The organism is Enterococcus sp. CWB-B31 (genome assembly GCF_020567645.1).
Lineage (GTDB): Bacteria > Bacillota > Bacilli > Lactobacillales > Enterococcaceae > Enterococcus_L.
Genome location: NZ_JAJDJW010000003.1, coordinates 57,672 through 115,342 on the forward strand (window position 1 = coordinate 57,672; position 57,671 = coordinate 115,342).

At 38.0% G+C, this 57,671-nt stretch carries 49 protein-coding genes (2 of these 49 cut by a window edge); 41 read left to right on the forward strand and 8 right to left on the reverse strand.

Annotated elements, in window-relative coordinates:
- From LI954_RS04460 to LI954_RS04535, 16 genes are all read left to right on the forward strand, one after another.
- Nucleotides 1-2,419 carry the 3' portion of a contractile injection system protein, VgrG/Pvc8 family gene (locus LI954_RS04460; protein ID WP_229443792.1) on the forward strand. 206 nt of this gene lie to the left of the window's left edge, so the window shows 2,419 of its 2,625 coding nt (coding positions 207-2,625); its start codon lies off the left edge, out of view; the stop codon is at nucleotides 2,417-2,419.
- A 177-nt stretch (nucleotides 2,420-2,596) separates the two neighbouring features.
- Complete coding sequence (locus LI954_RS04465; RefSeq protein WP_229443793.1) at nucleotides 2,597-3,799, forward strand: PAAR-like protein; 1,203 nt, start codon at nucleotides 2,597-2,599, stop codon at nucleotides 3,797-3,799.
- A gap of 7 nt (nucleotides 3,800-3,806) precedes the next feature.
- The gene (locus LI954_RS04470; RefSeq protein ID WP_202067750.1) at nucleotides 3,807-4,358 is read left to right on the forward strand and encodes a hypothetical protein; all 552 of its coding nucleotides are present in this window, start codon (nucleotides 3,807-3,809) and stop codon (nucleotides 4,356-4,358) included.
- Between the two features lie 185 nt (nucleotides 4,359-4,543).
- Nucleotides 4,544-5,695: a PAAR-like protein gene (locus tag LI954_RS04475; RefSeq protein WP_267491430.1), complete on the forward strand. Its 1,152-nt coding sequence runs from the start codon at nucleotides 4,544-4,546 to the stop codon at nucleotides 5,693-5,695.
- Between the two features lie 6 nt (nucleotides 5,696-5,701).
- Complete coding sequence (locus tag LI954_RS04480) at nucleotides 5,702-6,100, forward strand: hypothetical protein (RefSeq protein WP_229443795.1); 399 nt, start codon at nucleotides 5,702-5,704, stop codon at nucleotides 6,098-6,100.
- Nucleotides 6,101-6,559: 459 nt separating this feature from the next.
- Nucleotides 6,560-9,721, forward strand: a complete 3,162-nt coding sequence (locus LI954_RS04485) for a DUF6531 domain-containing protein (RefSeq protein ID WP_229443796.1) — start codon at nucleotides 6,560-6,562, stop codon at nucleotides 9,719-9,721.
- A 223-nt stretch (nucleotides 9,722-9,944) separates the two neighbouring features.
- Nucleotides 9,945-10,721: a hypothetical protein gene (locus LI954_RS04490; RefSeq protein WP_229443797.1), complete on the forward strand. Its 777-nt coding sequence runs from the start codon at nucleotides 9,945-9,947 to the stop codon at nucleotides 10,719-10,721.
- Between the two features lie 12 nt (nucleotides 10,722-10,733).
- On the forward strand, nucleotides 10,734-12,188 hold the full coding sequence (locus tag LI954_RS04495; RefSeq protein ID WP_229443798.1) for a vWA domain-containing protein: 1,455 nt from the start codon (nucleotides 10,734-10,736) through the stop codon (nucleotides 12,186-12,188).
- Nucleotides 12,189-12,202: 14 nt separating this feature from the next.
- Nucleotides 12,203-12,835 carry a hypothetical protein gene (locus LI954_RS04500; RefSeq protein WP_202067758.1) on the forward strand — a complete coding sequence of 211 codons (633 nt, stop codon included), beginning with the start codon at nucleotides 12,203-12,205 and terminating at the stop codon, nucleotides 12,833-12,835.
- Entirely contained in the window at nucleotides 12,828-14,594 is a 1,767-nt protein-coding gene (locus LI954_RS04505) for a phage late control D family protein (RefSeq protein ID WP_229443799.1), read from the forward strand. Before LI954_RS04500 ends, LI954_RS04505 begins: the two co-directional genes overlap by 8 nt.
- A gap of 10 nt (nucleotides 14,595-14,604) precedes the next feature.
- Nucleotides 14,605-15,702, forward strand: coding sequence for a pentapeptide repeat-containing protein (locus LI954_RS04510; RefSeq protein ID WP_229443800.1), 1,098 nt, complete (start codon nucleotides 14,605-14,607; stop codon nucleotides 15,700-15,702).
- Nucleotides 15,699-16,199 (forward strand): hypothetical protein, encoded by a 501-nt coding sequence (locus tag LI954_RS04515; protein ID WP_229443801.1) that lies wholly within the window; start codon nucleotides 15,699-15,701, stop codon nucleotides 16,197-16,199. Before LI954_RS04510 ends, LI954_RS04515 begins: the two co-directional genes overlap by 4 nt.
- A gap of 60 nt (nucleotides 16,200-16,259) precedes the next feature.
- Nucleotides 16,260-19,148 carry a DUF6531 domain-containing protein gene (locus tag LI954_RS04520; RefSeq protein ID WP_229443802.1) on the forward strand — a complete coding sequence of 963 codons (2,889 nt, stop codon included), beginning with the start codon at nucleotides 16,260-16,262 and terminating at the stop codon, nucleotides 19,146-19,148.
- A 42-nt stretch (nucleotides 19,149-19,190) separates the two neighbouring features.
- Nucleotides 19,191-20,489 (forward strand): PAAR-like protein, encoded by a 1,299-nt coding sequence (locus LI954_RS04525; RefSeq protein ID WP_229443803.1) that lies wholly within the window; start codon nucleotides 19,191-19,193, stop codon nucleotides 20,487-20,489.
- A complete protein-coding gene (locus LI954_RS04530) occupies nucleotides 20,489-21,016 on the forward strand; it encodes a DUF2247 family protein (RefSeq protein ID WP_229443804.1) in 528 nt (175 codons plus the stop codon). The genes LI954_RS04525 and LI954_RS04530 overlap by 1 nt, the downstream gene beginning before the upstream one ends.
- Before the next feature lie 271 nt (nucleotides 21,017-21,287).
- On the forward strand, nucleotides 21,288-21,566 hold the full coding sequence (locus LI954_RS04535; protein ID WP_229443805.1) for a hypothetical protein: 279 nt from the start codon (nucleotides 21,288-21,290) through the stop codon (nucleotides 21,564-21,566).
- 233 nt (nucleotides 21,567-21,799) lie between these two features.
- On the opposite strand, the gene LI954_RS04540 is transcribed toward LI954_RS04535, so the two are convergent.
- Nucleotides 21,800-22,315: a helix-turn-helix domain-containing protein gene (locus LI954_RS04540; RefSeq protein WP_229443806.1), complete on the reverse strand. Its 516-nt coding sequence runs from the start codon at nucleotides 22,313-22,315 to the stop codon at nucleotides 21,800-21,802.
- A 348-nt stretch (nucleotides 22,316-22,663) separates the two neighbouring features.
- On the opposite strand from LI954_RS04540, the gene LI954_RS04545 reads away from it, so the two are divergent.
- The 5 genes from LI954_RS04545 to LI954_RS04565 all read left to right on the forward strand — a co-directional run bounded on the left by LI954_RS04545 (nucleotide 22,664) and on the right by LI954_RS04565 (nucleotide 26,587).
- The gene (locus tag LI954_RS04545) at nucleotides 22,664-23,713 is read left to right on the forward strand and encodes a replication initiation factor domain-containing protein (RefSeq protein WP_229443807.1); all 1,050 of its coding nucleotides are present in this window, start codon (nucleotides 22,664-22,666) and stop codon (nucleotides 23,711-23,713) included.
- Nucleotides 23,714-23,901: 188 nt separating this feature from the next.
- The gene (locus LI954_RS04550; protein WP_229443808.1) at nucleotides 23,902-25,131 is read left to right on the forward strand and encodes an IS110 family transposase; all 1,230 of its coding nucleotides are present in this window, start codon (nucleotides 23,902-23,904) and stop codon (nucleotides 25,129-25,131) included.
- A gap of 194 nt (nucleotides 25,132-25,325) precedes the next feature.
- Nucleotides 25,326-25,637 carry a hypothetical protein gene (locus LI954_RS04555; protein ID WP_229443809.1) on the forward strand — a complete coding sequence of 104 codons (312 nt, stop codon included), beginning with the start codon at nucleotides 25,326-25,328 and terminating at the stop codon, nucleotides 25,635-25,637.
- A 14-nt stretch (nucleotides 25,638-25,651) separates the two neighbouring features.
- Nucleotides 25,652-26,005 carry a hypothetical protein gene (locus LI954_RS04560; protein WP_229443810.1) on the forward strand — a complete coding sequence of 118 codons (354 nt, stop codon included), beginning with the start codon at nucleotides 25,652-25,654 and terminating at the stop codon, nucleotides 26,003-26,005.
- Nucleotides 26,006-26,308: 303 nt separating this feature from the next.
- On the forward strand, nucleotides 26,309-26,587 hold the full coding sequence (locus LI954_RS04565) for a hypothetical protein (RefSeq protein ID WP_229443811.1): 279 nt from the start codon (nucleotides 26,309-26,311) through the stop codon (nucleotides 26,585-26,587).
- Between the two features lie 239 nt (nucleotides 26,588-26,826).
- On the opposite strand, the gene LI954_RS04570 is transcribed toward LI954_RS04565, so the two are convergent.
- A complete protein-coding gene (locus LI954_RS04570; RefSeq protein ID WP_229443812.1) occupies nucleotides 26,827-27,342 on the reverse strand; it encodes a helix-turn-helix domain-containing protein in 516 nt (171 codons plus the stop codon).
- 646 nt (nucleotides 27,343-27,988) lie between these two features.
- Here LI954_RS04570 and LI954_RS04575 point away from each other — a divergent pair.
- The 7 genes from LI954_RS04575 (at nucleotide 27,989) to LI954_RS04605 (ending at nucleotide 32,062) form a co-directional block, all read left to right on the forward strand.
- The gene (locus LI954_RS04575; protein WP_229443813.1) at nucleotides 27,989-28,750 is read left to right on the forward strand and encodes an IS110 family transposase; all 762 of its coding nucleotides are present in this window, start codon (nucleotides 27,989-27,991) and stop codon (nucleotides 28,748-28,750) included.
- A 33-nt stretch (nucleotides 28,751-28,783) separates the two neighbouring features.
- Nucleotides 28,784-29,209 (forward strand): transposase, encoded by a 426-nt coding sequence (locus LI954_RS04580; RefSeq protein ID WP_229443814.1) that lies wholly within the window; start codon nucleotides 28,784-28,786, stop codon nucleotides 29,207-29,209.
- A gap of 152 nt (nucleotides 29,210-29,361) precedes the next feature.
- A complete protein-coding gene (locus tag LI954_RS04585) occupies nucleotides 29,362-29,682 on the forward strand; it encodes a hypothetical protein (RefSeq protein ID WP_229443815.1) in 321 nt (106 codons plus the stop codon).
- A 1-nt stretch (nucleotide 29,683) separates the two neighbouring features.
- On the forward strand, nucleotides 29,684-30,283 hold the full coding sequence (locus LI954_RS04590; RefSeq protein ID WP_229443816.1) for a hypothetical protein: 600 nt from the start codon (nucleotides 29,684-29,686) through the stop codon (nucleotides 30,281-30,283).
- A gap of 263 nt (nucleotides 30,284-30,546) precedes the next feature.
- Nucleotides 30,547-31,335, forward strand: a complete 789-nt coding sequence (locus tag LI954_RS04595) for a hypothetical protein (RefSeq protein ID WP_229443817.1) — start codon at nucleotides 30,547-30,549, stop codon at nucleotides 31,333-31,335.
- Nucleotides 31,317-31,697, forward strand: a complete 381-nt coding sequence (locus LI954_RS04600) for a hypothetical protein (protein WP_229443818.1) — start codon at nucleotides 31,317-31,319, stop codon at nucleotides 31,695-31,697. Before LI954_RS04595 ends, LI954_RS04600 begins: the two co-directional genes overlap by 19 nt.
- Before the next feature lie 122 nt (nucleotides 31,698-31,819).
- Nucleotides 31,820-32,062, forward strand: a complete 243-nt coding sequence (locus LI954_RS04605; protein WP_229443819.1) for a hypothetical protein — start codon at nucleotides 31,820-31,822, stop codon at nucleotides 32,060-32,062.
- Between the two features lie 55 nt (nucleotides 32,063-32,117).
- On the opposite strand, the gene LI954_RS04610 is transcribed toward LI954_RS04605, so the two are convergent.
- Nucleotides 32,118-32,831, reverse strand: coding sequence for a hypothetical protein (locus tag LI954_RS04610; protein WP_229443820.1), 714 nt, complete (start codon nucleotides 32,829-32,831; stop codon nucleotides 32,118-32,120).
- A 682-nt stretch (nucleotides 32,832-33,513) separates the two neighbouring features.
- Between LI954_RS04610 and lepB the strand changes: the two genes are divergently transcribed.
- The 6 genes from lepB (at nucleotide 33,514) to pheT (ending at nucleotide 46,263) form a co-directional block, all read left to right on the forward strand.
- Entirely contained in the window at nucleotides 33,514-34,056 is a 543-nt protein-coding gene (lepB, locus tag LI954_RS04615) for a signal peptidase I (RefSeq protein WP_324254747.1), read from the forward strand.
- A gap of 401 nt (nucleotides 34,057-34,457) precedes the next feature.
- Nucleotides 34,458-38,033, forward strand: coding sequence for a PD-(D/E)XK nuclease family protein (locus LI954_RS04620; protein WP_229443821.1), 3,576 nt, complete (start codon nucleotides 34,458-34,460; stop codon nucleotides 38,031-38,033).
- Nucleotides 38,026-41,865 (forward strand): helicase-exonuclease AddAB subunit AddA, encoded by a 3,840-nt coding sequence (gene addA / locus LI954_RS04625; RefSeq protein ID WP_229443822.1) that lies wholly within the window; start codon nucleotides 38,026-38,028, stop codon nucleotides 41,863-41,865. The genes LI954_RS04620 and addA overlap by 8 nt, the downstream gene beginning before the upstream one ends.
- A gap of 66 nt (nucleotides 41,866-41,931) precedes the next feature.
- Nucleotides 41,932-42,276: a winged helix-turn-helix transcriptional regulator gene (locus LI954_RS04630; RefSeq protein WP_202068619.1), complete on the forward strand. Its 345-nt coding sequence runs from the start codon at nucleotides 41,932-41,934 to the stop codon at nucleotides 42,274-42,276.
- Between the two features lie 510 nt (nucleotides 42,277-42,786).
- Nucleotides 42,787-43,833, forward strand: a complete 1,047-nt coding sequence (gene pheS / locus LI954_RS04635; protein WP_202068620.1) for a phenylalanine--tRNA ligase subunit alpha — start codon at nucleotides 42,787-42,789, stop codon at nucleotides 43,831-43,833.
- A gap of 6 nt (nucleotides 43,834-43,839) precedes the next feature.
- The gene (pheT, locus tag LI954_RS04640; protein WP_229443823.1) at nucleotides 43,840-46,263 is read left to right on the forward strand and encodes a phenylalanine--tRNA ligase subunit beta; all 2,424 of its coding nucleotides are present in this window, start codon (nucleotides 43,840-43,842) and stop codon (nucleotides 46,261-46,263) included.
- A gap of 134 nt (nucleotides 46,264-46,397) precedes the next feature.
- On the opposite strand, the gene LI954_RS04645 is transcribed toward pheT, so the two are convergent.
- From LI954_RS04645 to LI954_RS04660, 4 genes are all read right to left on the reverse strand, one after another.
- A complete protein-coding gene (locus tag LI954_RS04645; RefSeq protein ID WP_229443824.1) occupies nucleotides 46,398-47,057 on the reverse strand; it encodes an amino acid ABC transporter permease in 660 nt (219 codons plus the stop codon).
- 11 nt (nucleotides 47,058-47,068) lie between these two features.
- Nucleotides 47,069-47,785, reverse strand: coding sequence for an amino acid ABC transporter permease (locus LI954_RS04650; protein WP_202068624.1), 717 nt, complete (start codon nucleotides 47,783-47,785; stop codon nucleotides 47,069-47,071).
- 48 nt (nucleotides 47,786-47,833) lie between these two features.
- A complete protein-coding gene (locus tag LI954_RS04655; protein WP_202068626.1) occupies nucleotides 47,834-48,640 on the reverse strand; it encodes a transporter substrate-binding domain-containing protein in 807 nt (268 codons plus the stop codon).
- A gap of 114 nt (nucleotides 48,641-48,754) precedes the next feature.
- Nucleotides 48,755-49,486, reverse strand: coding sequence for an amino acid ABC transporter ATP-binding protein (locus tag LI954_RS04660; RefSeq protein ID WP_202068628.1), 732 nt, complete (start codon nucleotides 49,484-49,486; stop codon nucleotides 48,755-48,757).
- A gap of 549 nt (nucleotides 49,487-50,035) precedes the next feature.
- Here LI954_RS04660 and racE point away from each other — a divergent pair.
- The 6 genes from racE to LI954_RS04690 all read left to right on the forward strand — a co-directional run bounded on the left by racE (nucleotide 50,036) and on the right by LI954_RS04690 (nucleotide 55,894).
- Nucleotides 50,036-50,854, forward strand: coding sequence for a glutamate racemase (racE, locus tag LI954_RS04665; RefSeq protein WP_202068630.1), 819 nt, complete (start codon nucleotides 50,036-50,038; stop codon nucleotides 50,852-50,854).
- Nucleotides 50,847-52,193, forward strand: a complete 1,347-nt coding sequence (rph, locus tag LI954_RS04670) for a ribonuclease PH (RefSeq protein WP_229443825.1) — start codon at nucleotides 50,847-50,849, stop codon at nucleotides 52,191-52,193. Before racE ends, rph begins: the two co-directional genes overlap by 8 nt.
- Nucleotides 52,194-52,211: 18 nt before the next feature.
- Nucleotides 52,212-52,727 carry a metallophosphoesterase gene (locus LI954_RS04675; protein ID WP_229443826.1) on the forward strand — a complete coding sequence of 172 codons (516 nt, stop codon included), beginning with the start codon at nucleotides 52,212-52,214 and terminating at the stop codon, nucleotides 52,725-52,727.
- A 551-nt stretch (nucleotides 52,728-53,278) separates the two neighbouring features.
- Nucleotides 53,279-53,773, forward strand: coding sequence for a cyclic-di-AMP-binding protein CbpB (gene cbpB, locus LI954_RS04680; RefSeq protein ID WP_229442799.1), 495 nt, complete (start codon nucleotides 53,279-53,281; stop codon nucleotides 53,771-53,773).
- Between the two features lie 69 nt (nucleotides 53,774-53,842).
- Nucleotides 53,843-54,544 carry a 2,3,4,5-tetrahydropyridine-2,6-dicarboxylate N-acetyltransferase gene (gene dapD / locus LI954_RS04685; protein ID WP_229443827.1) on the forward strand — a complete coding sequence of 234 codons (702 nt, stop codon included), beginning with the start codon at nucleotides 53,843-53,845 and terminating at the stop codon, nucleotides 54,542-54,544.
- Nucleotides 54,545-54,760: 216 nt separating this feature from the next.
- Nucleotides 54,761-55,894 (forward strand): N-acetyldiaminopimelate deacetylase, encoded by a 1,134-nt coding sequence (locus LI954_RS04690; protein ID WP_229443828.1) that lies wholly within the window; start codon nucleotides 54,761-54,763, stop codon nucleotides 55,892-55,894.
- A gap of 337 nt (nucleotides 55,895-56,231) precedes the next feature.
- On the opposite strand, the gene LI954_RS04695 is transcribed toward LI954_RS04690, so the two are convergent.
- Nucleotides 56,232-57,164, reverse strand: a complete 933-nt coding sequence (locus LI954_RS04695; protein ID WP_202068638.1) for a mechanosensitive ion channel family protein — start codon at nucleotides 57,162-57,164, stop codon at nucleotides 56,232-56,234.
- A 272-nt stretch (nucleotides 57,165-57,436) separates the two neighbouring features.
- On the opposite strand from LI954_RS04695, the gene LI954_RS04700 reads away from it, so the two are divergent.
- Nucleotides 57,437-57,671 carry the beginning of a branched-chain amino acid aminotransferase gene (locus LI954_RS04700; RefSeq protein ID WP_324254746.1) on the forward strand. The gene runs 791 nt beyond the window's last position, so the window shows 235 of its 1,026 coding nt (coding positions 1-235); its start codon is at nucleotides 57,437-57,439; its stop codon lies beyond the right edge, outside the window.

Genomic DNA, 57,671 nt, shown 5'->3' on the forward strand with positions numbered 1-57,671 from the left:
GGTGCTGTTTGCAGGATTAATTGAAAACATTAGTGTTTCTATGAAGAATCACGTGTGGCAGGCTAAACTGCAGATTTGTTCAATGACAAAACAGTTGGATATCAAGAGGCAAAAACGCTCTTTCCAAAACAAAGTACTTTCTTATCAGAATTTATATACAGCTGTTTTGGCAAACTATCCGAACAGTCAGTTTATTACAGTTCTAAATCAGAATCAGACAATCAATCAGATGATTCTTCAATATGATGAAACAGACTGGGAATTATTGAAACGATTAACGAGTAGAAATCAAGCATTTTTAGTTCCGGATATAAAAGAGTCACGAGCTAGATTTTGGATAGGGTTGAAGAAAGGAAAAGCTGTTTCCGTTCCGGCAACAGAATATTCGATTTCCAAATGTTATGAAGGCTATGAAAAAGGAATTCATAATTTCGATAACAATGAATCATTGACAGCATTTCAGCAGACAAGTTTTTCATCTTACAAAGAATCACATCTGGGTGACTATTTTTATCATAAAGATCAGCTGTTTTCAATCATTGAAAAGAAGGCGGAAATGAAATCAGGCTTGCTGATATTTACTTATAAAGCTGCTCCTGAACAATCGCTGGCTTATATAAAAAGTGAAGCGGTCAAAAATATTGGTGTGACAATCACTGGAACAGTATTGTCAGTAAAAGGGCATATGGTCAGGGTTCACTTAGATATTGATCAGGAACAAAAGAAGAATGAGGCAGTCTGGCTTCCCTATGTTACTGAAGGAAGTAACATTGCGTATTACATGCCTGAAATTGGTTCAAAAGTTAAGGTTTATTTTCCGCAGACTAATGAAAGAAATGCAATGGTTACTCAGGGGATACGTTCCAATACTGCATCATACAGCAGCCAGATGAGTGATCCGACAACGAAAATTTTAAGTAATTTGCAAGGCAAAAAAATCTCATTAACATCTGGAGATTTGTCAGTTGTTTCCAATGATGGCCTGTCCATTACCTTAACGGATAATAGCAATATTGCTATCAACAGTTCGAGTTCAATTAATATGCATTCTTCAGGGAATGTCAGTTTTTCCAGCTCTCAGTCCATTTCTGTCAGTGGGGATAAAGGAGTCACCTTGCAGGGGAAAAATATAAGTTCCATTATAGTGGCAGCGGATATTCAGCTGGCGAGTCCTGATCTTCAATATACAGGAGGGTCTGGTGTTAAAGCGATACATAAAGCATTAGAAGGAAATAATAAAAATCAGCGAAAGAAACGCAATCCCGATGTCACCCCTATACAGCAGCTGGATGCAGTCCAGATCAGCCAGCAGGTATTCAGTATGATTCCAGCAATGCTTGATCTAAACGCCTTGGATAAAGGGCAAAGAGCTCTTCAATCAGCCGCACTTTTGGCTAACAGTATGATTCCGACAATGAATAAAACAAAAGAAGTAAAAGCGGGGGAATCTGAAGAGAATAAAAAGAATAAAGAGCTCAAACCGCTTAGTTCGAACTTCCGAGCGAAATTATCTTTGAGCAACTATGTAATTAAAGCTGTGCCTACGAAAAATACTGAATTAAAAGCATTCCCGGTAAAACAAAATGGAAACTTGCGGGATATGGCAGTGGGAATCACACCGATTTTCAGCAACACATCAAGTAATTCTGCAACATTGCCAATTGCAGCACAGAAAATAGAGCGTGCATCTGTTTCAGTCAATGCTCCTGCTAAAAAAAACAAGCAAGCAACAATGACTAGGGAGATAAAACCAGTAAACAAAATGGCTCAGTCAGCTGTAAATAACAAAATTACTTTTGGCAACATCTCTTTAAAATCAGGAGTCAAAGCACGCAATACTAAAACGAAAATTGCTTCAAAAAAAATAGATGTAACTAGTACAAAACAAAACTTGCCGGTCAGTAAAATAGCTGCTGCAGCAAACAGCCAACAAACAAATAAAATTAATGTAATTCAGCCTGTTAAAAATGGTACTGCAAACAAATCATCTGGCGGAGGAAGTACATCCGGCAGCGGATTCGGAGTCGTAAATAAAGGAGCCAGTTCAGCAATTAGTCCGGTTAATTTGATCACCGCTCAAACGACACAATTAATCAGGCAGCTGAATCAGCAAAAGTCAGAGCAGTATATCAACAATCTGACATTGAAGAAAATCAGTTCTGGAAGAAGAGAAATCAAACCACTGGCTGCGACAAGGACTGAGGTCAAGAGCATCAATTTGGGGATGAAAGTGATCAATCAGAATAACGCACCAAAGATATGGAACAAATTGAATAATAAAATTCAATTATCCGGAATGGGCATCACACCACTGAGCATTGATACACCGTTGTTTAACAGTGCGGCATCAATGAAGCTGCATGACAGGGTGGAGACGAAGCACCTTGCAGCAGAAAAGCATCAATCCAGTTTTGAGTAAGGGGTATTCGATGAGCAGTCCAGGAATAAGTTCCAATGATGCATTTGATCGATAAAAAAATTCAACAATGGATAAGCATGAAATTGGATACAAGGTAAGTTACCCTATGTTAAAATTACTATTGACTCTGGTGACGATGAAAGCTTTGTAAATCAGAGAATAAAAGGAGAAGGAGAGATGAGCGAGGGAAAGATTTTTGGGCCAATGACACTGACAGAAAAACTGGCCGAGGCAACGTCAGTTTCTTCGGGATCAGGTGGAGGAGGCAGTCCATCCTTTGTAGTAGCCGGGGCAACAGTAACATGCAAAGAAGGAAGTAAAGAGGCTCATTTGATGAATATGAGCTTTGGCAGTGTAGACATCGGCATGATGCAGGGCTTAACCAAGGATGATAAGGCAATTCAGGAAAACGATTTCGGTATTTGTAAAAAGCTGTCAGAAAAGTATGAGAAGGAAAAAGACGAGAAGAAAGAGATCCAATGCAAGCCGGAATTTTTAGAATGGAGCAATACTGAAAGTCTGACAACCTTTACAACCATTGAAACACTGACATTGAACTCGAAGTTAAGCTGTGATTGTACGTCACCGGAAAGTATTTCGATCCTTGACAGTGGTCAGGGAGGCGGGGGAAGCAATGGAAACAGCATACTGCCTCAGTTAAATGATGCTGCATTAGGAATGAATCCACTTCAGCAATATGGGTATCTGGCAGTAGGAAGTTCAGGGCTGCTAATAATGGTAAAAGGTGCAGGTGGAGCAATTGTTTCTGCAGTGGGCTGGCCAGTTTTATTAGCAGGCGGAGTTATTTTCGTTTTTTATGGACTTTCGAAAATTAATAATGGTGTTACGGTGATGGGACCGCCGGCATGGGCAATGGGCTCAACAGGGGTCACGACAATAGGCAAAGTCTATGATCGAGATGGCAATGTAATCAGCAGCATTCCGGGATACACGAATCCTTATGGCAATGTTACGACACAAAATCCAGCAAAAGATGTAGGCAATGGTATTACATTAGGCCCACGCCCAGAGGATATGGCAGCGGGTGGGATGTATACTGGCATTTATCCATCAGTTTCTGGTCACCCGTTTGGTTTATACGAAGATGCACCTTATCATACTAATGTAGGTAATTCTGTGAAAAGTAAAAAGCCAATTGATGGGCAGCATGCGTTAGACAACTCTGTTCCGATTAGCTCAAATACTGATAGAAGAGTTGCTATTTCAAATGGAGAAATTGTAATAATAGATCAAACTTTACCTGGGCTTTACCATGGACATGTAGAAGAATGGGATGAAGTGAATGAAAAAGTGAAAGGACTTTTAAGAAAATTGGGATGGGTTAATAAAAAAGGAAAGATAATAAAAAAGGAGGACTAACATAGAGATGGAAGAATTTATTTTTTCATTAAATAAAACGAATAAAATTGTATTAAAAATTGATTCCAAAAATGAAGTTTATAGAGAAGGTATGATTCTCCACTATTTTGATCAGTGTGAGGTTTATCTAATTCTGGACAGAAAAGAGTACCTAGTTTTTAATGACTATCTTACGGAAGGAATTAAATCTTTTTGTAACACTTTGAAATTAGTATTAGCCAATGAATACCCTATTATAGAAGAACATTTTGAATTAGGAGAAGGCTATTTCACCAATGAAGATATTGACTCTGACTTTTTTTTACCTGTACTTTCTCCAATTTGGATGAGTATTGGGAAAGATATCCATGCATTGTGGTTATACAACTATAAAAATAAAATATATCTAGAATTGAGCCCAATTTATCCACATCATTCATCAGAGATTACACCTTGTAGTAAAACATATGATGAATTTAGAATGGATTATAGATTAGATTATAGAACTGAAATCGAACATTCTTTGCTTGAATGTTGGCTAGAACAAAGTCAGGGAATTCTAGACAGTCTGCAAATTTAAGTTATGTGTTCTCCTAAAGGAAAGTGAAGGGCATATTAATAATTCATGGCCTTCAAATACATTTAGAACTGATTGGGAATTAAGTTGGAAGGATGAAAAACTGCTAATCAATACAAAATGGTTTTTAGTGAATGGTGGCACAGAAAATCTTTTAGATACCTAGAAGTCATCTAAGTATTGAAAACCTGGCTGAGGCAACGTCAGTTTCTTCGGGATCAGGTAGAGGAGGCAGTCCATCCTTTGTAGTAGCCGGGGCAACAGTAACATGCAAAGAAGGAAGTAAAGAGGCTCATTTGATGAATATGAGCTTTGGCAGTGTAGACATTGGCATGATGCAGGGCTTAACCAAGGATGATAAGGCAATTCAGGAAAACGATTTCGGTATTTGTAAAAAGCTGTCAGAAAAGTATGAGAAGGAAAAAGACGAGAAGAAAGAGATCCAATGCAAGCCGGAATTTTTAGAATGGAGCAATACTGAAAGTCTGACAACCTTTACAACCATTGAAACACTGACATTGAACTCGAAGTTAAGCTGTGATTGTACGTCACCGGAAAGTATTTCGATCCTTGACAGTGGTCAGGGAGGCGGGGGAAGCAATGGAAACAGCATACTGCCTCAGTTAAATGATGCTGCATTAGGAATGAATCCACTTCAGCAATATGGGTATCTGGCAGTAGGAAGTTCAGGGCTGCTAATAATGGTAAAAGGTGCAGGTGGAGCAATTGTTTCTGCAGTGGGCTGGCCAGTTTTATTAGCAGGCGGAGTTATTTTCGTTTTTTATGGACTTTCGAAAATTAATAATGGTGTTACGGTGATGGGACCGCCGGCATGGGCAATGGGCTCAACAGGGGTCACGACAATAGGCAAAGTCTATGATCGAGATGGCAATGTAATCAGCAGCATTCCGGGATACACGAATCCTTATGGCAATGTTACGACACAAAATCCAGCAAAAGATGTAGGCAATGGTATTACATTAGGCCCACGCCCAGAGGATATGGCAGCGGGTGGGATGTATACTGGTATCTATCCATCCGTTTCTTTGAACTCTTTGGCAAATGAAGTAGCTAGTTCCCTAGGAGGAGTGGCTTCTCAATTAAAGAATGGTTATAAAGTTGAAATTCCAAATGGAAGAAAATCTATTGTTGTTCGAATTATGAATGAGGTGAGTGGTGGAAGAGGTAACCCCTATTATAGAGTTAGTATAGATGGTAAAGGTTCGTTGACGTCAGATGGGATAATTTCTAGTGATAGAGGATTAACTCATATTGATCTTAGCGAAAACTCCATGAGTGAGATCATTGATATAATAAATAATTATTCAGGAAGGAAGTAAACCAAAATGTCTGTTCAGCAACGAATGAATGAATTATTTGAATCAAAAATAGTAGCTTATTCAATGGATATTTTAGAAAATAAGTTAGTTTTGGTATTGGAATTGCTAGAAAATGAGGTAATAACGAATTATAGAGTAGAATTTTTGAATGTTAGTACATTTTACTTTATAAACAATACAACAAATGAGCGAAATGCAATATATCCACCTGAAAAAGAGGACTATTTAGAGCTCACAGGTATTAATTTATCAAATAATATAATCAATGTTTCCTTAGACTGTAAGGATGAAGCTTGGTTGAAGCAATATAATGGTTGTGGAAAAGTTATATTAGAAATTTGGAGTAAATTAGTAGTACTAGAAGCAGGTTGCGTAAAGATAAATAATGATATATATAATTTATAGTTTCAAAGAGAATATATGGATACTATAAAGATAGAAAAAAATTGGGAATATTCAAATTTATTAGAAATAAAAGTTAGTGCAAAATCTGAATACATTTCAATTTACCAATTATATTATGTCCAAACGGAAGATTTAAAAAACATTGGAAATAGCTGATAATGATGAACGCAAGCACAGGTGTTGTTTCTATGTACAAAGTGAAATCGGTCTTGTAGAACAATTTGGCAATAGATTGATCCAAATGTCAGTGCAAGATAATATAGATGAAATAAATTTGAATATTTAAAAAATAAAAAGGAAATATATAGCACTAGATGGGAATCAAGAAGGAAAGGTCCTAATACGCTCACTAATCAAGTTGTCAAAAGCTAGATGAGTGTTTTGAGTGAAGTAGAATAAGGGTTTAGATTTTTTAGCATCAAAAAAACTAGATTTTTTCAAAGAAAGGAGCAATGACTTATGTTCAACAGTAGCTGTTGCTCATACAAGAACAGTAAAGTGTTATCTGCTATAAATACTCATGAGAAATGTTCATTTTCCAATAAGATAGACACTCGTAACTTACATCCTGCTCTTCGTCACTTTGGTTTTGATCCTGTTGATCTAGTCAGCGGAGCCTGCAGCTATCAGCAAACCGATTTTGAAACTGAGGGTCAAGTTCCGTTCCTATGGCAATGGATGTGGGATAGTTCAAATGCAGGAGCCGGTTCTTTAGGTAACCGAGTGTCGTTTTCTTATGATGAGCATTTAGAAACAGATATAGAAGACGGTGTTGTCTACCATATAAAGTCAACAGGTGAAATAGCTGAATATTCATGGGTTTTTGAGGGCGAAAGTCTTGAGGATCTTGCTAAACGAGTAAGATTGTCTAAAAAAGAGGAAGCTTATTTTCTGTTTGACAGGGAAGAAAAAAAGACCTTTCACTTTTGTCAAAGTAGTCAAAATCCTGACTATTTTTATTTGAAGAAAATTGAAAATACGTCCGGCTTTATTCTAGAGCTCTTTTATAACGAAGTTGGACAGATTCAAGAAATAGTCGATTCAAATAAACAGTCTTTTACCGTGGACTACAATCAACAAGGATATATTCAGTCTTTTTCAGCAAACAATACTTTGTTAAGTAAGTACGAATACTCTGAGTCTGGCGATCTAATCACTGTTATAGACAGTGAAGGGGCAGGTGTTCACTTTGCCTATAATCAAAATCATTTATTAATAGAGCGCCGTGATAAGAATGGAATGAAATTTCACTGGACATATGATGAATTTGGCAGAGTCATCCACACGTGGGGAGATGGACATGTTGAAGAAGGCTGGATCGAATATATTGAAGAACAGGGCTGTAATCTTATAAAGGATTACTATGGAAATATCACTAAATATTTTTATAATCGCTATGGATTGGTGAAAAAAATTGAATATCCGACGGGTGGAAGAAAATTATTTGATTATGATGAGCTGTTTCGTTTAACCGCTGTTCAAATGAAAACCGGTCAGGTAATTACATATAGGTACAATGAGTATGGTTGGCTAACAACAGCTTCATACAATGGACAAACAAAAGAAATCTATGACTATAATCAGTATGGCGCATTAACCACATTTATTGATAGAGCTGGAATACACATTCAATATGAGTATGATCAGCTAGGTCGACTTAAAAAAATAGTGGAAGACAATACTGTTATTTTTGAAGGGGCTTATGAAGCTCGCACAAATCTTTTAACCTACTATATTGAAAATGGGAAAGAAGTCCAGTGTTTCTATGATGATACGGGGAAGATATCTAAACAAGAAATAAATAAAAATATGCAGCTGCTTTGGAAGTACAATTCTTATGGGAAATGCATCCTAAAAGAGGAGAAAGATTCTGATTACTATAAAATAGATAAGTATAAATATAATGCAAGACAACAATTAATCCAGATTGAAAAAAATGGTGCGATTGAAAAAGAATACACGTACAATCTTCTAGGCAATCTTATTCAATACAAAGATAAGGGGTGGGAGTGTCAGCTCCAATATAATTCCCTGAATAAAATTTCTTATTTAAAGCTGCCAAACGACATTGAGCTCAAGCTTACCTATGATTTCTCAGGAAAACTGGCAAAAATAGTAAAGAATGGAACGACTGCTTATCAGGTAGAGCGAAATGAATTGAGACAAATTTCGAAGGAACGTCTGTCTGGTTTTGGTGAGAAGCGTTTTGAATATGACTTTGTTGGTCGGACCAACAAAATAATTTATGGGGATAACAGTTGGGTCTTAGTCAACCATGATCGAGGAAATCATATTCATGAGGTTCTATATAGTGATGGAAACTGGGACAACTATGAATATGATGGCTTGGGACAGATAATAGAAGCAGAGAATGCTTTTTCAAAAATACGCCTTACTTATGATAAAAGAGGAAACATCCTTTCAGAAAGCTCCCATCTTCTGGTGAGTGAGTTTGAACCAGTATTTGTTGACTATACGTATACTTCTTCTGGAAAAATAGAATCAGTAAAAAATAGAGAATACTTTTTTGAGCGGATCTTTTATGGGAAAAATCAGAAAATGCAAAAGTTACTGTTTATGGACAATAATCTGACAATAGAAACCAGAAATTTCGGGCAAGAAGTTAGACAAATAATTGGAGAAATGGAAATTATTAAGCAGCTTGATCATCAAGGAAAACCAGAGAATTCTGAAATTACTAGCCCTAATTTTTCTGAAGTTCAAAATTACTCTATAGAATCTAAGAATATAAATCAGACAATAAAAAATCAGTTTAATTCGAATATCCAAAAAGATAGACGTGGGCACATTATTTTAAAACAAACAAATCAATCAACGAGTAGATATCAGTATTTGGCTTCTAATTTGATGCAGGTAAAAATTGATGACGGTATTCCGGAAGGATACATCTATGACTCTTTTGGACGTCTGCTTCTAACCATGTCCAATGCCGTTTCAAAAGTATTTATTTGGAATAAAAACCAGGTGAGTACAGAATTCAAGCTTGAAGATAATAGAGTCGTTGAAACAATCCAATGGATGAAGGATATGGAAACCGGTCAGAATTTTGCATTTATACATGATCACAATCAAATCAGCGAACTCTTTTATACGATACCAAGTGCCAAAGGAAAAATTCAGCATATTCTAAATGATAAGTACGTTTTGCTGGATGGAGCAGAAAGCGAATGGATTCAGCAGACTATACAGGCACTGCCCTATGCAGGTGTACTGACAGATGACAAAGATTTATATTCGGATTCAATAATAAAAAGTACTCTGACCTCTTTTTGCTTTGATCGAATGACTATTTTTATGGAAAATAACTCAGAACCGTTGAATTCTTCGGCTGATGGTCACCTCAATAAATTAATTGATTATAAAAGTGTAGAATTAAGACATCAAATGGAATGTCTCTATTCGCCTTATCCGATACTTGATTTTATTAAAGATATTGGCTGGAAGAATAGTTATAATCCTGTGGAGGGATTGGAAGAGTTTGGTATAAGGACTATTGAAGATTTAAAAGGAGTGGATGGTAAAAGGCTAGTAGAAAATTATTTGTCTGGCAGAAGGTTTCAAAAATCTGGTGTATTTGTAAAAATGCCCAAGATTCGATAATTCTCTCAGCTTAAAAGGGTTTAATTAATGGAAAAAATTCTCCAAACGAACTGATTATTTACGAATAATTGGGTTATTAAAGTGTAGTACTTCGGTAAAGTATTTAATTCTAATAGATATTTTATATTTTCTATGAGAATTAAATGTTTATTCGGATTCAATATAGTACAAAAATGCAATGTGAACAATAAAAAACAGCAGCTACAAAGGAGGGGGAGAACAGATGTTTCAAACAAAATATCCTATTTTTCAAAAAGGAAGAATTTTAAAAATAGAAATGCTGGAGGCAATGCGGGAGTTGCCGTTGTCTTTTATGAAGGGATCATTTTCGGGATATGAAAATGGGATTCTCCATGGGTTTGACTGCTTGATAGACGAAGGAAAACTGATGATTCAACCGGGACTGTTAAAGGTAAATGAGCAGATTTTAATTCTGGATAAGGAAGTGGAAATTCCTTATTTTGCTTCAGATAATCAACTGATTTTAAAGATTGCCAGCCCAAAAGCAACTGAAAATCAGGATATGTTTCTTCAGGAAGCAGTGATTGAACTTACGGATCAGAAACAGCTTGGAAAAAATGAATGGGAGCTAATACGGTTCAAATTGAAACCGGGAGCCTATCTCCGAAAAGAGTATCAGGGGTTTGAAGATTTGATAACGGAATATAATACGGTCAATCCAATCTATCAAACGATTTCTTTATACGGACAAAAAGCAATTTCCCCTCCAATGATGCAGTTGTTTTGCGATTACTTGCAGGAATTCAACAGTCAACATCCGCTGGACCAAAACTTCTGTCTGCAAATACTGCAAAGTCATGGGATTGTTGGAGAAAAAGCTCTTTACTATTATCTCTATCAGCGTCTTCAGCAGGAGATCGATGTCAGCGATGCACAACATGTTCATGCGCAGTTGAACAGTATTTTGATTGAGGTAAAAAACAACAGGTATCGGAAAGCAGTGGAAGTAAGAAAAAATCGGAAACTAATTGTTGATTAAGGAGAGTACAAAATGAAAAAAATAAAAATTCTTCTGGTAATTACTTTTCTTTCTTCTCTATTCAGCTGCAGCAGTTTAAGCTATGCAGAAGAAAAAAGTGGACAGGACATTTTATTTGTTGTTGATATCAGCTATTCCATGGCTGCACATGATCCCGGAAAACATGTATTTGAAGCTGTTCAGACAATGGCGTCCATCAGTTCAAAAGAAAATGACCGGATGGGGTATATCTTGTATAACGACAGTATTGTCAAGGATCAGCAGCTGACAAAGATACAAGGAGAGGGAATGTTAGCTCAGTGGCAAAATGTGTTTGCAGGAATCACTCCTATTAAAGGGACAGATGTTGGTTTAGGATTGAAAACGGCACAACGGATAATGAAAATTTCTCAAGCGAGAAAAGATCGCAGCATGATTATACTGCTTTCAGATGGAGATACGGAAGCTGACAGCGGTAATCCTAACAGGCTTCAAGAGGATATTGACAGGGATGTGAGAAATGCATTGGATGCGTTGGAATCTCCTTTATACATTATTCAGTACAGTGAACTGGAATATAGAAATAAGGAGCCGATGAATCAGTGGGCAGAACAGACTGGCGGGCAGAGCTATACTGCACAGAATCAGCAGGAACTAAAGCAGATTGTTACAGATATTTATAATCATCAGACAACTGTATCAGCAAAAATTGATCAGGAAAATGAAAAAAAGCAGAAAGAAACCTTTACATTCATAGTGCCGGTTCCGGCTGATGAGCTTGAGAAAATTGAACAGATCACAGTCACCATGAACGCAGAAAAGGCGATCGAAAATCTGACTTACGAAGAGAACGAAAAAACGTTGGTGGAAAACAAGGAAAATCAAGTGGTTATCACACTTTACCAGCCGATTCATGATGACTATACTTTTTCCTATCAGACTGCAGCAAACAAGCCGGCGAAAATTTCCACTGACATCAAAATGGCTGAGACCGCTAAGAAATCTACAAAAACTAAGAAAAATGACATTGTATTCTATTCATTCATTGGAGGACTGATTTTACTCATTACAGGAGGGATTGCTTTCATTTTATTCAGGAGAAAAAATCAGCTGTTTGATAAAAATGCCGACTATTTTTTTGCGGATGCCTTGGAAGGCTGTTTTACAAAGACACCTAATCAGGAAGATATTCCGATTCAAAACTGGTCGGCTAATATTTTCCAGCGTCAAAAAACAGTGACACTTTATGATTTACTTTATGAAGAAACTATTCGTGAGCAGATGCCGGTCAGCAGGAAAGTTCAGTTTAAGGTTGGCAAAGAAAATACATTGAAAATGAGAATAAAAGGAAAAGTGAAAGGCATTCAGCAGGGCAGAGAGATTCCCAAAGGAGTGTGGGTTACGTTGAGTGTTAGACAAGGAGCGTACTTGATTTTTAAAGAAGATGAGCTTGAATTGGATATTCATATCCGCAAGAAAAGCTCGTAAAAGAAGGTGAAAAGATGGATGAACTGGATCGTGAAGCAGCAAAAATGGAAAAAATAATGATCGAGCGAATGAAAGAAGATGAATGGATCACGCAGTTTGACGGCAAAGAAGTGGCGAAAGAAATAAAACAGCAAGGCTGGGTAGAGCTTCAGGGTGAAGCGTATCCATTTAAGAAATTGCTCTTAGATATATTCACCATATTTATTCCGGAAGAATTTGAGTTGATGGCTTTAGAGGATATTGAAAGGAAGTATCCTTTTACACAGCGAGCGGACTATATCTTTTCTGATGAAACAACATTATATTCCATTAACTTTACTAAATTAGAAGAAAAAATTGATGATGAACAATTTTTACAATTTGCCAATGGTGTGATAAGCAATTTAAGAAAGATACATCCAGATATGGATATATTAAGTGAAGATAGCGGAGAACTGGCTGAATTAGGCTATTGCTATTTTGATGCAGAAATTTCCAGTCTGGATGGTAAGCTGTATCTTTTCTTTGGTATTGTACTTGTGAAAAATGAAATGGGGCTATTTTCATTTTCCAGCCCTATCGCTAATGGTTTGAACTGGCGACAATTTTGCAAAGCCATGTTATTAACAGTTGAATATACTAGTGAGGGAGTTGAAACAAGTGAGTGATGAAAAAGAAAATTTAAAGGTTTGGAAGACACCTTCAAGTCTTGGAAGTACATTAGAGGAGCTCAGTAAAGGATCAAAGATAAACAATGAACTTCTAAGCGTAGAACCACTACAAGTGAAAGGTGAGGCATTAAGCAGAGAATCTGAGAATCCAGCAGAAAAGAAAATATATCAGGCGTTTAATCCGGCAACAAAACCGTCTCTGACACCAAGTTTTTCGGTCCCATTAGTAGAGGAAATACAGAAAATACCTGCAAGTGAAAAGAAGGCAAACCTCCAGGTAAAAGAAGAAGAAACGTATATTCCGCAGATGCGTCAGATGATTGAAAAGGAAATGAGCTATTATCGAGTAACGACTGAGGGGGAACAGATTAGAAGTGAAAATATTCAGATAAGTCCATTTCAATTTATTTCTATACTTGAACTGACTATTATTCAGAGTCAGGGAGAACACTCTCAAGCGGAATTTAAAGGGATTGTTTCAAAAGAAGAAGCGGATCGAATTCTACAGCTGCATGATATAAAAGTGCCTATCAGTATTTCAAAAAGAAATGAATCTGGGAAGAGTTTCTCATTTTATGAAGGTCTTGCCAGTTCTATTGAAATAGTGAATGAAGGAAATGTTTATTATATTCATGGGATAAGCTTTTCCTACACATATCTAATGGATATTAAGAAAAAGAGTCGTTCTTTTCAGTATAAAAATCAGAGCTATGAGCAAGTGGTAAATCAGATTGTCAGTCAATATGAAAATGGGGCTTTTCTAGATACTATTACAAATGGTCAGATAACAGGGCAGTTTTTAATACAATTTGAAGAGACAGACTGGTCCTTTATCAAGCGGCTAGCTTCACATTTTAACCGTCAGTTGATTACTGTGGATCAATACAGCAATCCAAGATTCTACTTTGGAATGCCGGATACATCTGTTGCAGGGGAAATCCATACCGTGGAGTTTCAAATTGAAAAAGATCTGGCAGGATTTCGGCAAATTCAGGAAAACCAGGAAGTTACCGCATCAGAACAGGCCTTTCTACGTTATCAGGTGCAGACAAATCAGCTGTTCATTTTGGGAGACAAAGTGAAATTTCTTGATCAGGAATGGTATATCGCTGATCTGGAGCGTTATCTGGAGCGTGGCGCATTAAAAAACAAGTATCTGTTGACACAGGTTCAAGGCATTATGATAGAAAAGGCATATAATGAACAACTGACTGGTAGTTCAATCAATGGCACTGTTGCTTCGGTGGATCAGGATAAAGTTTTATTGAGCCTGCAAATTGATAATGGGGAAGGAAAGCCTGCTTATTGGTTTCCATATTCAACGAATTATACTTCTGATGATAATGTCGGCTGGTATATGATGCCTGAAATTGGTGAACTGGTTCGTTTATACTATCCGACAAAAGATGAAAAAGACGCCGTAGCAATGTCAACGGTTCGTACTGAAGATGATTCTTCAAATGCTCTTGATCCGAATATAAAGACACTACGAAATAAATTTGGAAAAACCATTACGTTGGAGCCTGATAAAATTACGATTGTTGGAAATGGCGTGGAGATCATCTTAAATGATAGCTCTGGAATCAATATCACGAGCAAGGGTAGTGTGAGTGTTACCGCTGAAGGCGCTTTATCGTTAAAAGGTCAGAATGTGGTAATGGATGCTTCTGACAGTGTCAATATCAGTTCTCACGGGAATACTATTTCTGTTAATGACAAGATTGCTTTGAACGGCAGTGAAATAAAAATGAATTAGGAGAACTCAGATGATTGTTACAGAAACAATAAAGCAATTTCAACGAGAATATGTAGAACCTCTGGTTATTCGCCTAATTCATCAACTGGATCAGGAGTTTCGTAGTGAAAAGGATCAGCTAATCAAGGAGTTTGAAAAGGATCTGATTCCTATTTTTATGGAGTTACATGAAAAACAGAGAAATCAAGAAGTTTCTGCTACATCGTTTTTAGTTTTTTCATGGCTTCGGGGAGAATATTTATTTGAGGAAGCACTGAACTATGAAGTACACAGCTATGGAGAAAACTGGTATTTCAGCACAAAACAATTCAGTCAGATTATCAAATTTGACTGGCTTTCTCCGTATTTGTATCAGTTTAAGGAGCAGCTGAGGATTGGACTTGAAGAACAAAAAAATCCCGGTTTGCTGGGACAGGAAGATTACTATTTGAACAGTTATTATGAGGTGTTCCAGCAATATTTTATTGCCTTACTTCGCTGGCTTTTCAGGAAAAATGGAGAAAAACTGCTTTCTTTAATGAGTATAAATAAAAGGCTGCTGATTTATGCTGGTGAATACAAAGATGCCTGCGAACGGATTTATGAGAAAAATGAAGATGTCATAGCACAGAAGGAATTAGACTATCTGCTTGATGTTAGTCAGCTGGACTTTGAAGCAAATAAGGTGTTGAAAAATAGTTCATTTAAAAACCAAGATTTCAGCAATTTGAATTTGACATGGGGAGACTATCATTCCTGTGATTTTAGAGAAACAAAATTGACTGAGGCATTACTGGTAGGCAGCCAGTTTAACTATTCAACGTTAAATGGAGCTGATTTCCGGCACAGTCGCATTCAGGATACATCATTTCGTTATGCAGAATGTCAGAATGCTGATTTTCAATTTGCCAGAGGCTCTGTTGCAAGTACGATTGAAGCGATTCCCTGTTATTTTGGAGTCGATTTTTCCCATGCGAATTTAACGAATGCTGATTTTCGAGGAGCAAAGATGAATGGTGCAGTTTTTGAGGGAGCAAAAATGACGGGAGCCCGTTTTTTTGAGTATGAGCGTACAAATTTGGTGCTGACCGATCAGCAGCAAGAGGAAATCAGGTGGGTGAGCGGATGATTTTTTATCAGTTAAAGCCAAAGGAAATACAGACAGATATTCTTACCTTTAATTATTTACCGGAAAGCTATAGGGATATTGAATTTCAGGAAGGAATTCGTGTGACTGTGGAATCATTGAATTCGGAAGTGATTACTGATTATTTTTCGAAACCTTTTCCGATTGTGTCTGATTTATTTGTGAATACAATTGGGATATATGTTGATTTTCTTCCTAAAAAATTTGTGTCCCTTTCAGATGGAAAAACAGACCAAATACTCACTTATTGGGCGCTGAAACCTAAAGTGATTGATTGTCTGTATCCAGATAGGATAAATGAGGGCAATCAAAAAAACGAAAAAATAATTCTTTCAGAAAAAATGATACAAAATGAAAAATTCTTTTCTGTTAAAGGACTGCAGGAAGAAAACTGGATTGTTAGTCTGGATGTTATGGAAAGCTTGCTGCGCAGACATTTGAATGGGTTTACAGGAGAGAAAGTCACAGTAATGTCATAACAAGTTAAGGAGAGTAAGAACTAATTCTTCCATAAATAAATCAGGAAGAGAGGAAGTTAGATGAAAAATAAAGGAATGCATTTATTTTCTTCACAGAAAAAGCCAAAAAGGATAACGGAAAAAGAGAATATGATTTCTTCTAAAAGAGTAAGAACGGATTTACTGGACAGTCACTATCGGCATTTTGATTTTGATCCGGTTGATGTGATTAGTGGTGCTTACAATTATCGACATATAGATTTTGAAACAAAGGGGCAGATTCCTTTATGTTGGAGCTGGTTGTGGGAAAGTGTAAATAATAGAACGGGTTCACTAGGCAATCGGATTAGCTTTATTTATGATGAGCATTTGGAGATCGATGCTGAAGAAGGTGTCATATATCATATTGACCAAGAAGGAAAACAGATTGAATTTCCCTGGTTGCTTGGTGATCAAGTTTACCATGCGTTGTTTCGGAGAGTGAAATTGAAGGCGGTCAAAGGAGCCTATATCCTAACAGATTACAAGCTCAAACAAGAACTAACGTTCATTCAAAGCAAAATTAGTGGTGATTATTATCAGCTGAAAGAAGTCAAAAATTTTTTAGGATTCAAGTTGGAACTTTTTTATAACGAAACAGGGCAGCTGGAAGCAATTATTGATTCTAATCAGCAAGAATTTTCTGTCCAGTTCAATAATCAGGGATTCATTCAGTCACTCTTATACAAAGGCAAAAAGCTTGCCGAGTATGAGTATTCTGATGACGGAAATCTGCTAAGTGTATCTGATGTTGAGGGAGAACAAATTCGTTTTACCTATAATGAGAATCATTTAATGACGAAACGTCAGGATAAAAATCTAACCAGTTTTCATTGGAGATATGATCAGTTTGGGAGAGTTATCCATACATGGGGAGATGGTCATATTAAGGAAGGCTGGATTGAGTATCATGAAAATCTAGGCTATAATCTTGTAACCGATTATTATGGTGGACAAACAAAATACCAGTATAACCGACACGGACTAGTGAAAGAAATTTCCCTTCCGACTGGAGGTTACAAACGCTATTGTTATGATGAAAAACAGCAGCTTATTCGTGAACAGATGGTTGATGGAAAAATAATCTCTTATTCATATAACGAATTGGGATGGTTAGTAGAAAAAGAAAGTAGTGACGGTAGGAAAGAGAAATATAGTTATGATAAATATGGCAGTCGCCAATACTCTGATGAGAAAAATACTCAAATAATTGAGTATAACAAATATGGTCAAATATTTATAGAAATACTTGATGCTTGTAAAAAGATAATGACGTATAATAACTTCGGCTATATAAGCAAATTGATTAGGATTAAAGGAACAAATAGAGATATTTTTTACTATAACTATGATGAGAAGAACCGCTTGATTACTATAAATCAAAATGATGATTTGATTCGAATGTATAAGTACGACAAAATGGATCATATCACACAGTTAAAAATCAAATCGGGAGAAATTGTTGAACTCAGATATGATAAAACTGGAAAAGTTAGTACTATCAATTGCAGAAAAATAAACTATAGTTTTTCTTATGACTTTAATGGAAGATTGTTGAAAGCAAAAAAAAGAAATCAAAGTATTTTGAAGTTGAAACGTAATAAGGCTGGCCAAATCATAGAAGAAGTATGGAAAGATACCCCAACTAAAAAATTTGAATATAACTATCAGGAAAGAGTGAAGAAAATTACTTTTTCCAATAATGATTGGGTAGCTCCCAAATATGATAAAAATGGGAATATAATAAAAATTATTTATAGTGATGGAACTTGGGAAGCTTACAATTATGATGATTTTAATAATATTACGGAAGCATCCAACTTATCCAGTAGTACAAGATTTAGTTATGATCACCAAGGTAGAATAACGAGTGAAACAACATCATTGGAAGATTTCAAGCTAATCAAGTTTCCGCTTTCTTATGAATATACTGAGAATAATCAATTGGAATCAGTAAAATTAGGAAATCAAATTAGAGAAGTGTATACAGAAAATTTTTTAGAGAAGAAAATTGATGTTTTTTTATCAGAAGAAAAAGAGTTTAGTATTCAAAAATTGGAGAGTGTAGCTGATTGGAATCAATATACTTTATTAAGTGCTAAAGGAGAACGCATCACTGATGTTGAAATTAGCGAACCGCTGATAATAAATCAAAAGAAGAAAATGAGTTGTCCAATCTTCTATGGTTCAGGATTACTTTCTATAGTTCATGATGAGGAAAGACAACCATTAATTTTCCAATATGATTGTTTTGGAAGATTAATTGAAATTTATACTAAAGATAATTTTTATATATTTGCCTGGGCACAGAATAAAATTATTTTTGAGATTGTGACTTATCGCAATGGATATAGAGAAATGAATCATCTGGTCAGTTATTTTGACTCAAAGATAATAACTGTGAAAAGAAATTTCTCTGAAAAAAATATTTTTATTGAAGATAGTTTGAATGCCAGAACGCAACTTATTAAAAATAATCAAGTAATGGCATCTAATGTAAAGAAAGACACTCGATTGATGCGGTCAAATGAAATTGATCTTTCTGAATTCGGAGTGAATTACCACTATCAAAATTGTTGTAAAGAGAAGCCAAATCAGTTTAGCAATACTTCAATAAGTAATAGCAATATGATGTTATCTCATTTCTTAAGTATACGACTTTCAGAATATTTAACTGATGAAAGTGTTATGTCATCACAAGTAAATCAGGAATTTTTGAAAAATCAATGCATTTTTTTAGTGATGATAAGCAAACGATTTTTTTTAAAGAATTTAAAGAGAGAGAATTATAATACTCAAGTAGAGAAATCTATTATCCCTGTACAGAAACTTGAAGGACTTCAAGCTTTTGGTATTCTTCGGATAGAAGATCTGTTAGAAGAAAATATTAGTAATAGAGTAAATAATTATTTTAATCAGGAAGGCTTGTAACAAGATTAATGGTTTAGTATTTGAAAAGATAGGGGGGATAAGATGGATTTATTTAGTTCTTTGCCTGGTTCGAAACCGTTGAATCAACAAAAAAAGAGTCCTTCTTTAACTGAATTATTAAGTGGAATCAATCTACCGGCATCCATGGGAGCCGAAAAAGAGTTCGTAGTGGAAAATGCACCAGCTAGCTGTAAATTTGGTACAGATATCTCTTTTATTCCTGCTTCAGGTGGTGAAGTAAAAATAGGATCACAACTCTTTTTAACAAAGGGAAATAAAAAAATTGAAGCACCTTACTTTGGAACTTGTTTAAAGCAGACAGCAGATAAGAAAAAAGAGGGAAAAGAGGAAGCGGTAGATTGCGTCCCCGATTGTGAACCTTATGAATGGACAAATCTAGAAGAAGCAACTACAGTTAGCGGAGAGGCAACTTTAACAGTTCGTTCAAAATTATCTTGTTTACATGCAGGTGTACCGGAAACAATCAATATACTTGATTCTGGACAAGGTACAGACGGCAAAGAAATGATGGAAAAATTGTTGGAGTATGATATATATGCTAAAATTGTATATGATATGGATGGCAATCCCCAAATTTTTTGGTCATTGGAACAAGATGGGCGCGGAGTCTATAATCCGGAAATGAGCAGATACTTAAAAAAAGTAGCACCTTACTTAAACTTCAATATCGTCAATTTCATCTCAAATGATGACTGGATCGAAAAAATTAATGAGGCAACAAGAAATGGTTATGACTATACAACCGGGAAAGATTATAATTGGTTTGTAAAATGGACAGGAATAGCCTCAATCTACGTGCTTGATGGTTATGAGTTTTTTACACAAACTGAATTAGGCATAGCGTTAATGACTTTAGGATTTGCATATGCTGATTATAGACTGGCGTATAATCAACCGAAGAATTTTAATGGAAATAAGAAAGCCAGTGGGGCTAATCAAAAAGTAGTAGAGGAAATAACCAATCCTGTTTTAGAAGCTCCTAGATCTGGAAGCGGACTGAAAGTTGATGATATTAAACCAGTTAAAGGGAAAGGTTCTGTTTATGATATTGACCTGTTAACAGGAAAACCACCTACAAAACAAACTCAAATTATTATAGATGAATTTCCTAATGTTCCAAAAGCACATGGTTTCTCTGATATTATTGATAATTATGCTGGTTTAGCAGAAGTCACGGATTTAGGTAATGCTAAATTATATCAAATTCAAGGAAGCCAAAATGGTGTTATGGGACGTTTTGAGTGGATAATTCAAGACGGAAAAGTTACGCACAGAATGTTTGTCAGAAATCCAGAATTGAATGGAGTGCCTATAAAATAATGAATTATATCGATGAATTTAAAAAAAATAATATTCCTTTTTCTTGGAATGAGCTTAAAATAGGTAGATTTGGTTATTCAGAAAACGAATTTTATTTACAGGGTATACTTGATGATGAATTTGTAATGAGGTACACCTTAGATTATCTATCTAAAAATGAAAATGAGGAAAATTCGTATGTGTGGGAGCTTGGAAGTCTATTTTCACCATATGACGAAAACGAAATATATAAGCTTCTTGATTTAATTGAAGATTCTAATGAAAAAGATTTGATGTCCTATTATAGATGGCGGTGGATTTTAGTCAATAATCTATTGAAGAAAATCTTAGATAAAGACTATGTAAATGCTTTGTTAGAAATTAGTGAATTCTGGCTTGATCTGAAATCCCCTTTCGATATGCCTTATCAATATCAAGGTGTGGAAAATGAATTACCCCCACAAGAATTTTATACTGAGGAACACTTATCTAAAGTTATTTCTGACCATAAAAAATGGTTGGAAGATGAAAAAGAGAAGTTAAATTAATAGTTATCAAAATAAAAAAGGCACTCTACTATCTGATTGGAGTCGGATAGTAAAGCCTTGACTAGTAAGCGTGAACTCACTAATCAAGTTGCCAATAGCTAACAAAAGCTAGCTGTATTTATTGTACAAAAATTCAGAGGACTTTTCTAGTCTTTTTGAATGTTTATTAAGTGTACAGTCAGCTAAATTGTAGACTATTGAAACGGTATTAGTGAGGAACAAACCACTGATACCGTTTTTTCGTGTATCAAAAATTGAAGGAGTGAAGAAAATGATTCAAACAAAAAATAAGCAACCAATCAAAGAAATTAGCCATCAAGATATTTATGAAGTCTATGATGTGTGGGAACAACTACAATCATGGCAAGAAGTGTTGCCTGTGCTAGAAAAATTCTTTGAGGATAAAGAGAGACCCGTCAATAAGCAACAAATCGCTAAGAAATACTATGCGTGTTCACAAATTTTTACTGTCTTTTATCTGGATTTTAGTCAAAGTATGAAAAAAATGGAGAAGCAACTACTAGAATTACGAAGCAAGAAAAAGGTCTGATGGTTTCGGAATGCTATTTTGCTAGATTCTGAGGGTGAATAAAGAAGAATTTAGAAGAACAGATTTTAATGTTAAAGCAAACGGTAGGCATGTTACGCTAAAAAAGCTCGAGGAACTAGCCAAAGTGATAGCTATTTTGTGAGTTCCTCGGGCACTGACAAAGGGGCATGCCTATTAATGAAAGTCAATGGCGATGAAATCGACGAAGTGAACCATTTACTTTTATTAGAGTGTTATTTAGTTGGTGGATTGATAACTATATCCATATCTAAATTCGATTTGTTTTGATTTTCGGTTGTTCGGATAATATTTTCAGCTAAATCATTGGCATAAAAATCAACTTCTTTTTGAATACGTTTATCATAAAGATAAAGAATCGCTTGTTTCAATTCAGATTCAGAAAATGTAGAAATTTGTTCTATGAAAAATTTGAAAATTTCATCAGTGAAATGCTCGGTCATAATATCGTAATGAGCCAAAAATGAAGCTTTTGATTGAACTGAATTAAGCAATTCCAGTTCTGAACGAGATTGAATGTTTTCTCTGCCAATTAATTGTTCAACGGGAGTTTCTAACACTTCTGAAATTTTTGATAAACGGTTTCCAGTTGGAAAAGTATTTCCTTTTTCATAATTAACAATGCTTTGTTTGGTTAACCCAATTTTTTCAGCGAGTTGAGATTGAGTGAGACCGCGTTTTTTACGGAGAAGTTTAAAGTTTTCTGCAAAGGTTTGAAATTCAGGATTCAAGTTAGCACCTCCATGATGATTTTATTATATTTTAACTTTAAGAAGAAAAAAAGTCAAAAAAAACTTTAATTTATTATTGACTGTTAAAATATAATTATGATAAAGTTTATTCGTAAGTTAAAATATAATTTTACTTTCCGTTTGGTCGTGGTGCCATGCGCGCGACGCCATCAAGGCAGGAGCGCAAGCAATGAGTGCCAACGACCAAACCGAGCGAAGCTCGTTGAAAGGGCGCAAAGTAACACCGCCCTGACATTTACTAAAATTTGAACAAAAATACTGATAGAACAGTATTTACAGCTCTTTGAAAACTGCATAAAAGGAACAAATTTGAAAGGGGGTGAGAAAATGAAGACAAGTAGAAAGAATTTATCGGTGTTGATTGATTGGTTAACGATTATCTTTGAAGAAACAGACGCATTCACAGTGATACAAAATTATCTTGATTTACCAGTTGAAGCCTTTGAAAAGGACTACAGAGGTGTGCAATACAAAGAATATGATACTCGTTATACATTTGGGCAAATTGTTCTTTACAGTATCGAACAACAACCCGATAAACAAGAATGTTATCTGACCTTAAGTGGGGAAGGCTGTCGACAAGTTGAGAAACACTTGAAAAGAAATCATCAGACATGGGAGTCCTTTTTTAGAAGCTGCTTTTCCTATTCAGATTCTGTTGTTCGTATGACACGAATAGATATTGCGATTGATGATAAAAACAAAGTACCATTCTTCACTATCAAAGAACTATATAAAAAGTGTGAAAATGAACTATATCAGTCAATTAGCCAAACGTATAGTTACACAGATAGTAAGTTCTCTCTAAATGATGGTGCTAAAACACTCTACATTGGGGCTAAAAAATCACGTGTTCGCTTTCGTTTCTATGATAAGGACAAAGAACAAGCCTTGAAACAAAAGCTACCAATGGACAATTTAAACAGTTGGAAACGGACAGAAATTCAATTAAGAGACGAATACGCCACACAAATGTGTCGACAGATAGCATTTAGTCAAAAGCCTTTAGGCGCTCTGATTTTTGGATTTTTGAAAGAGAATTTGACTTTCTACACTGAAACAGGTGAGTTATTTCGCCCGTGGGAACGATTTATTGGAAGTGTTGAACCACTGAAACTAAAAGCGACCAATGAACTCACGACTTTATGTGATACGCAAAACTGGTTAGAAACTGGTGGCGTATTAGCCATTCTAAAGGGCTTCAAATTATTAGAGGAACACAACGCTTTAGGCAATCTTCAATCCGTTGAACAGCTTTTACCACAAGCACTATTTAGTCGTTCCTTTAGTCAAAAACTCGTTGCCCATGTCTCTATGCTTAATCGAATAGACTTGGTAAAAATGATTCAAGACAACACAAAAAAAGCAGAATTTTAAAGATAAGAAACGAATTTCTTAGATTCAAAACTCTACCGTAGACAAGTTGAGTATACCACAATTTAAGAAATTCTCCAATTCAAGAAATGGGATAGGCTGACGCTTTCTTGCCCACTGCTCGCAACTTTGAGTATGTAGAGGCTTCAAACCGAGATTGCCACTCGTTGATTGAATAGAACTGGAGGACTATGGACAGAACCAAATATTTGTATGTAGGTATGGACATACACAAAGAAACGCATACCGCTGTATTACTGAATTATTTAGAAGAAAAACAAGGTGAAATCACCATTACGAACACCTTACAAGGATTTTACAAGCTAGAAAATTATGTATTGAAACAAAAAGGCGAACTGATTCCAATTTTTGGATTGGAAGATGTCACGCATTACGGAAGAAACCTCTCTATTTTTCTATTAGATAAAGGCTATCCAGTAAAAGAAGTCAATCCCTCCTTGTCTTTTATGGAACGAATGAGCTATGCCAGTACCAAGAAAAATGATAGTTGGGACGCACAATGTATTAGCGCTGTTCTCATGAGACGTTCACATCTTTTACCAGATGCCACACCACAAGATTATTATTGGACAATGCGCCATATTGTAAACCGAAGAAATGCGCTAGTCAAAAATTTAGGTGGGCTGACACGACAATTCCATGAACAACTACAAGTTGCTTATCCAAGCTATAAACAGTTTTTCCATGAATTAACCTGTGCGACCTCACTAGCTTTTTATGAAAGGTTTCCATCAGCTAAGTATTTAGCACAAGTATCAGAGGAAGAATTAGGAGCATTTTTGCGAATCCCAAGTCACAACACTTGTTCAATTAATCGGGCGAGAAAAATTCTTGATTTAGTCGCACAAGAGCAACAGCTAACTTTAGATTATCAACAAGAAAGAGATTGTCTTGTCCGAAGCATTGCCCAACAAATTCGCTTTATTTTAAGAGAGATTTCAACTATTGAGAAACTCGAAACGAAAATGTATCGACAATTAGGGTATCAATTGGAAACAATTCCAGGTGTAAATATCGTTACCGCCTGTTCCTTAGTCGCACATATAGGCGATATCCATCGATTTTCCAGTCCACATAAACTAGCAAATTATGCGGGAGTAGCGCCCTTACATTTTGGATCTGCGGGAAAAGGTAAAGATGTACAGAACAAGTCTCAAGGGAATAGAAATCTATATTCTACGCTATACTTTTTAGCCATACAACAAATCTACTTAACGAACAAGGGCGAAGCAAGAAATCCAGTGTATCGAGCGTACTTTGAGAAGAAAATATCAGAAGGAAAAACCAAAATACAGGCATTAATCTGTATCATGCGAAAGCTCATTCGAATTATCTATGTGATGATGAAGAAAAAAGTCGTCTATGAATTACCCGAACTGAAACAGAAGTCTGTAAGTTAGCGGAAATGTGTTAGAATATTGTTAAACCAATGTTCTAACACAAATTCTTAAAGGTAGATTTCAGCCCAGAGAAAGCTAGTGGGGCTAATCCTCCTAAAACAGATTTTGGCGCAGAGAACCCTGTATCTGGAAAAGATTGGAATAATTATTTTAAAGATAAATATGGTGCTGGAAATGTTCAGTGGAAGAATCCCGTGAGTTCAATAAGTGAACTAATGGAGAATCCTAGCTCTTTAATTAACGTTAACCCTGCAGATGTTGCTGGTTTTGTAAAAAGAGAAGGATGGACGGTGACGCCTCTGAAAAAAGGTGGAAGTGCAGGTATTCCCTATGAAGAAGGCGGAGGATTTAGTATGAATCCTCCCAAAGGAACTAGTGGAGGTTCAAGATATATTCAGTATCACCCTGGAAATGGTCACCATGGAGAAGTTCCTTATTATAAGATATCACAACCGAATAAACCAACAGTTAGAATTTATATGGACGGCAGATATGAAATTGACTAGGGAGGAAATATTTAATGAACAATTATAATAATGTGGATGATTTAATAGCTATTCATGATTTACTTATTAAAAATTTGCAGATTTTTTCTAGTAGTTTTAAAATTCAAAAGGAGAAATATAAACATGCCGTTTTATCGGACGAATTAGCTTCTGATTTTTCCGATATTGATATTGAAAGAATGAAAATCTTATTTGAAAACGGCTGGATAACGGAAGAACAGTTAAATTTAGGGGAAAAAATAAACTCATTTTTGGAAGAAATGAATAAGGATAAGAGTTTATGGACGGATGAAGCTGTGAAAAAATCTTTGGAATGGGAAAAATGTAGAGAAATGGGATTAGAATTATTAAAATCTTTGGGATATTAAAAGAATTTTGGTTTGAATGGAGTAAAAATTCATAAAATAAAAAAGGCACTTTACCATCCGATTGGCGTCGAATAGTAAAGCCTTGATAGTAAGGTATACACTCACTAATCAAGTTGCCAATAGCTAACAAAAAGCTAACTGTATTTATTGTACAAAAATTCAAGAGACTTTTCTAGTCTTTTTGACTGTTTATTTGAAGTACAATCAGTTAAGTTGTAGACTATTGAAACGGTATTAGTGAGAAAACGACCACTGATACCGTTTTTTCGTGTATCAAAAAATAAAATCTTGGAGGAAAAGAAAATGAACACAACAAAAAATAAACAACCGATTAAGGAAATCAGCCATCAAGATATTTACAGTATTGTGGATTTGTGGGAACGTTTGAAATCGTGGGAAGAGGTGCTAATCGTGTTAGAAAAATTCTTTGAAGGGGATAGCCGCCCATTGAACAAGCAACTGATTGTCCGCCGTTATTATGCTTATTCGCAAGTATTCACGTTGTTCTATCTGGATTTTAGCCAGTCCATACAAGAGATGGAGAGCCAGCTTGTTGAGTTGCGCCAACGCAAAAAGGTCTGAGTGTTTTGGTCTTACAGCCTATTTTGCTAGATTCTGAGGGTGAAGAAAGAATATTTTAGAAGAACAGATTTAACTGCTAAAGCAAACGGTAGGCATGTTAAGCTGAAAAAGCTCGAGGAACTAGCCAAAGTAATAGCTATTTTGTGAGTTCCTCGGGCACTGACAAACGGACATGCCTAATCCCGTAAGTCAATAGCGACGAAGGAGAACGAAGTGGTCTATTGACTTATGGGATAGTGTTACTCGTCGAAATGGTTAAGAATAATATCCATATCTGGAACAGACTGATGGTTGCTTTCTGTTGAGTCAACAATATTTTGAGCCAGTTTTTTAGAATGAACGGTTGTTTTTTCAAGTATCTCTTTTTCATGTAGATATAAAATAGCTTGATGTAACTGGCTGGTTGAAAAATGTGAAAGAACATCTAATAAATAACTGTGTAAATCTTCAAGAGAGTATTCAATTGTAATATCATATCCAGCAAGATAAAATGCTTCATTCTCCACGGCTGCCAGCAAATCCTTCTCAGATTCCATCTGAACATTTTCTGTACCCAGTAACTGTTCAGGAGTGATTTCTAAGGCTTCTAAAAGCTTGGCTAAACGATTGCCAGTAGGAAAAGTATTTCCTTTTTCGTAATTAATGATACTTTGTTTAGTTAGACCAATTTTTTCAGCTAATTGCGTTTGAGAAAGTTTTCGTTCCTTGCGGATTAATTTGAGATTTTCTGCAAATGTTTGAATCTCAGGGTTCATAATGAAACCTCCTTATAAATGGTTTGTAAATATTTTACCTTTAAAAGTAGTGGGAGTCAAAAAGGTAAATAAAAAATAATGACGGGTAAAATAATATTATGCTATATTATCATTGTAGTATCTATTAGGTATGTTAAAAATATACTATCTGCTCGTGTTCCCGAGCGCGCGATGTCGGAGACAAGAGCGCTAGCACGAGGGACAAACGATCAGAAACGAGCGAAGCTCGCAGGAGGGCGTAAAGTAACACCGCCCTGACATTCATCGGAAATTGAATAGAAACGTTGATTTATCAGTATTTCCAGCAATTTAAAAAGTGCATTGAAATGATCATTTTAGGAGGTGGTTCAATCGAAAAAAAATAAGCCCCCACTACTAATAGGGGGGCTAGGCGTACAAAACTATATGATTACGATTTAGAATTAAGTCAATTTGTAAATCAAAAAAAGCAGAGTTTCAAAAATAAGAAACGAATTTCTTAAATTTAACACTCTACCCTCGCAAGTTGAGTATATCATAATTTAAGAAATTCTCCAATTCAAGAAATTAGATAGGCTGACGCTTTCTTGCCCACCACTCCGTTAGGAACGGTAGAGACTTCAAACTGAGATTGCCACTATTTTGATTGAATAGAACAGGAGAAATAATGGACAGAACAAAGTATCTTTATATTGGTATGGATATACATAAAGAAACTCATACCGCTGTATTACTGAATTATCTAGAAGAAAAACTAGGAGAAATCAAAATCAAGAACACGCTACAAGGTTTTCATAAGTTAGAAGATTACGTACTGAAACAAAAAGGAGAACTGATTCCAATTTTTGGATTGGAAGACGTCATTCATTACGGAAGAAATTTATCTATCTTCTTACTCGATAGAGAGTATCCAGTAAAAGAAGTGAATCCGTCACTTTCGTATATGGAACGAATGAGCTATGCTAGTACACGAAAGAATGATACATGGGACGCCCAATGTATTAGTGCTGTATTAATGAGACGCTCTCACCTTTTGCCAGACGCCAACCCTCAAGACTATTACTGGATAATGCGCCATTTAGTCAATTGGAGAAATGCACTGGTCAAGGCAAGTACAAAATTGATGCAACAATTTCATGAACAGATACAAACAGCATACCCGAATTACAAAGGATTTTTCAAAGAATTAGACTGTAGAACCTCCCTTACCTTCTTTGAACACTATCCGTCACCAAAATACTTAGAACATGTATCAGAGGACGAATTAGGCGCATTTTTGAGAGTTCCTAGTCATAATACCTGTTCAACGAACAGAGCTCGTAAAATCCTTGATTTAGTGGCACAGGAGACGAGCAAAGAACGAGACTATCAATTTGCCCGAGATACAGTCATTCAAAGCATTACACGGCAATTGAGAGCCTATCAATGAGAAATTAAGGAACTAGAACGTACGGAAAAACTAATGTATCAAGAATTAGGCTATCAGCTTGAGACAATGCCAGGAATTGATATCGTAACGGCATGTGCCTTAGTTGGTCATATAGGGGATATTCAACGATTTAAAAATTCGGATAAACTGGCGAATTATGCAGGTGTCGCACCATTGAGATTTAGTTCAGCAGGTAAAGGAAAAGATTTTCAAAACAAGTCACAAGGGAATAGGAAACTGTATTCGACACTGTACTTCCTAGCGATACAACAAATTTACCTGACGAATAAAGGAGAACCACGAAATCTAGTGTTTCGGGCTTATTTCGAGCGAAAAGTGTCAGAAGGAGAAACAAAGATACAAGCGTTGTTGTGTATTATGAGAAAATTAGTTAAGATAATTTATAGCATGATGAAACAAAAAAAATGTATAAATTGCCTGAAATTGAGGAGAAAATAACAAGTTAAGAAAAATAGGTTAAAACGTTGCTATATCAGCGTTTCAACTGATTTTTAAACAGAGTGCTTCCCCGCCCCGAGAAAGCTAGTGGGGCTGATGTGCCAAATAGTTCGAAGAATATCACCCAATATCAAAAATATAAGGATGAGCTGATGAAAGGTGATATACTAGACAACTCAACACCTATTATATCAGGCTCTGATTTAAAAGACCCTAAGTTAGTTTCTGAACTTACTAAGAATGGGGACTCTATGACAGATTGGGCTAAAATGGAGTCTGCATATAGTTATGAAACTACAATGGGGAAAGGTAAGATTCACTATTATAAAAATTTAAAAACAGGTGAAATTAATTTCTACGATGCGAAAATGAAGATCCCTATTCCTAAAGACCTTAGAATTAGAGAAGGAATTACTGATCTTTTTTGGATCGTAGACTTGGATAGTAATTTTATACCACAAGGGGTTAGATAGTATGATTGTAAAAGCTGTTTCTAATAAGGATAAGAGAGATATTACGATTAATAAACTTTATCCAGTTGTTTTAAAAGAAAATGAAGTAATAAGGATAGTAGATGATTTTGGAGGGTTATCAATATACAAACTTCAAGATTTCAAAGTATATAAAGAAAATATCAGTTCATATAACAAAAGGACAAATTCTTTAGTTTATAATTTAGTTGACTATGCAACTTTTTTAGAAAATTACTATAATAATGAAAAGAAAGCTGTGATTGATTTATCTAATAGTCAGTTAAATATATTTGAAGAGGATTTAAATTCAGATGAACTAGTTGAGTTGATCATTTCAAAAGATTATTCAAGTGATGAGAAAGTAGTATTTATTGAAGCAATTGAAAATAAAATAACTAAGCATTCAGTTAAAGTGTTGGCTAAGTATTTCCAAAATGTTTATGACGTAGAGCCAGAATTATTATTGTCAATTTGTAAACTTTTATCTAAATATCAAAATCAAGAAGTATACGATCTATTTTTAAAGTATATCAGTGATGATATGCTTGATAATGGCATGGTGCAAAATATGCTTGTTGAGTATTTTAATAATTGTAACTAAAAAAGGCACTTTACCACTTGATTGCAGTCGAGCGGTAAAGCTTTGAGTAGTAAGCCAGAACTCACTAATCAAGTTGCCAATAGCTAACAAAAAGCTAGCTGTATTTATTGTACAGGAAAAGCAGGGGATTTTCTAATCTCTGTGTGTATTTCCTGTACTCTAAAAGCTGGAAATATGTAGTTATTGAAACGAGAGTGGGACAATAATCAGTTTTTTTTCTGACTATTCTCCTACTATGCACCCATGGAGGAACCATTTCCATCGTGAGAAATGGTCAGGGAGGGCTGTTTGATTTTGGGAGTCAGATGGGAGAAGATTGGTATAATTTCCTGTATACTGTATTGCCGGCAGAACAATGGGATCGATTCTGGACAGGAAGAGATCAACAGACACTGGAACCCCTGAGTGATGCAGAACGTCTTTTTTCTTTGGCTCTTGTAGTTCTGGAAATCTTCGGACCAAAGCTTAGTAAAGCCTACTCAAGTTATCTGAACAGAGCGGATGATTTTTATGAGTTTCGTAAGATGGCAGAGATGTATAGATATTACGATGATGTGTATGATGTGGCTAATAGTGCTAAGAAAGTCAGTGGACTTGATTATCTAGACGACCAGCTAGGAAGCATGAAAAATAATGTAAAAGTTAATAAATATGAATCAGCCGAAAATGTTAATAATTGGTGGAAAAATCAAGGATATACGGAACCGCCATATACTTCTAAAACAGTGGTTCAAGATTTAAATTTATTAGATGAAGGAAAATTTGTAAGAGTTTATGACAAAACTAATTCTAATTTGCATGGAGGATGGCTTATGAAAGCAGATGATATTAAAGGGTTAACTCCTGCTCAAATTCAAGATAAATTTGCTCTCCCTCATTTACCAGAATACGTTGGAGAAGTAACATTACCAAAGGGAACCAATTTACGAATGGGTGAAGTAAATCCATTGTTTGGACATAAAGGTGGAGGAGTTCAATTTGACTTGAAAGGTCAATATGTTGGGGATTTTAAAGAAATAGGAACTATTAAAGAATGGAGCGGATTAAAATAGATAATAAAGTTGAATACGTGAATAATGAATTAACAATTTCAGGAAAGAAAATAGTATTTCAATATAATATATCTGAACTGAAATCAAATAATAATTATATTTTTGTACGGTTAGAGATTCCTTCTGGACGAAAATTAACCGAAGAAGAGTTTTGTAATGTTGTTGCTGTTGATGAATCTGGAAGTATTAAGTGGCAAATAAAAAATATTCCTCCAAAAAATAATCCAGACTATATTTGTGCTCCAATAGTAGGGATGAATCTAGATGTAAATAATATATTATTTGTTACTGATTTTATGGGAAGAAAATTTCAGGTTAATCAAGATACAGGCGATTTACAACAAATTGAAATTGTAAAATAAAAAAGGCACTTTACTATCTGATTGGAGTCGGACAGTAAAGCCTTGAATAGTAAGGATAAACTCACTAATCAAGTTGCCAATAGCTAACAAAATCTAGCTTTATTGTAGAAGCTGAACAGAAAATGATAAGGGATGTTGATCCTTCACTGGACTTTACCGTCATCAATGACCTGTTTTTTCAGGTAATTGAACCGTATCAGGATGTCCGAGATGTCTTTGTTCTTATCTCGATAAATTTTGTGAATGGCTCATTGGAATATGGTTTGTTGGTAAGTGGGGACAGAAATTTTTCTCGTCACAAATTTAGTTCCTGTGAAGAGTTGGCAGTGTTTATCAAAAACGAGGATACTGCTCCCAATATCTAAAAGTCAGCAATCCGCTTCCTGGTTGAGAAGTGAACTGCTGACTTTTTTTCAACGATTACTGATCTTCTTTTTCCTGATCGTCTGTATATTGAGCATCAGAATGTTCCGGTTGTTGATAAGAATCCGGTTGCGGAGAATAGTCATTTTCAGCTGTTTGCTCGTTGTATTGATCTGTTTGATTGTATTGATTATTTGTATACTCAGAATAGCGGTCAGAGTGACCGTATTCGTTTGTCTGATTATCATATGACTGATTATCGTACGGATTTTCTGTTTGCTGACTATCTTCATATTGATGATTGGTCGGGCTGTCAGAGTATTGGTCAGGTTGTGAATAATAATCATTTTGCTGTTCAGAATAGTAATTCTGATCGTAGGAATTCTCAGAGGTTTGCTGCTCATACTGGGTTCCCTGATCATAATGCTGCTCGGATGAGTAGTTTTCATTCATCTGATCGTTTTGATAGTATGTATCATTAGGATAGTTATCCTGATAAGTATGCTCTTGCGGCTGATTCGTATAATAAGCGTCCTGATTGGAATAAGCTGTCTGATTTGTCTGTTCCTGTTCAGCTGTTTCGTCATTTAGATAGACGTAATTTTGCTGATCTGTCGGCTGTTGCGGCTGGGCAAATTTTTCAACAATTTTATTTCTCAGTCGCTCTTGTTTTTCTTCTCTATCTTTTGTCAGTGTTAAGTAAATAATCAGTATAATCATGATGATGGTTAAAATGATCAGCCCAATATATTGACCGAATGATATAAACATGATGACCTCCTCAGTCATTTTGATTTTCTTTCAGAGTCTAGTGTATCAAATGTTTCTTTTTCCGTCACCCTTTTTAAAGTTATTTTTAAAAGACTTAAGGTGCAAGAGGGCTATTTTGATGGGCTGTAAGTCTAAAAATGGTCGTTCTTTTATTTAGACAGGATACATTTTTGCTTCAAATAGTAACAGCGAGGCAGAAAATAAATGAAGATTTCTGAGACTTTTTCCGGGATTTAACGACTATAACGGAACCGTCATATAAAGTTCAAAATAGAAAAATAATTTGTTCTCAAAATCTTCACAACTTCAATGTATTATGAACTCATACCAATAAACAAACCCTAACAAACACTTTTTCATTTTTAACTCCTTTCCCACCCTCCCCCAAAGGGTGGGTAGTTTTTTGGGCTAAATTAAGCAGAAGGGATGAGAGAGGGGATATCTATTTATTTTAGAATTAGCAAAGGCGTCGTTAGAACTGTTCATTTTTAACGAATTTTACTTAAGATAGTTTATGAGCAGCTGCTGTCTGTGTGGTCATATACGGGCTGATTTTACATTTACAGCTAAAGTTTTATCAGATTATGTCAAGACAGCCGTTAATTATTTATTAATAGAGACAAATAAGTTTGGTTAGAGATATTGAGTGTGGTAAACTATAGAAAGTAAGCATTTTGGAGGAATAATTTTGAAATCAAAAGAGATGTTAAAGACTATATTATTTTTTGTCGGACTTGCATCCATTCTGTTTTTATTGAGACAGTTTGTATTCATGCCGGTAGTTGTAAAAGGTCATTCGATGGATCCGACATTGGCAGACGGGGAACGGGTGATTGCATTAAAAAATACTGGAGTGGATCGATTTGATATCGTAACCTTCCCGGCTCCCGATGAAGAAAATAAAAATTACATTAAACGGGTGATTGGACTTCCCGGTGAAACAATTGAGTATAAAAACGATGTGTTGTATGTGGACGGTAAGGAAGTAGATGAACCGTATCTGGATCAGTTTAAGAAAGACTTAACGGACGGCGGTCCTCTGACCTATGATTTTTCCCTGGAACAGCTGGACGCAGAGAAAGTACCGGAGGGTGAATATTTTGTGCTGGGTGACAACCGCAGAAATTCAAAAGATGGACGGATGATCGGCTTTGTAAGCGAAGAAAAGATTTCCGGAAATGTTAAATTCGTCCTATGGCCGTTCAGTCGATTTGGAACGATCTAGAGCTGGAAAGAAGCGGCTCGTTTTCAGCAGATTGATATTTGTTAATAGGCGAAATAAATGAAGAACATTGATAGTTAATCTATTTTTGACAATACTAAAACTGGGATCAGCAGTGTTCCCGGTTTTTTGTTTGGAGTAAAATGAAAAAATAAAGCTGATTGACTTGTATTCTGCGTATTTCATTTTGATCGGTCATTATTAATCAGAGTGGGATTGTATTAGGATGTGTCAGAAAACAATAAAGGAAGCTGGAGCAGCAATGCTTTAAAGTTCACTCATTTCATTATTTCGAAACTAGTTGCTGCTAGAGTTTTCAGACTGGTCCTAGTCAGTATACTGAAATCAGTTGTATAATAAGAGAAGTGTAAAATGCTCAGAGGATGAATGAAAGGGTGTGTCATATGTCATTACAGTTTATTCGAGGAACGGGCGATAAAAATCTGGAATCAGTGATGGTTAGTCAGGCATTGGAGTGGCTGGCTGCAGATCAGAAAAATCAGGTTTTTTATCTGGTTCCCAACCATATAAAATTTGAAAAGGAAGTTCAGATTCTTAAGGAAATAAAAGAGCGGATGAATCCTGCCATGAAAACAATGGCAGCCATGCGTCTGCAGGTTTTCAGTTTTCAGCGGCTGTCATGGTATTATCTGCAGCATACCCCATATTATCAGCAGGAAGTACTTACCGATGTTGGTGCCGCAATGATTTTTCGAAAAATTCTATCCGAGTATGCAGAGGATTTAACGGTTTTTCGCGGGGAGATCAATAAATCTGGTTTTATTCAACAGCTGTTTGCTCTTTATCAGGAAATGAAAGATGGAAATGTTGTATTGGAGGATCTGGCGCTCCTTCTTGATAAGGAACAGTTTTCTGAAGGGCTGGATACAGCACAGAAATTAAAGGATATTCGTTGGATCTTTACAGAGTTTGAACGTCAGCTGCAGCGGCATGGTATCAATGAAACTGAGTTGATCACAGCTCTTTGTGCCTATTTGGCATTTGAAGATTTGAGCAGCGTTATGTTTGTTTTAAACGGATTTGATCATTTTACAGCAAAAGAGCAGCAATTGCTGCAGACTCTCTTGAAGCAGGGGGCTGAAGTGAAAGTATCGTTGATTCTGGATCGTGCATACCCTGTTGAAAAACCGGCAGCTGTTGATTTGTTTTATGGAACAGGAACAACTTATTTTCAGCTGTACCAGTTGGCTCGTCAGGTAAAAGTACCTGTACTGACTGACCATGCAGAAAATGACCTGTCGCAGATTCGCTCTGAGGGCATCCGCCAGACAGCAGAATATTGGGTGCAGACGAGAAGAAGCTTGAATGACGGGAAAGCAGTTCCGAAAAATATTGAGAGTATCCAGCTTTGGTGTAGTGAAACACCAAAGGAAGAGCTGAATGCTGCAGCAAAGGAAATTCGCAGATTGGTTTCGGAGGAAGGCTATCGCTATAAGGACATTCAGGTAGCTGTCAGAGAATTTGATAAGTATCAGCCGTTGTTGAAACCAATCTTTCGGCTGCATGATATTCCAATATATATCGATCAGGATATGTCGATGGAGCAGCATCCTCTGGTGGAATTTATTCAATCGCTGTTCGCCGTCAGCAACTATCATTTCCGTTACCGTGATGTTTTGAGATTTTTAAGGACAGAGCTTTTTTTTCCGGGCTCTGTGGTCAATGATGATTTCGATTGGGAAGTTCAACGAAATGAATGGCGCAGAAGAATTGATATCACTGAAAATATTGTTTTGGCTTATGGATATGAAGGGAATTCCTGGACACGGGAAACAGATTGGCAGTTTCTCCGCTATGATTTTGAAGAGGAGAAGCAGGACGATACTTCTGATCTGGAAGTCGAATCCAATAAAGTGAGACAGGCAGTTCGTCAAATCCTGCCGACATTTTTTAAAGCATTCAAGGAAGCTGAAACCGGCGAGGATGCGGCTGTTTTGTTCTATCGATTTTTACTGGACAGCGGGGTTCAGGAACAGATGCAGAGGTGGCGGAATCAGGCAATCGCTTCAGGTGAACTGGAAGAGGCACGGAATCATGAACAGACCTGGGATGCGTTGATGGCGCTGCTGGATGAATACGTGATGATTTACAAGGAGGAACCTTTTGATTTTGATGAATTTCAGGAAATCTTTTCCAGCGGACTGGAGGGTCTGACTTACAGCAAGATCCCAACCTCTATTGATCAGGTACAGATCCGTAATATTGATACGCTTCATCCGGGACAGGGGAAAGTGACCTTTGCAGTTGGTCTGACGGATCAGGTCTTTCCTAAAAAAATGGAAAACAAAACACTGCTTTCTGATGAAGAACGTGTTCGGATGAATGAGAGTTTGGATGACGGAAAATTTTTCATGCAGGACACACGACAACGACTGGCTCGCGAGCCTTATGTTGCTTATATCATGCTGCTGTCGGCAACAGATAAGCTCTACTTGTCTTATCCAAGAATGGCGGATACGTCCTCTGATGTCAAGCTGTCTTCCTATTTAACGATTTTGCAGAAAAATCTGCAGCTGCCGATGATGGAAAAGGCCAGCTTGTCAATCTCAGATGATGAGCAGACCAGCTTGGCACACGTGGGGACTTATCGAACTTTAATCAGTGATTTGACTAATTTAAAACGTCAGAAAATAGAAACCAATCATGGCTTGTCCGGCTTCTGGCTGATGCTGGAACGAGCATTGGGGAATCAGCCGCTGGCACCACTGGCAACTCGGATTTTTGAAAGCCTGAATCATCAAAATATACCGGAATCAATCGGAGAAGAGCTGGCTGAAGAGCTATATGGGAAGCATATTCATACCTCTGTTTCCAGAGTTGAAAGCTTCTATCGCTGTCAGTACCAGTATTTTTCCAGATACGGACTGAGATTGAGGGAACGGGATGTATTTGGCTTGTCTTCTGCAGCAACTGGAGAATTTTTCCATGAAGCCCTTGATCAGTTATTTAAGGTTTTGATTAAAAATAATCTCAACCTTTCTGATTTGTCAGATGAAGAGCTGAATCATGTAACTGAAGAGGTCCTGCAGGTGACAATGGGCGATCAGCGATTTGATATACTGAATTCGTCTCATCGAATGAACTATATTCGCTATCAGCTCCATCAGACGATTAAGAAGGTAAGCTGGGCATTGAAAAAACAAAGTGAACGAAGCGGGCTTTCCACTGTACAGACAGAGGTGCTGTTTGGACAACTTGCCGGAAAAACAGGGATTCGCGGCTTGGAGCTGCCGCTAAATAGAGACGGACAGATCAGCGTTCGCGGGAAAATCGACCGTGTGGATCAGCTGGAAATCGATGGAGAGACGTATCTCGGGATTATTGATTACAAATCCAGTCATCGGAAGTTTAATTTAACAGAGGCCTATTATGGTTTGGCAATGCAGATGCTGACGTATTTGGATGTGGCTCTGATGGATGCTGTGGATTTAGTGGGACAGCAGGCAAAAGCAGCAGGCTCATTGTATCTTCATGTCCATAATCCAATGCTGAATTATGATGGAGAAGACAATCAGGAACGACAGCTGCTCAAAAAATTCCAGTTTGACGGTCTGTTGTTGAATGATGCCAAGCTTCTGGAGTATTTGGATCGCTCACTGGAGCCAAAACAAAGCTCGCTGGTTTATCCGATTGAAGAATCTGCCAAAGAGCTGATCAAGCCGGGACGAAGACAGGAAGATAAGTTCGTCACACTGGAAGAATTTGAGACACTTCGAGATCATAATCGAAATAAATATACAGAGGCGGGAAATAAAATCATCAGCGGTGAAGTAGATTTGGACCCAGCCTATCAGGGAAAAGAGCGGATTGCCTGCAAATTTTGTCCGTTTCGCAGTGTCTGTAATTTTGATGTGATGCTGAAAGAAAATAATTATCATCGAATGGAATCAATGAATAAGCAGGAGGTTCTGGATCGTATGAGACAGAAAGATGGAGAGGGGGGACAAAGCAATGAGTAGAGAAATTCCATTACGCCCTGAAAATGAACTGTTTACAGATCATCAGTGGCAAGCCATTTTTGATGAAGGACAAAATATTTTGGTCTCTGCTTCGGCCGGATCTGGAAAAACAACGGTTCTGGTTCGGCGCGTGATCGAAAAAATCAAGAGCGGGACGGACATCGACCGTTTGCTGGTTGTAACCTATACAGAAGCTGCTGCCAGAGAGATGAAGGAACGGATTCAGGCAGAGCTTCAAAAAGCGCTGAATCAGGTTAGTGATTCAGCGCAGAAACAGCATTTTATCAGACAGCTTTCCCTGCTGCCGACTGCGAATATCAGCACACTTCATTCCTTTTGCTTATCTGTCATTCGCCGATTCTATTATCTGATCGACATGGACCCGGTGTTTCGCTTGTTAACAGATGAAACGGAAATGCTGCTTCTTAAGGAAGATGTTTGGGATGACCTGAGAGAATCGTTGTATGAACAGGGAGAAGCAGCATTTTATCAGCTGACAGGCAACTTTTCCAATGACCGCTCAGATGACGGACTGACTCGACTTATTTTTTCTCTATATGAGTTTGCAAAAGCAAATCCTGATCCGGAAGAATGGCTGGCGAAGCTGCCTCAGACGTATCAAATTGAAGGAGACATAGGGGAATCCTCTTTATATCAGGAAACCTTGAAGCCTCAGATATTGGAAAGTCTGCAGCTGGTTATTGAGCGCTGCAATCGTGCGCTGGACGTTTCAGCTGGTCAGGAGAAAATGGAGAAGATCGCTGCACTGATTGTCAAAGAAACAGAGTGGGCGCAGCAGTTTGCTAAGTATCTTGAAAACAATCAGCTTGAAGCTGCCTATCAGTGGAAGGAGCAGCTGGTGTTTGACCGTTTTCCTACGGTGCGGGTTGCTGAGCTGAAAGAAGATGTGGAACAGATCAAAGCGCTGAGGGATCAGAATAAGAAAGCAATCAATGAGTTAACGGCTTCGCTGTTCACCTTATCCCCATCTAAAATGAAAGAAGTTATGAGTAAAGCGGCTGATCTGGTCAGCAAAATGGCCGAGGTTGGTGCTGCATTTATGAAGAAGTATGGCGAAGAGAAGCTTCGTAAAGGTCTGGTGGATTTTAACGATCTTGAACATTTTACGTTGAATATTCTGGCACAAAAAAATGAAGCAGGCTGGGAGGCAACAGAAGCTTCCAGCTATTATCGAAGCAGGTTTGATGAGGTGCTGGTGGACGAATATCAGGATATTAACCGGCTGCAGGAAAGTATTTTATATTGGCTGTATCGTTCAGAAGACCCTGAAGGAAATCTCTTTATGGTGGGGGATGTAAAGCAGTCCATTTATTCCTTTCGTCTGGCAGATCCAAGTTTGTTCATTGAAAAGTATAACCAGTATGGTCGTCAGGAAAATGGCAAACGTATTGTGCTGGCAGAGAATTTCAGATCACGCAGGAATGTACTGAATTTTACCAATCTGGTATTTGAACAGCTGATGGATGAACGTGTGGGTCAGATAATCTATGATGAAGATGCACAGCTGGTAAACGGCTTTCAGCAGTTTTTGGAGGCAGAAAACTATGATGCAGAACTGTTGATTTATGAGAAGAAAAAAATAGTGGAAGACATGCCGCCTGTGGTGCTGTCAGAGGAGCTGCTGATTGAGGATAAAACGGAAGGCGAGCTGCATATGACTGCTCTGAAAATCCGTGAAATGATTGATCAGGGCTTCCAAATCTATGATAAGAAGCTAAAGGCTAACCGTGCTGTCACTTATAAGGATATTGTATTGCTGACGCCAACGAAAAAGAACAACCTGACTATTTTGGAAATCTTTAAAGCCGTTGGTATTCCTCTGCAGGTGAATGATGCACAGAACTATTTTCAGGCAACGGAGATACGGACAATGATTTCTCTGCTTCAGATCATCGATAATCCTTATCAGGATATTCCGCTGGCTGCTGTTCTGCGGTCGCCGCTTGTCGGTCTGAAGGAAACAGATCTGGTTCAAATACGTCTGACTCAGAAGGAAGGTCTGTACTACGAAGCGTTTCTTAAATTTAATGACAAAGCGGAAAAAACTGCAGAAGAAAAAGAGATCGCAGAGAAGACGTTTCGGTTTGCAGATAGTCTGGCACGGTGGCGGGAGATGGCACGCAGAGTTCATTTGTCTGAACTGATCTGGAAAATTTATGAAGAAACCGCCTATCTTGATTATGTCGCCGGGATGCCTGCAGGCAGGCAGCGGCAGGCGAATCTGTATGCATTGATTGACCGGGCAGCAAATTATGAAAAGACGAGCTTCCGCGGGCTGTTTCAATTTATCCGTTTTATCGAAAAAATGCAGGAAAAAGATAAGGATCTGGCAGAGCCGGTTATTTTGGAAGATGAAAATGCGGTTCGGGTAATGACGATTCATGCCAGTAAAGGATTGGAATTTCCGGTTGTGTTTATTTTAGATATGACCAAGGAATTTAATCTTTCAGATTTGAAAGAACGGTATATTTTTGATGATCGGCTAGGTACGGGTATTCGGTATCTGGAAGAAGAAACCAGAATATTGTATGATACGCTGCCGTTTCTGGCGTTGAAACAAATTAAGATGAATAAGCTGCTGTCTGAGGAAATGCGCAAGCTCTATGTGGCACTGACGAGAGCAGAACAGAAGCTGTTTCTTGTAGGCTCATACAATGATCAGGAAGCAGCCTGGAAAGAATGGGGCAAAGCCAAAGAGATTTCAACCGTAGTTCTGCCTCAGGAAAATCGACTGCAAAGCAAAAGCAGCCTGATGAACTGGATTGGCATGACACTGATTCGGCATCCAGATGCGAGCAGGCTGCATTCCTTCTATGAAACCACAGCAGTTTCAAAAGTACAGGAACATCCGGGAAGATTTAGTGTGTCCTTTTTTGATGATCAGCAAATTCAGCAGGCATTTGTTTCACTTCAGGCGGAACATACGGCTGAACCAGTTGAATCGTCCAGACAGGAAAGCCAGGTACTGCTGACTAGAGGCTTAAAAATTTTAAATTATCGTTATCCATTTGAAGTGGCAGCAAAAACTACAAATTACCAGTCTGTTTCGGAAATTAAACGGATATTTGAAGATCCGGATGAAAGAGCCATAAGTAAAATGGAAATTTCGGATTTAGCAGGTTCTTCAAAAGAACAACCTGTTTCAAAACCTTTGATTGGTCGGGTGAACCCTAACAGTCAGATTGTTCATCGGATGACAACGCAGGAGTTTAGCAAACCGGCATTTTTAGAAGAGATTCAACAGCCCTCTGCTGCCGAGATTGGAACAGCGACACATTATCTTTTACAGCTTTTGGATTTAAATACATCACCTTCAATAGAAAGTTTGGAACAGCTGGTGAAGGAATTGACTGATCAGGGACTACTTACGGAGAATATAAGTAAAAAAATTGATTTAGCCAAGCTGCTGGACTTTTTTGACTCTGAACTCGGACAGTTAATGCTTGCAAATCCGGAAAAAGTAAAGCGGGAGCAGCCGTTCTCCATGCTGCTTGAAGCAGATCAGGTGATTAAGGATTATCCCGAACAAACTGGTGATGATTTGCTGATCCATGGGATTATCGACGGGTATGTGGAACTGGACGAAGAATGCATTCTGTTTGACTATAAAACAGATTTCGTTAAGAATGTGTATGACCCCAAAGTACTGGATAAGATCATCAGTCGTTATCAAGGTCAGTTGAGACTTTATCAACAGGCACTAAGCCTGTCTTCCGGGAAGGAAGTCAGTCATGTTTATATGGTTTTGTTAAACGCAGAAGTGATTGTGGATATGCTGGATAGAAAAGTTATTGAAATAAGGAAAAATTAAGATGAAAAGCAGATTGACTTACAAATAGTAAGTTCTATGCTATACTCATTTTATGAGGTGAGGAAAATGGAGCAAGTAAAGACAACGGATTTTTCCTTATGTCCCAAGTTTGAAAAAGCTTTCGGTATATTGGGAAAAAAATGGAATGGTTTGATTATTGATGTTTTGTTGGAAAATGGTCCTCAACGTTTTGGAGAACTTAAGAATAAGATTCCAATGCTTAGCGACCGTCTGCTTGTTGAACGGTTAAGAGAGCTTGAAAGGGAGCAGCTTGTTACTAAAGCAGCACGATGCGATGATTCTTCAAGGCTTGAGTATATGCTGACGGATAAAGGGCAGGCGTTGGAGCAGTCAATGAAGCAGCTGCAGGCTTGGGCAGAAGAGTGGGTCACTGAAGAAGAATGCAGTTGACCAAACAGAAAAGTTCTTGTAAACTAAAGTCAATTGGATAATAAAGAAACGTTGATGGAAGCAAGTAGTTTGGCTGATTCGTATAAGGGAAGACCTGTCATGGACTGGAAGCAGGTCACGAAATCGAAAAATGAACATTTCACTTCCGGAGTTTGTTTAGTCTTGATTGACTTGACCGGCAAAAGCCGTTAAAAGATAGAGTGCATGACAGTTATTTGTCGTGAATGAGGATGGTACCACGAGAGCTCGTTCCTTTTACAGGAACGGGCTCTTAGTTTTTTCCTGGAAGAAGCAAGCCGTTGTTTTGTCTTCGTGCTGTCATTTTCCTGATAAGCTGCTATCTGTTGGGCTGCTGGGGTCAAGTGCAATCATAAAAATAATTGTTTATAACAGGAATGGATTGGGAAACCGCCCGCTGTCGATTGTTTCTGAACAGAGGCTCAGGAAGGAACGGAGCGGTCAGCAGTGTCAAGCCTGTAATAGGAATGCAAAGAAGAAAGGAAGAGAATTATGTCACTACAGTCCCAATTGGAAGTGCTGAAAGATGAAACACTTATAAAAATCAATCAAAGCAGTGATTTAAAAGTGTTGAACCAAATACGCGTAGAAACACTGGGAAAGAAAGGGCCGATCACAGAAGTACTTAGAGGGATGAAAGATCTCTCGCCTGAGGAACGTCCGGTTGTCGGCAGCTTTGCGAATGAAATCAGAGATTTGTTGAGTCAGGCCATCGAGGAACGAAAAGAAATATTGGAGCAGGAAGCAATGAATGCTTCTCTGGCTAAAGAAACGTTGGATGTAACGCTTCCCGGCAGACAAATGACAAGAGGAACCCGGCATATTCTATCTCAGGTAATGGAAGAAATTGAAGATATTTTTGTTGGAATGGGCTATCAGGTGGTTGACGGGTATGAAGTGGAGTCTGACCATTATAACTTTGAACGGATGAATTTGCCAAAAGATCATCCTGCCAGAGATATGCAGGATACTTTCTACATTTCAGATGAGATATTGATTCGAACGCATACATCTCCGGTTCAGGCCCGAACAATGGAAAAACACGATTTTTCTAAAGGGGCGCTACGTATGATTTCTCCGGGGAAAGTGTTCCGCAGAGATAATGATGATGCAACGCACAGCCACCAGTTTCATCAAATTGAAGGGCTGGTCATTGACAAAAATATTACAATGGGCGACTTAAAAGGAACTCTGGAAGTTGTTATGCAGAAAATGTTCGGAGAGGATCGTAAAATTCGTCTTCGTCCAAGCTATTTTCCGTTTACTGAACCATCTGTTGAAGTTGATGTCAGCTGCTTCAAATGCGGTGGAGAAGGTTGTAATGTCTGCAAGCATACCGGCTGGATTGAAATTTTAGGTGCAGGGATGGTGCATCCGGATGTGTTGCAAATGTCAGGTATTGATCCGACAGAGTATACTGGATTCGCCTTTGGTTTAGGACCTGATCGTGTAGCGATGCTTCGCTATGGCGTAAATGATATTCGCAGCTTCTATCAAAATGATCTGCGGTTCTTAAATCAATTCAAGGAAAGGAAGTAATGACCCATGTTCGTTTCATATAAATGGTTAAGCAGATATTTAGACTTAACAAAGGTAACGCCTGAGGAATTGGCGGATAAAATGTCCGTAACAGGAATTGAAGTGGAAGCTGTTGAGATCCCTGAAGAAGGCCTGAAAAAAATTGTTGTAGGAGAAGTGAAAGAATGTATTCCGCATCCTAACTCAGATCATTTATCCATCTGTCAGGTCGATATTGGGGAAGAAGAGCTTTCTCAAATTGTATGCGGAGCACCGAATGTAAAAGTCGGCATTAAAGTGATCGTGGCACTTCCAGGTGCTCGTATCACTGGGAATCAAAAAATTAAAAAAGGTAAAATGCGTGGGGAAGTGTCGAATGGTATGATTTGTTCCCTGCAGGAGCTGGGCTATTCAGATAATGTTATTCCTAAGGCTTATGCAGATGGAATTTACTACATGCCTCAGGATGCTGTCAATGGAGAGGCTGTCTTTTCCTATTTAGATATGGATGATGCCATTATTGAGCTGTCTATTACACCAAACCGGGCAGATGCATTGAGTATACGCGGAGCAGCTTATGAGGTTGGTGCAATTTACCGTCAGACACCAAGGTTTGATGAGATCAGGCTTTTGGAAGATACTGGCGAAAAAGCAGAAGAATATGTTTCTGTAGAAGTAAAAGATCAGGCAGATGCGCCTGCTTATCAGATTCGGATCATTAAAAATGTGAAGATTCAGGAAAGTCCTCTTTGGCTGCAGACTTGTTTGATGAATGAGGGAATACGTCCAATTAACAACGTAGTTGACGTGACGAACTATATCCTGCTGCTATTTGGACAGCCGCTGCATGCTTTTGACTACGATAAATTGGGAAGTAAACAAATTTTGGTGCGTCGCGCTGAAGAAGCAGAAGAAATGGTCACACTGGATGGCGAAATGCGTAAGCTTTCTCCAGAGAATATCGTAATTACAAACGGTCAGGTTCCAGTTGCTCTTGCAGGAATAATGGGTGGTGCCAATTCTGAAATTACCGATGAAACAACGACGGTTGCATTGGAATCTGCATTATTTGACAGTCTGTCCATTCGCCGAACCTCTAAACAGTTTAATCTGCGCAGTGAATCCTCCAGCCGTTTTGAAAAAGGAATCAATAAAGGTACAGTGGCGGAAGCAGGAGAAGTGGCGGCAGCGATGATTGCTGAGCTTTCCGGCGGAACAGTTGTTTCCGGCAGCAGTGTGGGCAGTGAAATTACTCTTGAGCCAGTTTATGTCAGTGTATCAGTTGATCGTGCCAATCAGTATTTAGGAACGGATTTAACAGATGCAGATGTTGCAGAAATATTCACGGCATTAGGCTTCGACTATACCTCTGACAATGGTATTTACACAGTTGAAGTACCTTCGAGAAGATGGGATATTACAATTGAAGCAGACCTGATCGAAGAGCTTGCCCGGATTTATGGGTATGATCGGTTGCCTTCCACATTGCCTAAAGGAGAAACAGTTGCCGGCAGTCTGACAAGAACCCAGCAGTTTATGCGTCAGCTGAAAGGAATCCTTGAAGGCTATGGCGTCAGCGAAGCAATCAGCTATGCATTGACGACAGAAGATAAAGCGGGACAATTTAGTTTGAAGCAAAGCAGCCCAACAAAACTTCAGTGGCCAATGAGTGAGGAGCGTTCAGTTCTTCGTATGAACCTTATCTCAGGACTGCTTGATGATGTACACTATAATATTGCCCGTAAGAATAATGATATCGCATTGTATGAAATCGGACGGGTCTTTTATCAGGAAAATAATCCATTGAAAGATCTGCCTTATGAGGAAAATCATTTGGCGATTGCTTTGACTGGAAATTATACTGAAAAAGACTGGCAGACCAATGCTTCTCCAGTTGATTTCTACACAATCAAAGGAATGCTGGACAGCTTGTTTGAGCTGACAGATTACGCGAAAGGCATCACGTATGAAGCAACACAGGACGTAAAAGAAATGCATCCGGGAAGAACCGCTTATATCAAGCTGAACGGAGAAGTTATCGGATTTGTCGGACAGATTCATCCGTTAACTGCAAAAGCCTACGATATTCCTTCTGCCTATGTTGCGGAATTGAATCTGCAGGGGTTGCTGACTGGAGAAAAAGAAGCGTTTGTCTTTGAAGCAGTATCCAAGTTCCCAGAAGTAAAACGGGATATTGCGTTACTGGTTAAAGAAACAGTGACCAATCAGGACCTGACTGCCTGCATACAGAAACATGCAGGGCGCTTCCTGAAAAATATTCACTTATTTGATGTGTATCAGGGTGAGAATATTGAAGTTGGAATGAAATCCGTGGCTTATAGTCTGACATTTGCCAATTCAGAAGCAACACTGGTGGATGAAGAAATTAATGGGGCGATGAACAAAATTGAAAAAGCTCTGGCTGAGACTTACGGAGTGACAATAAGATAAAATGAACTGTGCATCAAAAACACGAACTGTTTTTGATGCACAGTTTTTAAGTAATACTGACAATTCGTGATTCAACAAAAAAGGAACAGGGAAAATAGTGATGCATTTCCGGTTCCTTAAGTTTAGCTGTTTAGTTAATACCCTTTTGCCCAGTTTCGAGACAGCCATCTTGAAAACTGTGAAATGGCAAAGTTGACAGTGAAATAAATTAATGCGACCAGTCCGTATATGGTGAAGACCTGCGCAGTCTGTACATAACGTCCCATAAGGATATAGGATTTTCCGAACAGCTCCTGCAAAGCAATAACAGAATACAGAAAACTGGTATCTTTTATGACTGTTACAAACTGTGAAATGATGGCAGGCAGCACATTGCGAATTGCCTGAGGCAGTACAATATACAACAATATCTGGAAATTACTGAAACCCTGAGAACGTGCCGCTTCTTTCTGTCCTTTATCCACTCCGTTTAAGCCGCCGCGAATTATTTCCGCCAAAGCTGCAGTGGTGAAGACTGTAAAGCTGACAATACCTGCAGGGGTAGATTTAATTTTAAAAATCAGAAAAATGACATAGATCCAAAGCAGGTTTGGAATGTTTCGAACGACTTCAATATAAATACTTGCCAGTAATTTCAGCGGTCCGCCTTTTTTATTACGTAAAACTGCCAAAATTGTTCCAAAAATTGTACTTAATGCGATAGCGGAAAATGAGATAAAAAGAGTAAGTGAAAGTCCGTCCCATAAAAATCGCAGATTATTTTCAGTGAAAATTTGACTAATTTGTTCTGACATCATTTACCCCCTTATCTGTTGTAAGCTTTCTTATTGTTTTCCTCAAGACGTCTCGCAAGGGTTGCCAGCGGGAAGCAAAGGATAAAGTAAAGCAAACCGGCAACTGTAAAGGCCGGGATATAATTTAGATTGATTGATGACCAACTGTTGGCAGTAAACATGATGTCCATGCCTGAGATAATTGCAACTGTCGCCGTATTTTTGATTAAGTTAACCACCTGATTTGTCAGCGGCGGCAGCATGATTTTCCATGCCTGAGGCAGAATCACATAGCGCATGGTTTGAGCCGATGTAAATCCTTGAGAATATGCGGCTTCAAATTGACCTTTCGGTACAGCACCAATTCCAGAACGGACGACTTCGGAAATATAGGCTCCATGGTAGAGTCCGACACAGAGAATAGCAGTTGTAGTTGCTGAAAATGTCAGAAACTGATACCCAAATAGAGGCAAGCCGTAATAAACAACAACAAACTGAATTAACAGCGGCGTATTTTGAAAAAACTCAACATAGACACGGCTGATTATTTTAAGCAGTATATTCTTGGTTGTTGAGAAGCTCCCAAAAAGAACGCCTAGGATTAAAGCAAGTGCAAGTGCTCCAAGTGAAATCATAATGGTATACAGGAAAGCATCTGCGAACAGACGCCAGTCTCTGATAACCGCCTGCCAGCGCTGAAGGGCAAAAGGCCCTTCCTCCAGCCAGGATGCAGAAATGATAAATGACATAAATAAACCCCTCCTAAATTCATACAAAACGATGTAGAATCAGAAAGATTATTTCAAATTCCAAGTCGTGTAAATCTCGTCCAGTGAACCATCTTCCTGCCATTTTTCAATCAGATTGTTCAAGTAGTCGTTTAAGTCTGAGCTTGATTTTTTCGTAGCAATACCATATTCCTGCGGAGAGAAACCGTCTGCCAGAATTTCAGTATCATCATCAACGTATCCAGTCAGAATAGATTTATCTACTGAGAATGCATCAATACGTTTAGATGTTAAAGCTGTTTTCAGTTCAGGATAAGAGCCAAGCTCCTGGAAGTTAAATGAAACGCCTAAAGAATCACCTTCAGCGATAATTGCTTCCTTGGTTGTTGCTGACTGAGCAACACCGATAGTTTTTCCATCTAAGCTGGCTGTATCAGTAAAACCGTCAGATTTTCGTACTAAGAAGCCAACTTCATCCTGATAATAAGGAGTGGTAAAGTTGTACGTTTCTTTTCGTTCATCTGTAATAGTAAATGTTGCAATAATCATATCCACCTCGCCGTTATCCAAAAGTGGTCCGCGGGTTTTTGCAGTAACGCCGACAAATTCAACATTGTCTTCACTGCCGGTTAATTCTTTTGCAATTTTGCGGGCAATGTCAGGCTCCATACCTTCATTTTTATTTGTGTCCGGGTTCATATAACCAAAATTAGGTACGTCTTCCTTAATGCCGACTTTGATGACGCCTGCATCTTTAATTTTGTCAATAGCAGAGCCGCTTGAAGTAGCTGCGTCTTCAGAGCCTCCACAAGCTGTGAATAGCCCAAGTGCTGCTAAAAGAGTCAGTCCGCCTAATAGTTTTTTCATTTTTTTCATAAAACATCCTCCTTGTTTTAGTTGATTATGCGTCAAGAATAAGAGCCGGTAATATGTGTCGGGTGCAGTGTAAGCAGGTGACAGAAGCGGCAACGGATAAACAAACCATAGTGTTTAAGAATTATGAATAATTTTGCTGAGAAACTCTTTCGCACGTTCATTCTGAGTGTTCGTGAAGAAATGTTCAGGGGTACCGGTTTCGACGATTTTTCCCTCATCCATAAAAATAACCTTATCTGCTACCTGTCTGGCAAAGCCCATTTCGTGAGTTACGCAGATCATGGTAATGCTTTGTTTGGAAAGATCTACCATCACGTCTAAAACTTCCTGAATCATTTCGGGGTCAAGGGCTGAGGTAGGTTCGTCAAAAAGTATGACTTCCGGGTGCATGTTCAGGGAACGGGCAATTGCCACCCGTTGCTGCTGTCCTCCGGAAAGTTGAGCCGGATATGCTTTTGCTTTGTCGGCTAGTCCGACACGTTCAAGATATTCCATCCCTGTACGGGTTGCTTCCTCTTTGCTGACGCCTTTTACCTTAATCGGTGCGAGTGTTAGGTTGTCAATAATTGTTTTGTGTGCGTAAAGATTGAAGCCCTGAAATACCATGGCTACTTTTTTACGTACAGATTGAATGGGAGCTTTTGGCTCAGTGATGTTTATCCCGTCCACAATAATTTTTCCGTCACTCACTTTTTCCAGACGGTTGATACAGCGAATTAATGTACTTTTGCCGGAGCCGGAAGGACCGATAATAACGATTTTCTCTCCCTGATCGACTGAGAAGGAAATATCCTTTAGTACATGATGATCGCCAAAGTACTTGTTTACATGTTCCAATGAAATCATAGTCAATCTCCTTTATTTATTGAAGATAATCTTCCTCTTTAACGGTAAATGAGGAATCGTTCGTTATCTCCTTTACTTGTTCAACAACCAGAGTCATTGAGTACCAAAAAAATGAGACGTGTTGTTTTCTTTTATAACGAGAAAGAAACATGGTTCAATTCTAAGGTATGTTAGATTAAATAACCAGTTGGAAAAATAAAATGAGTGGATAAAAAATTTTAATTTAGTAAATTACTGGGAAAATAGCAGAAAAGATCATAATTTTTAAATAAATACGTCTTTTTTCAACAATATAAAAACATTTATCCTCGTAATTTAATCTTATGCTCATAATTCTTTCCTTTCGTTAATGTTAGAAATTATAACATAAGTTTTGAGTGATTTCCAGTTTTTTATCAAATTATTTATTGAGCAGTTAGGATAACTGGATAGGCTGTTGAAAAAATAAATGGATTGCCGAATAGAGAATAAAACTTGAAAAAGTCCATAAAAAAGTGGAGAATAAAGGTATTGAAAAAAATACTACTATATAAAAGGTTTGAATAAAAGATGAATAATGAAGCAATTGGATTTATAGATTCCGGTGTGGGTGGTCTGACGGTAGTGAAAGAAGCAATGAAGCAGCTGCCGAATGAACGTCTGATTTATTTGGGAGATACTGCACGCTGTCCATATGGGCCACGTCCAGCTGAACAGGTAATCCAGTACACGTGGGAAATGACGTCGTTTCTTTTGAAGAAGAATATAAAGATGCTGGTGATTGCCTGCAATACGGCGACTGCTGTCGCATTGGACGAAATCAAAGAAAAGCTGAATATTCCGGTAGTCGGTGTTATTCTGCCAGGCTCCCGGGCGGCAGTTAAGGCAACCAAAAATAATCAAATTGGTGTTATCGGGACAATGGGAACAATCAAAAGCGGTTCCTATAAAAATGCGTTGAAAGAGAAAGTCCCTGTTATTCATGTGACAAGTCTTTCTTGTCCTAAATTTGTCCCTATCGTAGAAAGCAGTGAATATCATTCTTCTGTTGCAAAGAAGGTAGTGACTGAAACGCTGAAACCTCTTAAAACCAAGGGATTGGATACACTGATTTTGGGGTGCACTCATTACCCGCTGCTGCGGCCGCTGATTCAAAACTTTATGGGAAACAGAATCAAGCTGATAGATTCAGGTATGGAAACTGTGAGTGAGGTCAGTGTTCTGCTGGATTATTTCAATTTGGCAGGAAGACCGCAGGAACAACCACCATTGAATAAATTTTATACAACTGGTTCAGCAGCCATGTTTAAACGAATTGCCAACGACTGGCTTGAGTTGGAAACAGTCAATGTAGAACATGTAAATATAGGAGGAAGCAAGTTTGATTAGACACGATGGAAGAAACGAGCGCGAATTGAGAAGGATTACAATTGAAACAGGTGTTTTTAAACATCCCGAGGGATCTGTTGTTATCTCTTTTGGAGATACCAAGGTTATTTGTTCTGCAACAATTGAAGAGAAGGTTCCTCCCTTTTTGAAAGGGCAGGGGACTGGCTGGGTAACAGCGGAATATAGCATGCTTCCTCGGGCAACCAACACGAGAAATAGGCGGGAAAGTGTAAAAGGAAAGCTTTCTGGCCGAACGATGGAAATCCAACGTCTTATCGGGCGTTCTTTGAGAGCGGTAGTTGATCTGGAAAAATTAGGAGAACGCAGTATTATTGTTGACTGCGATGTTATTCAGGCAGATGGCGGAACGCGAACCGCCAGTATTACAGGAGCTTTTACAGCGATGAAGCTTGCTGTTGAAACCCTTTTAATTAAAGGAAAACTGACTGAAGATCCTATCAAGCAGCATCTTGCGGCAGTCAGTGTGGGTATTTTGCCGGATGGGCAATGTGTGCTGGACTTGGATTATGAAGAAGACTTTGCTGCGAAAGTTGATATGAATCTGGTTATGACAGAAGCAGGGGAGTTTGTTGAAATTCAGGGGACCGGCGAAGAAGCAACTTTTTCAGGAGATGAACTAAATACAATGCTTTTTTATGGAAAAACAGGAATCAGCGAGCTGATAGCTGAACAAAAGACAATTTTGTATCAAGCAGCAGAAGAGCCGATTGATTCAGATCAGAAGACGATTGTCATTGCGACAGGGAATCCTGGAAAAGCGGCAGAATTTAAACAGTTGTTTGCAGCGAAAGGATATGAAGTAAAAACCCTTTTAGATTATCCGCAGCTTCCCGATGTGGAGGAGACTGGTGAAACTTTTGAAGAAAATGCCCGGTTAAAAGCAGAAACAATTGCAGGGATTCTTCATCAGCCGGTTCTTGCAGACGATTCAGGTTTAATTGTAGATGCATTAGGCGGCAGACCAGATGTTTATTCTGCCCGGTTTGCAGGAGAAATAAAAAGCGATGCGGCAAATAATGCCAAGCTCCTGCATGAAATGACAGATGTTCCGGAAAACGAGCGGACTGCACGTTTCCATTGTACACTGGTTTTTGCTGCTCCTGAGAAGCAAAGTCTGGTAGTTGAAGGAGAATGGGAAGGACGAATCGGAACAATTCCAAGAGGAGAAAACGGCTTTGGATATGATCCTCTGTTTTATGTTCCAGAAGAAGAAAAAACAGCAGCAGAAATTTCTCCAGAGCTGAAAAATACAATCAGCCACAGAGGAAAAGCTGTGAAGCAATTAAAAACACAATGGGAGAATTGGCTGAACAGCTGATCTGACAGGAGGAAAAGAATGAGGTATTTAGTTGTAAGCGATAATCATGGAGATCGAGATATTTTAGTACAGTTAGTCAAGCAGTATAAAGGGAAAGTCGATGCATTTTTTCATTGCGGAGATTCTGAACTTGATACTTCTGATCATTTGTGGGATTATTTCACAGCAGCTGTAAAGGGAAACTGCGACTATGATCTGGGATTTCCGGAAACAGCAATAAAGAATATAGGTGAAGATGTTATTTTTCTGACACATGGGCATCTGTCCAATGTACGTTTTGGACTGACACAGTTGGCTCTGCAGGCGGAAGAAGCCGGAGCCAATATCGCTTTATTTGGACATACGCATGAAATTGGCTGTGAAATGCATCAGGGTATACTGTTTTTAAATCCGGGAAGTATTCGTCAACCTAGAGGACCAATCCAAATTCAGTCATATGCAATCATTGACAGTACAGAAGAGCAGCTGGATGTTCAATATTATGACCGCAGCTTTTCACTGGTTCCCGAACTTCATTTCAGCTTTAAAAAATAATTTATCTATTTTACGGATGTTACAGAAAACCTAATCAATCATTTTTAAAACAGCTCTAAATCGTTTGTTCCGACAGGAGTCTAGATGATGATTTAGAGTTTTTTCTTGTTGTAAAAGGTGAGATCGGGACAAAAGCAATCAGCTCCGAAATTTGTCAAGGAATACTATTTATAGAATGAATAGCTGAGAATTGATATACTTCGCTTCGATCCCATCAACTTCTATGTATGAAACATACGAGAGTTGACAGGCTTCACTAGGATTGCTTTAGCAGAGTAGATGAAGTCCTGTTACCTACTCGGTGAAGAAGCTGCTCCTGCGGTTACTCGTCGCAAAAAGAATTTTTGCTTTTGTTCCGCCGATTATTCGAGGCTAGATACGAAGTAGAGTTTGGAACTTTATTCTGCCCCACTCTCTTTTTAAAATCCGGCAGTACGAACTGAATTGTAAAAAACTTTAAATGATCTATGAAAAAACTGCGAATTTAGAGACATTCCCTGTCGTTTTTTGTACAATAAAGAATGTAGTGAAAAACGAATGGAGGCACTCCAATGATTGGAAATGCTGTTAAAGAATTATTGTTAGAGAAACAAGATACATTTATGATACCTGGTGAGAATGTTGCCAATGTTATGTGTTTGAACCCTTTAAATCATGCGCTGCTTGTTTTATCTCAAGTAAGATATTCAAAAATTCCCGTATTGGATAAAGGAGACCGCTTTGTCGGCTTGATCAGTCTCTCAGATGTGGTAGATAAAATGTTTGACCTTACCTCGATTGATTTGGAAAAGCTGCAGGAGTTCACAGTCGCTGATGTGATGGAAGTAGGGGTTCCTGTAATCGGCGAAGAATGGGATTTGGAAGATGTGCTGCACTTGCTGGTGGATTCACCGTTTCTGCCGGTTGTCGATAATAACCAGTGCTTCAAAGGTATTATTACAAGAAAGGAATTGCTGAAAGCGATTAATCATATGGCACACGAACTGGAAAGGCATAATATTGTGCTGCCGAAAGTCGAGGAGGACCAGGAAAATCAGGCAATTTGATTTTTTAAAATTCACATTTCTTTTTATTTCTGTTATGCTGTTTGTTAGAAACTGAAGGGAGTTGTGTAAATGGATGCCCATGAAATAATCAATTATATCGGGAGCGCTAAAAAGAAAACAACAGTGAAAGTCACACTTAAAGGAAAGCTGAAAGAAGTGGTTTATCCGGAAGAAATAAAGGCTTTTACAAACTGTAAAACGGGAACTTTATTTGGCGAATGGGCTGATATTAAAAAATTTTTAGAAGAAAATCAGGCAGTTATTGATGATTATGTTGTAGAAAATGATGGTCGGAATTCTGCGATTCCTTTATTGGATACGAAAGAAATAAATGCAAGAATTGAGCCTGGTGCAATTATCCGTGATCAGGTTGAAATAGGTAATCAGGCAGTTATTATGATGGGTGCCATAATCAATATCGGAGCAGTGATTGGTGAAGGTTCGATGATTGATATGGGCGCCATTCTCGGTGGAAGAGCAATCATCGGCAAACATTGTCATATTGGTGCAGGAACTGTACTGGCCGGAGTGATTGAACCGCCAAGTGCAGAGCCGGTTGTGATCGAAGACAATGTGATGATTGGTGCGAATGCAGTAGTTCTTGAAGGTGTTCGTGTAGGTAAAGGTGCGGTTGTTGCTGCCGGAGCAGTTGTTATAAATGATGTGGCACCGAATACTGTTGTTGCAGGAATTCCAGCAATAAAAATCAAGGATTTTGACGAAAAAACCAAAGATAAAACAACGATAATGAAAGAATTGAGAAATCTTTAAATCCAGTTATAGAGGATGGAGAAATTTTTTGATTGTTTCGATGATCTGTCAAGAGATGAACTGTGGTCTGCGGTTGCCGAATGTTACAGCTTGAGCAGGAGAACAGTATATCGAACACTGAGAGGTTAAGAAAGGACAAAGACAAGCGTGTGAACTTTATTTGTTCCATGCTTTCTTTTCTGTATATAGAAGTTTTTTTGAATAGGAGATTGGTCCGTGATACAAGAAAGGTTAAGTGAAATTAGAAGAGCGCTTCACCGGATACCGGAAATTGGTCTGGAAGAAGTTAAAACGCAGCGTTGTCTGCTGGAAGAAATAGAAGGAATAAAAAAGGAATATATTGAAATCAAAAGCTGGCAGACAGGAATTCTGGTTTTTGTTTATGGCAGCGACCCTGAAAAGACTATAGGCTGGCGTGCGGATATTGACGGACTTCCCATTACTGAGGAAGTTTATTCAGATTTTCGTTCTACTCATGAAGGGAAAATGCATGCATGCGGTCATGATTTTCATATGACTATTGGTTTGGGGCTGCTGGAAAAGATAAGTTCCAATCAACCAAAAAATAATTATCTTTTTCTGTTTCAACCGGCTGAGGAAAATGAAGCTGGAGGAATGCTGATGTATGAGCAGGGGGCATTTGGCGACTGGCTGCCGGATGAATTTTATGCCCTGCATGTAAATCCGGATTTACCAGTGGGAAAAATTACAACTAGAAAAGGCACATTATTTGCGGCTACCTGTGAAGTTCGTGTTCATTTTAAAGGAAAGGGTGGTCATGCTGCATTTCCTCATGAATCAAATGATATGATTATTGCTGCCACCAGCTTTATTCAGCAGGCACAGACAATTATCAGCAGAAATGTTAATCCTGTAGATGGTGGAGTAATCACATTTGGTACATTTAATGCAGGCACAACAAATAATGTGATTACAGGTGAAGCAAAAATTTCAGGGACGATTCGGACTTTATCAGAAGCGAGCAACCAGCTGACACAAAGGAGAATCCGCGAACTTGCACAAGGAATCGGCCAGTCATTTAACTGTGAAGTGGAGGTGACTTTGGATCAGAAAGGCTATGTGCCTGTTGTCAATGACCAGAATATAACAGAGCAGTTCATTGAATTTATGAAAAATAAGCAAGGTGTTGCTTTTGAAAACGCACCGGCAGCAATGACAGGTGAGGATTTTGGTTATTTGCTTTCCAAAGTTCCGGGAACTATGTTTTGGCTTGGAGTTGAAAGCCCATTTGGGTTGCATTCTGAAAAATTTAATCCAAATGAAGACGCCCTGACTTTTGCAGTAGAGCATGTAGGTGATTTTCTGCAGTCTTTGGATTTGAAGAAATAAAAAAACGAGTTTGGGACAGAAATAAAGTTCCAAACTCTCTTCATATCTACACCCGAATAAACGGCGGTACAAAAGCAAAAATTCTTTTTGCGACGAGTAACCGCAGGAGCAAAGGTCTTCATGCGACGAGTAACCGCAGGAGCAAAGGTCTTCATGCGACGAGTAACCGCAGGAGCAACTCCTTCGGAATTAAGCCGAACTATCCTGAAAATATGAGGAGCTCCAGGAAGGTATCAATTCACAGCTATTCATTCTATGAATAGAGTTCCTTGACAATTTTCGGATATTCCTTCTTAATTCTCAGAGCTGATCGCTTTTGTCCCGATCTTCTTTTACTTTATTGCATATTAATGGGTGTATTTGGAATAGTGAATCCTTCGGTTGAAAGTGCTGAAACATACTGCGCCAGAAATTCTTCCCTGATTCCAGATTGTTTTCCGTTTAAGACATACATCGTGGTACGAATTGCGAAATTACCATTGCCTAAATCGACCATGCCGAAAAGAGTAGGGCCGTTTTGGATGTCTTCATCATGCTTTTCTGCCAGACGTTCGTTCACCCCGGAAATCAGCTCCTGAATCTTTTCAATACCTTCCTCCGGCACTATTCGGATGTCTATGACGACCTGAATGTTGGAACGAGACAGATTGCTGATCGTGGTAATATTTCGATTAGGGATAAAATGAACGGTTCCATCAAGTGATTTCAGCTGTGTTGTTCGCAGTCCGATTGAGGTGACTGTTCCTTCAATATCAAGACTGAGCAAACGTATATAGTCACCTACATCCATCTGCTGCTCCAGAATAATAAAGAAGCCTGTAATGATATCGTTCATGAAGCCCTGAGCACCAAGACCAATGGCAACCCCCGCAATCCCTGCTCCTGCAAGCAGCGAGCCAATAGGAACCCCCAAAACACTTAATACGGAGTATAGAAAGAAAAAAAACAGAGTGTATTGAAAAGCATTACTGGTAAGCAGATGAAGCGTGTTTACTCTGCTGTTGCTGAGTGACTGTTTTTTGGAAATCTGATTTTTATATAAATGATTGATCAGCACTTTTCCAATTTTATTGATTAAAACAAATAACAATATAAGAAATAAAAGATAGATAGTCTTTTCAATAAGTACTGCGGTAATCTGATCCCAGTTGATTGACTGCCAGTAGCGTTGAAGCGCACTGACTTTTTTCACTGTTTCTTCTGTCAAAGTAACTGAAGAGGAATCTACTGTACTTTCAATACTTGATGTTGACTGCTGCAAGAGAAACATAATGAACCACCTTTATAAAGCATTTCTTCTATTTTACCTAAAAAAGGGAAATCATTCCAGTACAGTCTGCTTTATTATTTTTCAAAAAAAGAAAATCATCAGGTTTCTTATCAGAAAGAATCTTGGTATAAAATCAGTTTCCAGTGTTGAACAGCAATCTGATCTGAACCTCGACTGAAATATTCTGTTAAAATTTCCTTTTTATGATTTTGAAAGTGAATTATGAGAAAAATCTAACAATTCAGAGGATAATATGATACAATATTCTGAAAATGGAAGGGGAACACAGGATGATCGATTGGGAAAATTTAGGGTTTAAATATATCAAAACACCATTTCGTTATCTTTCTAAATGGAAAGATGGAAAATGGGATGATGGGCTGTTAACAGAGGATAATACGCTGCATATACACGAGGGTTCAGCTTCTCTTCATTATGGACAGCAATGTTTTGAAGGATTGAAAGCATATGGCTGTGAAGATGGTTCAGTTAATTTGTTTCGGGTGG

Coding starts and splice junctions, on each gene's coding strand:
- LI954_RS04465 (WP_229443793.1), top strand. CDS start 2,597: ATGAGCGAGGGAAAGATTTTTGGGCCAATGACACTGACAGAAAAACTG.
- LI954_RS04470 (WP_202067750.1), top strand. CDS start 3,807: ATGGAAGAATTTATTTTTTCATTAAATAAAACGAATAAAATTGTATTA.
- LI954_RS04480 (WP_229443795.1), top strand. CDS start 5,702: ATGTCTGTTCAGCAACGAATGAATGAATTATTTGAATCAAAAATAGTA.
- LI954_RS04485 (WP_229443796.1), top strand. CDS start 6,560: ATGTTCAACAGTAGCTGTTGCTCATACAAGAACAGTAAAGTGTTATCT.
- LI954_RS04490 (WP_229443797.1), top strand. CDS start 9,945: ATGTTTCAAACAAAATATCCTATTTTTCAAAAAGGAAGAATTTTAAAA.
- LI954_RS04495 (WP_229443798.1), top strand. CDS start 10,734: ATGAAAAAAATAAAAATTCTTCTGGTAATTACTTTTCTTTCTTCTCTA.
- LI954_RS04500 (WP_202067758.1), top strand. CDS start 12,203: ATGGATGAACTGGATCGTGAAGCAGCAAAAATGGAAAAAATAATGATC.
- LI954_RS04510 (WP_229443800.1), top strand. CDS start 14,605: ATGATTGTTACAGAAACAATAAAGCAATTTCAACGAGAATATGTAGAA.
- LI954_RS04515 (WP_229443801.1), top strand. CDS start 15,699: ATGATTTTTTATCAGTTAAAGCCAAAGGAAATACAGACAGATATTCTT.
- LI954_RS04520 (WP_229443802.1), top strand. CDS start 16,260: ATGAAAAATAAAGGAATGCATTTATTTTCTTCACAGAAAAAGCCAAAA.
- LI954_RS04525 (WP_229443803.1), top strand. CDS start 19,191: ATGGATTTATTTAGTTCTTTGCCTGGTTCGAAACCGTTGAATCAACAA.
- LI954_RS04530 (WP_229443804.1), top strand. CDS start 20,489: ATGAATTATATCGATGAATTTAAAAAAAATAATATTCCTTTTTCTTGG.
- LI954_RS04535 (WP_229443805.1), top strand. CDS start 21,288: ATGATTCAAACAAAAAATAAGCAACCAATCAAAGAAATTAGCCATCAA.
- LI954_RS04545 (WP_229443807.1), top strand. CDS start 22,664: ATGAAGACAAGTAGAAAGAATTTATCGGTGTTGATTGATTGGTTAACG.
- LI954_RS04550 (WP_229443808.1), top strand. CDS start 23,902: ATGGACAGAACCAAATATTTGTATGTAGGTATGGACATACACAAAGAA.
- LI954_RS04560 (WP_229443810.1), top strand. CDS start 25,652: ATGAACAATTATAATAATGTGGATGATTTAATAGCTATTCATGATTTA.
- LI954_RS04565 (WP_229443811.1), top strand. CDS start 26,309: ATGAACACAACAAAAAATAAACAACCGATTAAGGAAATCAGCCATCAA.
- LI954_RS04570 (WP_229443812.1), bottom strand. CDS start 27,342: ATGAACCCTGAGATTCAAACATTTGCAGAAAATCTCAAATTAATCCGC.
- LI954_RS04575 (WP_229443813.1), top strand. CDS start 27,989: ATGGACAGAACAAAGTATCTTTATATTGGTATGGATATACATAAAGAA.
- LI954_RS04580 (WP_229443814.1), top strand. CDS start 28,784: ATGTATCAAGAATTAGGCTATCAGCTTGAGACAATGCCAGGAATTGAT.
- LI954_RS04585 (WP_229443815.1), top strand. CDS start 29,362: ATGAAAGGTGATATACTAGACAACTCAACACCTATTATATCAGGCTCT.
- LI954_RS04590 (WP_229443816.1), top strand. CDS start 29,684: ATGATTGTAAAAGCTGTTTCTAATAAGGATAAGAGAGATATTACGATT.
- LI954_RS04600 (WP_229443818.1), top strand. CDS start 31,317: ATGGAGCGGATTAAAATAGATAATAAAGTTGAATACGTGAATAATGAA.
- LI954_RS04605 (WP_229443819.1), top strand. CDS start 31,820: ATGATAAGGGATGTTGATCCTTCACTGGACTTTACCGTCATCAATGAC.
- LI954_RS04610 (WP_229443820.1), bottom strand. CDS start 32,831: ATGTTTATATCATTCGGTCAATATATTGGGCTGATCATTTTAACCATC.
- LI954_RS04620 (WP_229443821.1), top strand. CDS start 34,458: ATGTCATTACAGTTTATTCGAGGAACGGGCGATAAAAATCTGGAATCA.
- addA (WP_229443822.1), top strand. CDS start 38,026: ATGAGTAGAGAAATTCCATTACGCCCTGAAAATGAACTGTTTACAGAT.
- LI954_RS04630 (WP_202068619.1), top strand. CDS start 41,932: ATGGAGCAAGTAAAGACAACGGATTTTTCCTTATGTCCCAAGTTTGAA.
- pheS (WP_202068620.1), top strand. CDS start 42,787: ATGTCACTACAGTCCCAATTGGAAGTGCTGAAAGATGAAACACTTATA.
- pheT (WP_229443823.1), top strand. CDS start 43,840: ATGTTCGTTTCATATAAATGGTTAAGCAGATATTTAGACTTAACAAAG.
- LI954_RS04645 (WP_229443824.1), bottom strand. CDS start 47,057: ATGTCAGAACAAATTAGTCAAATTTTCACTGAAAATAATCTGCGATTT.
- LI954_RS04650 (WP_202068624.1), bottom strand. CDS start 47,785: ATGTCATTTATCATTTCTGCATCCTGGCTGGAGGAAGGGCCTTTTGCC.
- LI954_RS04655 (WP_202068626.1), bottom strand. CDS start 48,640: ATGAAAAAAATGAAAAAACTATTAGGCGGACTGACTCTTTTAGCAGCA.
- LI954_RS04660 (WP_202068628.1), bottom strand. CDS start 49,486: ATGATTTCATTGGAACATGTAAACAAGTACTTTGGCGATCATCATGTA.
- racE (WP_202068630.1), top strand. CDS start 50,036: ATGAATAATGAAGCAATTGGATTTATAGATTCCGGTGTGGGTGGTCTG.
- LI954_RS04675 (WP_229443826.1), top strand. CDS start 52,212: ATGAGGTATTTAGTTGTAAGCGATAATCATGGAGATCGAGATATTTTA.
- cbpB (WP_229442799.1), top strand. CDS start 53,279: ATGATTGGAAATGCTGTTAAAGAATTATTGTTAGAGAAACAAGATACA.
- dapD (WP_229443827.1), top strand. CDS start 53,843: ATGGATGCCCATGAAATAATCAATTATATCGGGAGCGCTAAAAAGAAA.
- LI954_RS04695 (WP_202068638.1), bottom strand. CDS start 57,164: ATGTTTCTCTTGCAGCAGTCAACATCAAGTATTGAAAGTACAGTAGAT.